The organism is Corynebacterium frankenforstense (genome assembly GCF_030211955.1).
Taxonomy (GTDB): Bacteria; Actinomycetota; Actinomycetes; order Mycobacteriales; family Mycobacteriaceae; genus Corynebacterium; species Corynebacterium frankenforstense_A.
This window is the reverse complement of sequence record NZ_JASODI010000008.1, coordinates 57,672-111,909: the sequence shown is the minus strand read 5'-3', so window position 1 is coordinate 111,909 and position 54,238 is coordinate 57,672. Positions and strand designations below refer to the sequence as shown.

Below are 54,238 nucleotides of genomic sequence, written 5' to 3'. Positions count from 1 at the left end.
GGTGATCGTCGCCGTCATCGACACCGGGGTCGCCGACCATCCGCGCCTGGGCGGAGTGGTGCCGGGTGCGGACCTGGTCACCCCGGGCACGCCGGACCCGCTGCGCGACTGCGACGGGCACGGCACCGTTGTCGCGGGGGTCATCGCCGCCAGGCCCTCCGAGCAGGACGCGCTGGTCGGGGTGGCCCCCGGCGCGCGGATCGTCAGCGTGCGCCAGTCCAGCGCGCACTACCGCTCCCCCGCAGGTCCCGGTGCCACGGGTGTGGAGCGGGAGGGCTCGGGCACCCTCGGCGGGCTGGCCCGGGCGATCCATGAGGCCCTGGACCACGGCGCGCGGGTGATCAACGCCTCCGTGGTCGCCTGCGTCGAGCCCCGGCGCGCGGCAGTCATGGACACCTCCAGCCTGGATGAGGCGCTCGCCCGCGCCGAGGCCGAGGGCGCCGTGGTGGTCGCCGCCGCCGGCAACGCCTCGGCCGACTGCCCGGAGGGCTCGGTGGTCTACCCCGGCCACGCCGGGACGGTGCTCACCGTCGCCGCACTGGCCGACGAGCACCGGCTGGCCGACTACTCGGTGGCCGCCGGGCCCGGCTCGCTCGCCGCGCCCGGGCAGGTGGCCGTGGGACTGGACCCGGGCGGGGCGGGGCTGGCCACCGGGGTGACCGACCCGGAGAGCGGGGCGAGCCGCGGCTTCGAGGGCACCAGCTTCGCCGCCCCCGTGGTCAGCGGGCTGGCCGCCGCGCTCATCGAACGCCACCCGCAGGCCCCGCCGGCGCTCCTGCGCGCGCACCTGCGCCAGGCGGCCCAGCCGCCGCACGGGGCCGTCGACGCGCACCAGGTGCTCGGCCACCTGCACGTGCCGGCGGACGGCGCTCCCGGACACCGCGCCGGCGGCGCCGCAGGCGCAGGCTCGGGTGCGGGAACCGGCGACGGGGGCCACGGGGCGTCGTCAAACGGGGGCACCGCGGAACGCATCGCCGCGCCGGTGGCCGCAGACACCTCGGTGACCGGGCGCGCGGCGGCCGTCGGTGTCGGTGTCCTGGCGATCCTGGCGCTGTCCGGCCTGGTCGTCGGCCTGGCCGTGGGCGGGTCTAGCCGACGTTGATGATGTCCTGGCGGACCACGAAGGGCTTGTGGCCGGAGAGGGCGATGGTCACCTGGACCGACTGCGGCCCGATCGCGTCCTCGGGCCGGTCGACCACGTAGGTCCTGCACGACGTGTTCTCGAAGCCCTCAGAGGGGTCGGGAGTCGAGATGCTCACGCCGCCCCGTCGAAGATCTCGTACTTGAAGGAGCACCGCATGTCCTCGACGTTGTCGCCGTCGGTCGTTTCACCGCGGACGTTGATCCACAACCCGTTGGACTGCTTGGCACCCTCGTACTGGAGGAAGGCGTTGGCGTAGTCGTCCTCGAACATCACCGTCAGCCGCTTGAAGCCCTCGTCGTCGAGGTTGCTGAAGGTCGCCGAGACGTCCTCCGGCGGGCGGTCAGGGTCCGGGGCGTCGTCCGTGAGCCGGTAGGTGCCGTCACCGTTGGCGAGCTTCTCGTTGGGGCCACCCGCCGCCTTCGGCGTGGTCGACGACGAGGTCGCGCTCGAGGTGCCCGAGGCGCTCGAGGCCGCCGAGCTCGACTGCGCGGTCGAGGTCTGCGGCTGGGTGGTCAGCACCGGCGCATCCGGCTCCGGGTCCCCGATCGTGCAGGCCCCGAGGGTCAGGGCGGCGGTGCCGAGGGCCGCGGCGAGAGTAAGGCGGGCGGGGCGGGACGGGGACACGGTGGGGCTCCTGGGCCGGTCAAGTTCATCTGCGGTGCGCACCTCACTCTAAAGGCGCGCGCCCGGTGGCGCCGGGACCAGGTGGCGCCAGGACCGGGTCAGGCGTTGCCGGCGAGCACGATCGGCTGGGCGATCACGAGCGGCTCGAAACCGGACATCTCCACCGTGACGCGCAGCTGGGCCGGGCCGGCCTGCTCCGGCAGCGGGGCGATCACCCACCCGTTGCAGGTCTGGCGGTGGACCGTGCCCGCCGAGGGGATCGCCGCCCCGGCAGGGTCGCGGAACTCGAGGTCGACCGCGCAGTCGCGCTCGCCGAAGACCTCACCGTCAACGTCCCGGCTGCTCAGGTAGACCGCGGCGGTGTCGGTGCCGTCATCGAAGACCCGCAGCCCGCCGGTGGTCCCGGGACCGGGCGGCGCCGCACTGGTCTCGGGGCCCGCGGGCGGCGCCGCGCCGTACCCCGCGGTCTCCACGACGGTCCCCGCGGAACTCTCTGCGGCGGCGTCCCGGGCGGTGGCCGCCACGGTGCCCGGCGCGGGCTCGGGCCCGTACGCCGCCCCGTTTCCGGCGCCGGCCTGGCCGGCGCAGGCGGACGCGCCCACGCCGAGGGCCGTCACGCAGACGGCGAGCACCGCGCGGCGTCGGAAATCGACGCCCACTCGGGTGAGGCGACGGCGCAGTGCGGCACGGGACATGGCGGTGCTCCTGGGAGGTCGGGGCGGCGCACCATGATCCGTGCGTCGCGGTACGGCCTCAACCTAGAAAGCCCGCAGGGTCCGCGGCCAGTGCCGCGGGGAGCGTTCCCCGTGCTAGGGGCGCCACCACATGCGCTCGGGCACCCCGCAACGCGAACCGCGCTCGTCCAGCTTGACGCCGAGCACCTGGTGCAGCTGCACGACGTTGTGCTCGAAGCCCCACTCGGAGCCTGCCATGTACATCCCCCACAGCTTCGCGGTGGGCAGGCCCACCAGCTCGACGGCGCGGTCCCAGTTGGCCTTGAGGTTCTCGCACCAGTCGCGCAGCGTGCGCATGTAGTCGAAGCGCAGGTTCTCCTCGTGGAGCACCTCGAAGCCGTGGTCCTGCATCTTGCGCACCACGGTGCCGGAGCCGGTCAGCTCGCCGTCCGGGAAGATGTAGCGGTCGATGAACTCGCCCTTGCGGGTCTTGTGGTTGTCCGGGTAGGTGATGCAGTGGTTGAGCATCAGCCCGCCCGGGCGCAGCTTGCCGGAGAGGAACTCGAAGTAGTCCGCGTAGTTCTTCACGCCGACGTGCTCGAGCAGCCCGATGGAGCTGACGGCGTCGAAGCCGGACTCGGGCACGTCGCGGTAGTCCTGGTAGCGGATCTCGGCGAGGTCGCCCAGGCGGTCGGCCTCGACGGCGGCGCGGCCCCACTCGGCCTGCTCCTGGGAGAGCGTCACGGCGATGACGTGCACGCCGCGCTTGGCGGCGTAGCGGGCCATCCCGCCCCAGCCGCAGCCGATGTCGAGCAGGCGGTCGCCCTCCTTGAGGCGCAGCTTCTCGAAGACGAGGCGGTACTTGTTGATCTGCGCGTCGTCGAGGCCGGCGTCCTCGGTCGGGTAGTAGGCGCAGGTGTAGGTCATCGTGTCGCCGAGGAAGAGCTCGTAGAACTCGTTGCCCACGTCGTAGTGGGCGGAGATGACGTCCGCGTCGCGCTCCTTGGAGTGGCGCGACAGGCCCTGGCGCAGGGAGCGCTCCAGGAAGGAGGAGCGCTCGACCTCGGGCAGCGGCTGGATCTGCAGCGCGCCCATGCGGCGCAGCTCGGCGTAGATCTTGAGCAGGTCGCCCGCCGAGGGCCTGCGGAACTGCCCGTAGAGGTCACGCAGAGTGTCGAAGATGCCGTAGGGGTGGGCCAGGTGCTCGCCCTCGACCTCCATGCCGCCGGTGACCCAGGCGCGGGCGAAGCCGACGTCGCCCGGGCTGGTCGCGATGTAGGAAAGGCCCTCCGGGCTGAGGATGCGCACCGTGTACCTCGCGTCCGCGGGACCGGCGGTCGAACCGTCGAAGGCCTCCCAGCGGAAGGGGTTCGGCGCCTCGACGAGCATGTCGATGATCTCACCGACGGTCATCGTGGAGTTTTTCTCGGAGGAGGCGGTCATAGCGTTCACTGTCCTTTCTCAACCGACTGACACGCCAGTCTAATCGTCTGCGCCTAATTCGCCCGTTGAATCAGTGGGCCGTCCCGGCGGGTGCGCTGAGGCGGCCGGGACGTCCTTCCCGGCGCCGGCTCAGGCGCCCTCGACGGTCTTCTCGTAGAGGCCCGGGAAGCGCCCGTCCGGGTCGAAGACCCGCTTGAGCTGGGCGGGAAGCGACCCGCCGTAGAGCGCCTCGAACTGCTCGCGGGTGTAGAAGGCCTCCGAGTACAGCGACTTGTGCCCGCCGAGCTCGTGGACCTTCGCCTCGATCGCGCGGTTGAAGGCGCCCTCCCCGGCGTCCGGGCCCATCAGGTCACCGGGCACCGCCGACCAGAACCCGGCGTTGATCCAGGTGGTGCCCGGCTGGAGCGGGTAGAGCGGCCAGGGCGCCTCTGCCCCGGCGGTCAGCTCGCCGGTGCCGACCAGCTTCTCGGAGCCGGCGCGCAGCCGGATCGGGCACAGCCACATCGGCTGGATGTCGCAGGAGGAGAAGAACCAGCGCAGCCACTCGGCGAGCCGGTCGGTGGTCACCTCGACGTCCTGGACAACCCGCTCGCGGTGCGGCTCGCCGGTGCGCGCCCGGGTCAGCCGGTGCTCGATGTCGAAACGGCGGTCCAGGCCGACCAGCTTCCAGTAGAAGCTGGAGCGGCGCAGGCTGCGCGGCCACAGGCGGCGCACCGTCGGGTCCTGCGCGCCGAAGGCCCGCGAGCACCAGAACCAGTCGATGTCCCAGCGCCACAGGTAGTCGCGGAAGGCCAGCCGGTCGCGCAGCACGCCCTCGGGGTGCTGGATGGAGCGGTAGTAGACCCGCTCGCGGGTGTAGTCGCTGACCGGGCCCTCCTCCTGCGTTCCGGTGCCGAGCACCAGGTAGAGCTCCTCCGGGGAGAAGACCACCGCGTCCAGGTAGTCGACGCGGACGTCGGCGTACTCGGCCGTCTCGGCGGCCGCACCGAGCGCGGCGGCGAAGCTGTCCGGGTCGTTGAAGCGCACGTGGCGCAGCTCGACGGCGGCCGGGGCGTCCTCGAGCAGCACGCGCAGGCGCACCGCGTAGCCCAGCGAGCCGTAGGAGTTGGGGAAGCCGCGGTAGAGGTCGACGTTCTCCTCCGGCGAGCAGGTGACGATCTCGCCGGTGCCGGTGAGGATGTCCATCTCGGTGACCGACTCGTGCGGCAGGCCGTTGCGGAAGCAGGTCGACTCGACCCCCATGCCGCTGACCGCCCCGCCGAGCGTGATCGTCTTCAGCTGCGGGACGACCAGCGGTACCAGGCCGTGCGGCAGGGTGGCGTCGACGAGGTCCTCATAGGTGCACATGCCCTGCACGTCGGCCGTCTTGGCCACCGGGTCGACGGCGATGACCCCGTGCAGCCCGGAGACGTCCAGGCCCGCGGCGTCGCCGGAGCGGCCGCGGAAGAGGTTCGAGGTCTTCTTCGCCAGCCGGGCGCGTGTGCCTGCGGGGATGGCGCGGAAGCTCTCCGTGAGCTTGTCGACGCCGCGTTGGTGCGCCCACCAGCCCACAGGTTCCACGTCGACGGGGTCGACCCCGCGCCCGATCGCAAGCGACTGTGTGGCCCTGGCCGCCAGCCCGACGGCCGCATCGCGAATACCCATGCCCGTCACCCTAACTCCGATCCCGGGCACCGCGCCCGCGGAGAAATCCCGCGCCCGGGGAGAACCCGGGGCAGATTTCAGGGCCTGACGGGGTCTTCGACCTCGAGGGCGGCCTCGGCCGAGAGCGCCGCGCCCTCCGGCAGCAGGCGCAGCACCGGCCACCAGCCCGGGTGCGGCTCGGGCAGGCCGAGTACGGCGGCCGCCTCCGGGTCCGGCAGCCGGTGGCGCATCCCGTTGTCGGAGACGACCTGCACGCCGTGACCGGTGTCGACGGCGAAGGCGCCCGCACCTGGCCCGGCGAAGCGCTCCGCGGTGCCCTCCCCGGGAAGCTCCACGGCCGTTCCGTAAGGCCGGGCGGTGTGCAGGCTCAGCGCGGCGTCCGGCCCGCCGGTGCACACCTCGGCGTCGGTGGGGTCGGCCAGCTCGAGTGCGCCCACGCCGTCCGTACCCGCGGCGTCGAGGTCGGCGGCCGTCAGCTCGGGCAGCTCCGGGGCGGCGGCGAGCACCTCCGTCGGCGGGCGCCACACCCTCGTGGCCTGGTCGACGCCGAGCGCGGCGCGCACCCGGTCGCCGTCGGCCGTGCCCTCCTCGGGCAGCGCCCGACGGCCCTCCGCGGTGACCAGCCAGTCACGCACGGTGCCGGAACGCGCGCCGGCCGCGCGCGGCCGGGCGATGAGCCCCGCGGCGTCGTCAAGCGGACGCGGCGCGGTCAGCGCCACGGTGACCGCGCCGTCGGGGGCCACGCAGGCGGCCCAGCGCGCCTCGGGCGCGGGCGCCTCCTCGGCGACGGTGCCCGGCGCGCCCGGGATGCCCACCGGACGGCCGAGCGGGCGGGCGGACAGCGCGTCCGGGGAGGCCTCGGCGGGCTCCTCCGGTCCGCCGGCGATCAGGCGGGCGGAGGCGAGGTTGGCCACGGGGTGGACCGTCTCGTCGACGCGGACGAAGAGGGCCCCGGACTCGGCGCGCAGGACGGCGGCCTCGCCCGGGTCCGGGGCGGGGTCGATGACGGCGAGCAGGCCGGCGCCGGCGGCGACCAGGCCGGCGGCCGCCGCACCGATCAGCCCGGCGCGCCGGCGGCGGGCCAGCGGGTCGTGGATCATGCGGATGTCGCCGAAGACCAGCCCGTGGCGCAGGCGGCGGGTGAGGAAGCGGTGGCCGGAGACCTGCGCGCGCGTGGTCGGTGCCGGCCCCGGCGCCGGTCCGCGCCCGGGCGTGCCCGCGGCTGCGGCGCCGGCTGCGCCGCGCGCGGCTGAGTGGTCGTGCCTTTGTGACATGGTCCTCCCCCGTCTAACCGTGGTGTTCCCCCTCGGCTGCGGGCCCGGGTCAGCTCCGGTCCGCGCCGCCTTTGGCGCACACCCTAGCGCGGGGCGGGCGGGCGCGCCCGGTGAGCGGGTCCGGGCCCCGCGGCCTGCGGGCCGGTCCCCCAAAGGCGCACCCACGGCTCAGCCCGGGTAGGGCAGGTCGATCAGCTCGGGGCCCAGCCCCGCGGCCGCCGCCCCCGGGGCGAGCCGGCCGCCCAGGTACCCATGCGCGGGCGTGACCAGCCCGCCGGGGGTCCCCTTGAGCCGCTCCGGGCGCGGCACCGTGGGGCGGTGGTGGCGCGGCGCCTGCGCGTCCTGCGCCTCCGGGTCCTCGAGCACCTGCGGCTGCGGGCGCGGCGAGGCGGGCGACTCGGCGCGCAGCCGGTCGAGCTCGGTGTCGGTGAAGGCCTGGTTGACCGCGTAGACGACGGTCCCGCCGTCCTCGAAGACCGGGGTGAGCCCGGGCGAGCGGCGCAGCACCGGGGAGATGAAGTCCGAGGCGGCCTGGAAGGCCCAGAATCGCGGCGGGGAGTCGATGATGAAGCGCACGTCGAGGCGCTCGGCGGCCTCGTCGACGGCGTTGGCCATCCGCGGGTCGCCGAAGTCGCCGGCGCCGAGCAGGTTGGCGCGGAAGGCGACGAGATCACTGTCGGAGCCCAGCCGGGCGACCGGCCAGTTGTAGTGGCGGAACAGCGTGGGCACCCCGGCGTACGGGTAGGCCCAGGCGTGCCCGTCGGCCGGTTCGCCGGAGACCAGACCGCCGCGGACCTCGGGGCGGGTGGCCAGCCACTCGAAGGCGCGCTGGTCGGCCGCCGAGACCATGCGCTGGTTCGCGTGGTTCTCGGCGACTGCCCAGCGGGCCCCGCGCGCGGTGCCGGCGACCGACCACCACAGGCAGCCGGCGCCGACGGCGACGGCCAGCACCACGGTGACCACGCCGCGCGGCCCGCGGCCCCGCGTGAGAAGCGCACCGAGCCCCGCGACCACGGCGCCCAGCCCGGCGGCGGCGAAGGCGACGGTGAGCATCGCCACCGGCATGACCAGTCGGGTGTCGGAGGAGTAGTGCATCGAGGCCACCGCGCCCAGCACGCCGCCGGGGACCCCGGCCCAGGGGCTCAGCGCGTGGGCCAGCAGCGCAGCCTGGAACGCCCAGAGGGCCAGCGCCCACAGCCCGCGGCGACGCAGCACCGACCACACCGCGCCCACGGCGGCGACGACCAGCAGCGGCACCGGGTTGAAGTCGGGGAACTCCTCACTGTGGGTGACCGCCATGGTCACCGCGTCGTGCCAGGACTCGGCGTGGCCGATGCCGCGCTCGAAGTTGTAGCCGGCGATCTCGCCGACCTGCCCGACCGCGGAGAGGACCTGCGGGGCGACCGCCGCCGCGGCCACCACACCGGGGCCGGCCAACCAAGCGAGGTCGCGCAGGCGGCGACGCCACCCGGGAAGCGTCGGGCGCCACAGGCCGGCCAGCAGCCACCAGAGTGCGACGCCGAGGACGACGACGGTGACCGGGCCGGGCTGCAGCTGCAGCACGCCGGCGAGCCCGAGGGCGGCCGGCAGCGCGGCGCGGGGCCGGGCGGGCACCGCAACGAAGAGCGCGAGCACCGCCCCGAACGCGGTCATGGCGACCAGGTACGGCCAGGCGCCGATGAAGTAGCCGACCCACATGACGGCGGGCACCCAGGTGACGCACGCCCCACCCAGGGCGGCGGCGACGCGGGCCGGCCAGCCGCGCGAGCCGGCGATGCGCCAGGCCAGCGCCGCCGTCGAGACGGGGAGCGCCAGCGCGGGCAGCACCACGGCGGCGTGCTGGACGGCGGGCACCACCCCGGAGCCGGTCAGCCGGGCGGCCAGGGCGACGGCGGCGTGCCAGGCCGTCGGGTAGTAGAGGTAGGCGCCGGTCTCGATGTTCTGCAGCTCGCCCATCCGCGTCGGCGTAGCGACGCCGGTCTCCAGGATGAAGCGGACCACGCTGGCGTGCCAGAGGGGGTCCCAGCCCTGGTCGACGGTGGCCATGCCGTCGCGCAGCGGGGCGCGCCAGCCCACGGCGGCGCCGACCGCGCCGACGACCCCGACGAAGACGCCGAGGGCCGGCAGCGGCCAGTCCCACCGGCGCGTGACGGCGCGGGCGCCCGCACCGGGTGTGCGGGCCTGAGGCCGGGTCCCGCGGCGCGTTTCGACCCGCGCCTCAGCCCGCTCCTCAGCCCGCGACCGGCGCCGCGGGCGCGGCAGCGGCGGGCGTCGCCAACCCTCGGCACCGACGACCCAGCGCCAGACCAGTGCGACCGCCAGGGCGATGGCCCAGGCGACGAGCGCGGTCACCGGGCCGAAGCCGACGCCGAGCAGCCCGCAGACCCAGGCGGCCAGCCCGTAGACGCCGAAGCTGACAGGCAATGAGACGACCGCCGCCCACGGCAGTCGCAGGCCGGCGGCCAGCCCGACGAGGCCGCCGGGCAGCGTCGCGGTGAGCGCGAGGACGACGATCAGCGTCCAGGAGACGCTCATCGGAGGGTGTCTTCGGGATCGCCGCCGGCGGTGCGGTCGCCGTCGGCGCGGGCATCGCCCGGGTGCGCGGGCGGTGCGGGCACCGTGCGCCTGGTGCGGGTGGTCGCGGCGCGGGCGGCCAGTTCCCCGGGGGCCGGATAGTCGACGCCGACGAGGCTGAGTCCGCAGGCCGGGGCGACCGGCACGGCGGAGCTGCGCGAGGTCTCGGACAGAAGTGCGTGGGCGAAGTCGGGCTCGCGGCGGCCCTCCCCCACCGCCAGGCAGCAGCCGACCAGCGAGCGCACCATCGACCAGCAGAAGGCGTCGGCGCTCACCCGTGCCTCGTAGAGCTGCGGCTCGGCCGGGGTGGAGACGTCGTGCCAGGTGAAGGTCTGCAGGTCGCGCACCGTGGTGGCGTGCTCCCGGGGCTTGCAGAAGGCGGCGAAGTCGTTGAGGCCGACGAGCCTGGCGGCCGTGGCGTTGAGCCGGTCGAGCTCGACGGGCTTGGGCCACACGGCGGTGTCGCGCGCCCGGGTCGGCAGCGCTCCCGAGGGCGAGGTGGTCACCCGGTAACGGTAGTGGCGGCGCAGCGCGGAGAACCGGGCGTCGAAGCCCGCCGGGGCGAAGCTGCAGGCGCGCACGATCACGTCGGGCTCGAGCAGCTTGCGCAGCCGCGGCACCAGGCGTGCCGGGTCCCCGGCGATGGAGCGCTGCCCGAGCACCGCCGCGGGCACGTCGACGTGGGCGACCTGCCCGGAGGCGTGCACGCCGGCGTCGGTGCGCCCGGCGACGGTCAGGGTGACCGGCTCGCGGAAGATCAGCGAGAGCCGGTCGGTGATCTCGCCCTCCACGGTGCGGATGTCGGGGTCCTTCTGCCTGGCCCACCCGTGGAAGTCGGTGCCGTCGTAGGCGATGTCGAGGCGCAGCCGGACGTGTCCGGCCGCCTCCTCGTGGTCGGTGCTCCCCGTCTCCGGGCTCATCGGCTTCCGTGGCCTCTCTTTCCGCGTTAGCGTCCGTACGCAGGGGTGAAACAGATTAACGGTACCAACCGACACAGACGACCGCCGCGCCTCCCTCGACGGGTGACGCGGCGGTCGGTTCAGGCGGGTGGGAAGGTGCTTTACTTGCCGGCCTTCGGGTCGGTGACGCCCTCGGTGTCGAACTGCTCCTTGCGGACGGTCTCGGAGACGGTCTCGGTGTCCTGGACCTGCTCCTTGTTCAGGGCGATCTTCTCGACCGGGACGGTGTCCTTGGAGACGTTCACGCGCTCCTCGTGGAGGGTGACCGAGGCCTCCTCCTCGCCGATCTTGCCGGTGAAGTTCTTGGCGTCCTCCTCAGAGATCGGGGTGCGCTCGACGCGGACCTCCTCGCGGGTGACCGGGACCTCGACCTGCTCGGTGTCCTCGACGACGTACTTGCGCAGGCGGGCCTCGCCGGAGGCGACGCGTTCCTTGCCCACGTTCAGGCGCTCCTCGGATCGGATGATCTCGTCGGCGTTGCCTGCCGCCTGACGCTGGGCGTCGACATCGGCGGCGGCGCGACGCTCGGCGTCGACGTCGTCCTCGGCGTGGTGCTTGCCGTCAGCGGCGGCACCGACACCGGCACCCGCGCCCGCACCGGCCGCGGCGTAACCGGCCTTGTCGCCGGCGACCTCGCGCTCACCGGCGGCGGCCTCGCGGCGGTCGGAGCCCACACCGGTGATGCCGGGGGCGTCCTGCACGCCGTAGTGGCGGTAGAGCTCGTCCTGCTGCTCCGAGGTCAGGTTGCGGTCGGAGTCCAGTTCCGGGGCGTCCTTGACGCGGTCCTTGGAGAAGGCCAGGTTCAGGGCGTCGCCCTCGAAGTTGGCGCCGCGCAGCGGCACCAGGCTGGAGCTCATGCCGAACAGACCGTGGCCGACCTCGACGAAGGTCGGGGCACCGGTCTCGTCGTCGACGAAGATCTCCTTGATGTCGCCGAGCTTGTCGCCGGTGTTGTCGTACGCGGTCGCCTCGAAGAGCTCCTTGAGATCGCGCTCGTTGGCCATTGTTCGTTCCTTTCGCTCGGCGCCGTCCAGCGGCGCCCGGTCGGTGATGCGTCTGAAAAAGAAAGGTTGCGGGCAAGCCCCGCTTCCTGCCCGCCAGGCTATGGACATCGCAACCGACATGTCCGCCCCACCGCGGCCCTCCGGGGCCCAGAGACCCCGAAATTGAACAGAAAATGAACAGCCCGGTCCGCTTTCGCCACCAAACGCGCCGCCGGTGCCAGCCCATTCATCACGCCCGCTGAATGGTTTGAGCCCGCGACACCCCGTCACGGGCCGAGAAATGAAGATTTGGTAACACTTGGAACCAACTGCGGTGATGACCTTTCTCCAGTCGTCTTACGTGTCGCCCGACCGCCGTCGCGATTGCCGACGTCGCGCCCCGCGCCGTCGGTGGTCCGCCTCACCGCCGGTGTCCCTCACCGTCGACGCCCCTCCCCCGTGCGCGGGCTCCCCCACGCATGACGAAACCCCGCGCATGAGTTGCGCGGGGTTCGGGCGCCCGGTGGGCGCCGGCTCATACCGGGTCAGTCCGGTACGGGAGAACTACTTCTCCTCGGCCTCAGCCTCAGCGGCCTCGGTCTCCTCAGCCTCAGCCTCGGTGGCCTCGTCGGCCTTGCCCTCGGCGTCGGCCTCGGCGGCCTTCTCCTCCTCGGCCTTCTGCGAGGCGGCCACGCGGTCGGCGCGGGAGGCGTCCTTGCCGGCGACCTCCTCGAGGACCAGGGAGATCTGGGACATCGGCGCGTTGTCGCCGGTGCGGTTCTCCAGCTTGATGATGCGGGTGTAGCCACCCTCACGGCCCTCGAACTGCGGGGCGAGATCATCGAAGAGGTGCTTGACCACGGCCTTGTTGGTGACCTTGGCCAGGGCCTCGCGGCGGTCGGCGAGCGTGCCGGCCTTGGCCTTGGTGATCAGCTTCTCGGCGTACGGGCGCAGGGCCTTGGCCTTGGCGTCCGTGGTCTTGATGGCGCCGTGCTCGAACAGCGACGAGGCGAGGTTCGCGAGAACCTTGCGCTGGTTGGTCGCCGATCCGCCGAGGCGGGCGCCCTTCTTCGGGGTAGGCATTGATTACTCCTCGTGTGAAAGTTGGTGAGCGGGCGTTCTACTCTTCGTCCTCGGCCTCGTCGTCCACGAATCCACCGGTCTCGGCGTCGTAGCCCTCCAGCTGCGTGGGGTCGAAGTCCTCCGGCGCGTCCTTGAGCGTGAGCCCGAGGCCGGCCAGCTTGATCTTGACCTCGTTGATCGACTTCTGCCCGAAGTTGCGGATGTCCAGCAGGTCCGACTCGGTGCACTCAGCGAGCTCACCGACGGTGTGGATCTCCTGGCGCTTCAGGCAGTTGTAGGACCGGACGGAGAAGTTCAGGTCCTCGATCGGCATGCTGTAGGCGGCCAGCGACTCGGACTCCTGCGGAGAGGGCCCGATCTCGATGCCCTCGGCCTGCTCGTTGAGCTCGCGGGCGAGCCCGAACAGCTCGACGAGGGTGCCGCCGGCGGACGCCATGGCGTCGCGAGCGGTGATGGAGTTCTTCGTCTCCACGTCGATGACCAGCTTGTCGAAGTCGGTGCGCTGCTCGACGCGGGTCGCCTCGACCTTGTAGCTGACCTTGAGCACCGGCGAGTAGATCTGGTCGACCGGGATGCGGCCGATCTCGCCGGCGGTCTGAGCCGCTGGGACGTAGCCGCGGCCGCGCTCGACCACGAACTCGATGTCCAGGCTGCCCTGCTCGTTGAGCGAGGCGATGTGCAGGTCCGGGTTGTGGATCTCGACACCGGCCGGCGGCTCAATGTCGCCGGCGGTGACCTCGCCCGGGCCCTGCTTGCTCAGGTACATCACGACGGGCTCGTCGGAGTCCGAGGACAGCACCATCGACTTGATGTTCAGGATGACGTCGGAGACGTCCTCCTTGACACCGGCGATGGTGGTGAACTCGTGGAGCACACCCTCGATCTTGACGCTGGTCACGGCCGCGCCCGGGATGGACGACAGCAGGGTGCGACGCAGCGAGTTGCCGAGGGTGTACCCGAAGCCGGGCTCCAGCGGCTCGATGACGAACCGGGAGCGCGACTCGTCGATGTACTCCTCGGTGAGGGACGGTCGCTGAGAAATGAGCATGATTCTCTCCTTTGGCGCCCGCTATATGACGCCGGTAGGTGGAAAGGTGGAGGACGGGACTCGGAGGATTACTTCGAGTAGAGCTCGACGATGAGCTGCTCCTGCAGCGGGATGTCGATCTGGGCGCGCTCGGGCAGCTGGTGCACGAGGATGCGCAGGGTGTCGGGGACGACCTGGAGCCAGGCCGGGACGACGGAGTCGTTCAGGTTCTCCTGGGCCTCCTCGAACCAGACCATCTTCTTGGAGCGGTCACGCACGTCGATGATGTCGTACTGCGAGACCTGGAACGACGGAACGTTGGTGTTCTTGCCGTTCACGGTGAAGTGGCCGTGGGAGACCAGCTGGCGGGCCTGGCGGCGGGTGCGGGCCAGACCGGCGCGGTAGACGACGTTGTCGAGACGGGACTCGAGCAGGATCAACAGGTTGTCACCGGTCTTGCCGGGAAGGCGGTTGGCCTTCTCGTAGTAGCGGTGGAACTGCTTCTCCATGACGCCGTAGGTGAAGCGGGCCTTCTGCTTCTCCTGCAGCTGGAGGAGGTACTCGGACTCCTTGATACGGGCGCGGCCGGCCTGACCCGGCGGGTAGGGGCGACGCTCGAAGTAGCGGTCTCCGCCGACGAGGTCGACGCGGAGACGGCGGGACTTACGGGTTGCGGGACCGGTGTAACGGGCCATTTCTTCCTAACCTTTCCTTTCCCTTAGACGCGGCGACGCTTCGGCGGACGGCAGCCGTTGTGCGGCTGCGGGGTCACGTCGGAGATCGAGTTGACCTCGAGGCCGGAGGCCTGGAGGGAGCGGATGGCGGTCTCGCGGCCGGAGCCCGGCCCCTTGACGAACACGTCGACCTTCTTCATGCCGTGGTCCATCGCCTTGCGGGCGGCGTTCTCGGCGGCCATCTGCGCGGCGAACGGGGTGGACTTGCGGGAGCCCTTGAACCCGACGTGGCCGGAGGAGGCCCAGGAGATCACGTCACCGTTCGGGCCCGTGATGGACACGATGGTGTTGTTGAAGGTGGACTTGATGTACGCGTGGCCGGCGGCCACGTTCTTCTTCGGAGTGCGGCGCCCGCTGCGGCGTGCGCCAGAGCGTGTCTTCGGAGGCATGTGTTACTTCTTCTTTCCGGCGATCGTCTTCTTCGGGCCCTTGCGGGTCCGGGCGTTGGTCTTGGTGCGCTGACCGTGCACGGGCAGGCCGCGACGGTGGCGGCGACCCTGGTAGCTACCGATCTCGATCTTGCGACGGATGTCGGCCTGGACCTCGCGGCGCAGGTCACCCTCGACCTTCCAGGACGCCTCGATGACGTCGCGGAGGGCGGAGACCTGCTCGTCGGTCAGGTTGTCGGTGCGCAGATCGGGAGAGATGCCGGTCTCCTCGAGCAGCTTGGCGGCACGGGCGGGGCCGATGCCGTAGATGTAGGTGAGCGCGACCTCCATGCGCTTGTTGCGCGGGAGGTCGACGCCGGCTAGACGTGCCATGTGGCAGTACCTTTCCGGTTGTTACGGTGGTTTGCTCCTCTTCCGTCCACGCCAACCGGCGTCCCGTCCGGACCGTTACCCGGAGAGGTACGCCGTGGTGCGCGCGGCTCCAGCCACCGTGGCCGGAGGTGTGCAGCGCCCCGCGCCCGTCGTACGGGAGCGGGGTACCTGGGAAAAGAGGAGGCGAAAATGTCCTACTTGTAGCGGTAGACGATGCGACCGCGGCTGAGGTCATAGGGCGACAGCTCGATGACCACGCGGTCCTCGGGGAGGATGCGGATGTAGTGCTGACGCATCTTTCCGCTGATGTGCGCGAGAACCTGGTGTCCGTTGTCCAGCTCGACCTTGAACATCGCGTTCGGCAGGGGCTCGATGACGCGGCCCTCGACCTCGATGGCGCCTTCCTTAGCCATATCCTCCACATTCCCGGACGGCCGTGGCCGCCCTCGTCGTTTGCACTGCAAGTCAGGCGTGCGCGTATGCCGCACACGCCGTCGGGTAACTCTACCCAGGTAGCAGGGAAAACGCAAAAACACCCCGGTCGCGGGACCGGGGTGCTTGACGACGCCGCGCGGGGCGGCGCGTGCGGGTCTAGTAGACGTAGACCATGTCGCCGACCTGGAGCTGGTCGAAGTACGTCACCGCGTCGTCGTGGTTGAGGTGGATGCAGCCGTGCGAGAGCAGGTTGACGTTGCCCTGGTGGAAGGCCACACCGGTGTTGGTGAAGTACACCGAGTACGGCATCGGGGCGTTGCCGAACTCGTGCGAGATCTCGTCCTTGACCTTGCGGTTGACGAAGTGGGTGCCCTTCGGGGTCGCGGTGGCCGGCGAGGGCGCGCCGGCGGACATCGGCACGGGGCCGTAGGAGACGCGACCGCCGTCCTGCAGCCAGGTGCGGCCGCCGTCGATGTCGATGCAGGCGCGGGCCTGGGCCGGGCAGGGGCCGGTGTCCACGCCGGTGTTAGCGGCGGGCGGGGCCGGGCGGGCGGCCGCCTCGGCGGCGGCGACGCGCGCGGCCTCCTCGGCGTTCTTCTGGGCGATCAGGCCGGGGAAGAGCCCCTCGACGACCTGGTCGACGAACTGGCGGGCCGGCTCCTGCATCTCGGGCGGCAGGGCGGCGGCCTGCTGGTGCAGCCAGACGCGCGAGTCCCAGGCCTGCTCACGGGCCTGGTCGGCGAGGTCGTCGATCTGGGCCTGGAAGTCGGCGGGCAGCTGCATGGCGGACGAGCCGACCTGCGGGAGCTCGGCGGAACCGGGTCCGGAAAGGGTCTGGGCGTTGGCGTTCACCGGGCCGGCCACGAGCGTCGCGGCGGCCGCGCCACCGGCGAGCAGGGCGCCGACGCGGCGACGGGCGCGCGACGGCTTGGCGTGTCGGGGCTTGTAAGTCATGCGGCGAGTATAACGTCTCCCCTACTCAACCGCGCGCGACGCCCGCGCCGGACGCCGAATCGCCCCGCGCTCGGGGCGCGGGGCGGCGTCGGAAATCGGATTCAGTCCGGGCGCGTCACTCAGCCCGCGGGGTGAGGATCCGGGGACCGTCGGCCGTGGCGGCGACGGTGTGCTCCCAGTGGGCGGCACGGGTACCGTCGGCGGTGATGACCGTCCAGTCGTCGTCGAGGATCTCAGAGTCCCAGGTGCCCAGGGTCAGCATGGGCTCGACGCACAGCGTGGTTCCGTCCTGGATGACCGGGCCGTGGCCGGCACGGCCCTCGTTGGCCAGGTACGGGTCCTCGTGCATCTCGTGGCCGATGCCGTGCCCGCCGAAGCCATCGACGATGCCGAAGGCCAGGCCGTGGCGCTCCTCGGCGGCGCGGGTGGCCACCTCGAGGGCGTGCGAGACGTCGGAGAGCCGGGCGCCGGGCACCATGGCGGCGACCCCGGCGAGCATGACCTCCTCGCAGGCCTCGTTGAGCGCCTGCGAGTCCGCGTTGAGCTCGCCGACGCCGAAGGTGAAGGCCGAGTCGCCGACCCAGCCGTCGAGCGTCGCACCGCAGTCGATGCTGACCAGGTCGCCCTCGGCGAGCACGGTGTCCTCGTTCGGGATGCCGTGGACGATGACGTCGTTGACGGAGGCGCAGATGGAGCCCGGGAACCCCTGGTAGCCCAGGAACGTCGGGTAGGCTCCCGCGTCACGGATGGTCTGCTCGGCGACCGCGTCGAGCTCCTTGGTGCTCACCCCGGGACGGGCCGCGGCGCGCACGGCGAGGAGGGCCGCGCCGACCACGCGGCCGGCGGCCTCCATCGCGTCGAGCTCGCCGGGGTCTTCGCCGGGATGCGCTTACGCCGGAAGATCAACTTCGCTTAGCCCTCGACGTGATCGTTGATGGCGGCCAGGGCGCGGGCGTTGATCTCCTCGATCTCGCCCTCGGCCTCGACGTTGATCAGCTGGCCCTCGTAGTGCTCGATCAGCGGGGCGGTCTCGTCGCGGTAGACCTGCAGACGGGTACGGATGGTCTCCTCCGTGTCGTCGGCGCGACCGCGGGCTAGCATGCGCTCGACCACGACGTCCTCGGAGACGCGGAAGTTCAGCACGCCGTCGAGCTTGAGGCCCTTCTTGGACAGCAGGTCGGTCAGGATCTCGGCCTGCTCGACCGTGCGCGGGAAGCCGTCGAGCAGGAAGCCGTCGGCGGCGTCCGCCTCGTCGAGGCGGGACTCGACCATGCGGGCGGTGACGTCGGTCGGCACGAGCTTGCCGGCGTCGATGTACTGCTTGGCCTCCACGCCCAGCGGGGTGCCCTCGCCGATGTTGGCGCGGAACAGGTCGCCGGTGGAGATGTGGGGGACGTTGAGCTTCTCGGAGAGAATGGCGGCCTGGGTGCCCTTGCCGGCACCGGGGGGCCCGAGGAGAACGAGTCTCATTTGAGGAGTCCTTCGTAGTTGGATTGCAGGAGCTGGCTCTCGATCTGCTTGACCGTGGTCAGGGCGACCGAGACGAGAATCAGGATGGCGGTGCCGCCGAAGGCGGTCATGCCCGATCCTTGCTGGCTGCCGACGCCCAGGTCCAGGGCGATGTTCGGCAGCACGGCGATGATGCCCAGGTAGATCGAGCCCACGAACAGCAGGCGGTTCATCACGTACCCGAGGTACTGGGCCGTGGGACGCCCCGGACGGATGCCCGGGATGAAGCCACCGTACTTCTTCATGTTCTCCGCCTGATCATTCGGGTCGTACTGGACCGAGACGTAGAAGTAGGAGAAGAAGATGATGAGCACGAAGTAGATCAGGATGTAGATCCACGACGAGGGCGTCATCAGGTGCGAGATGACGTTGCGCTGCCACCAGTTGTCCGGCGCGCCCGCCTGGCCCGAGTTGACGATCTCGGTGATGAGCACCGGCATGTAGATCAGGGACGAGGCGAAGATGACCGGGATGACGCCGGCCTGGTTGACCTTCAGCGGCAGGTAGGTCGAGGAGCCGCCGTACTGGCGGCGCCCGACCATGCGCTTGGCGTACTGGACCGGGATGCGGCGCTGGCCCTGCTCGACGAAGACGACGCCGACGACGAGCACGATGACCGCGGCGATGACGATGCCGAAGACGAGGCCGCCGGAGTTGTTGAGCACGCTCATGCCGTCGTTGGGCAGGCGGGTGGCGATGCCGGCGAAGATCAGCAGCGACATGCCGTTGCCGATGCCCTTCTCGGTGATCAGCTCACCGAGCCACATGACGATGATCGCGCCGGCGGTCATGGTCACCACGAGCACGATGAGGTCCCAGAGGTTGCGGTCGGCGACGAGGACCTGGACACCCTGGCCGAGCAGCTGCTCGCGGTCCGCCAGGGCGACGATGCCCGCGGACTGCAGCAGCGCCAGCGCCACCGTCAGGTAACGGGTGTACTGGGTCATCTTCGTCTGACCGGACTGCCCCTCCTTCTTCAGCTGCTCGAAGTGGGGGATGACCACGGTCAGCAGCTGCACGATGATGGAGGCCGTGATGTAGGGCATGATGCCGATCGCGAAGACCGACAGCTGCAGCAGCGCCCCACCGGAGAACAGGTTGATGAGCGAGTAGACGCCCGACTGTCCATCGGTGAGGTCGCGGAGTCGCCCGGCGATGGACTGGTAGTCCACTCCCGGGGACGGGATCTGCGCGCCGACGCGATAAAGGATGATCATCGCGAGGGTGAAGAGAATCTTCTTACGCAGATCGGCGTCCCTGAATGCCTGGATGATGGCGGACACGAACCCTCCTGGCTTCCCGCCGGCTGAGCACGAGGCTCGCCCTCCCGGTTCGGGAACGGGCACAAAATATAGCCGCTCAGCTGCGGGAAGTGTTCTCATGGCCCCGCCGCTTACCAGGCGTGCGGGACTGGTGGACACAATTGACTCTCCTACCCTACCAGCAGCACCGCGTTCAGCCACCAAACCCGGAAGGGTTAAGCATCACCAGAGTGCACCCGCAGGCGCATTGGGTTAACATTTGGTTAACCCCCGGTTAAAGGAGAGATCACCGTGTCGAACAACGACCTTGCCCCCGAGCACTTCGACAACGTGCGCCGCGATCTGCACCGCCGCTTCGGCCACCGGATCGACGCCGAGACCGTCGACCGCGTCCTCGACGAGGCCATCGCCGCCTCCTCGGACGCCGCGGTCTCCACCTTCCTGCCCACGCTCGTCGACCGCGAGGCCTCCGACCGCCTCAGCGAGATGCTCACCGCCGACGACCCCGACGCCGCCTGCCGCCAGGAGATCGTCTACGTCTCCCGCCGCAACGCCGGCCGCACCCAGCTGGCCGCGTCCATCACCCGCGCGCTCGCCGACGAGGACGTCGTCGTGCGCGAGATCGGCCTCGAGCCCGTCGACGGCATCAACCCGCATGTGGTCCCCGTCCTCGAGGAGAAGGGGCTTCCCACCGACATCCTCGGCCAGATCCACCTGGTGCCGCGCACCGTGCACCGCGCCGACGTGGTGGTGCTCATGGGCGTCGACGTCGACGAGATCCCGGACGTGCCCGGCGACCGCTACGTGCACTGGGACGTGCAGAACCCCGACGGCCGCTCGCTCGAGGACGTGCGCGCCACCCGCGACCGCCTGCTGGAGCTGATCCCGGGCCTGCTGAACGACATGGGCGTGCGCACCTCCGCCACCGTCGCGTAAGCAATAACGCCGACGCCGCACACCGCGGCGTCGGCAATTTCTTTTTCAACGCGCAAAAAGGACCCCGTCGGTCGCACTCAAGCGACCGACGGGGTCCTTCTCTCACCTCCGCGGCTCCCGCGTGCGCGGGGCCGGGACGAGGCGCCTTAGTCCTCCGTGTTGACGGAGCCGCCGGCGGCCTCGATCTTCTCCTTGGCGGAGCGGGAGAACTTGGCGGCGGTGACGTTCAGGGCGACGTCGATGTCCCCCTGACCGAGCACCTTGACCGGCGCCTTCGGGCGCACGAGGCCCTTGGCGGCGATCTCGGCGGCGGTGACGTCGCCGCCCTCCGGGAAGGCCTTGGCCAGGTCGCCGACGTTGACCACCTGGTAGTAGACCTTGTTCGGGTTGCGGAAGCCCTTCAGCTTCGGCAGGCGCATGTGGATGGGCATCTGGCCACCCTCGAAGCCCGCCGGAACGTTCTTCCGGGCGCCGGTGCCCTTGGTGCCGCGGCCGGCGGTCTTGCCCTTGGAAGCCTCACCGCGGCCCTTGCGGGTCTTGGGCTTGTTCGCGCCCTTGGCCGGGCGCAGATCGTGGAGCTTGATGATGTCGCTCATGGTTTACCTACTCCCCTGCCACTTCTTCGACGGCGACGAGGTGGCGCACCTTCTGGATCATGCCGCGCGTGGCACCGTTGTCCGGCTGGACGACGGTGTGGTGCGGGCGCTTCAGGCCGAGGGCCTCCAGGTTGGCGCGCTGGATCGGGTTGAGCCCGACCCGGCCGCGGGTCTGCGTGATCTTCAGAGCCATGGTTTAGGCCTCCTGTCCAGCGCGAGCGCGCAGCATACGGGCCGGGACGACCTCTTCCAGGGACTTGCCGCGGCGGGCCGCGACCTCCTCCGGACGCACGAGGGCCTTCAGGCCCGCGACGGTGGCGCGGACCACGTTGATGGCGTTGCCCGAGCCCAGGGACTTGGACAGCACGTCCTGCACGCCGGCGCACTCGAGCACCGGGCGGGCGGCGCCACCGGCGATGACACCGGTACCGGGGGCGGCGGGCTTCAGCATGACGCGGCCCGCGGAGTCCTCACCGATGACCGGGTGGGTGATGGTGCCACCGACCATGGGCACGCGGAAGAAGTTCTTGCGAGCCTCCTCGGCACCCTTCTGGATGGCGGCCGGCACCTCCTTGGCCTTGCCGTAGCCGACACCGACCATGCCCTGGCCGTCGCCCACGATGACGAGGGCGGTGAAGCTGAAGCGGCGGCCGCCCTTGACCACCTTGGACACGCGGTTGATGGTGACGACGCGCTCGATGTACTTGTCGCGCTCGTCCTGCTGGCGGCGGTTGTTGCGGCCGCCGCGGCGGTCGCGGCGCTCGCCGCGCTGCTCGTTGTTCTTCTTGTTCTCGTCGGCGGAGCGTCCGCCGTCACGCCGTTCACGTCCCGGCATTACGCGATCCTTCCGTAGATGTTCGTCTTGGCTGCGGTCATCAGAACTTCAACCCACCTTCGCGGGCGGCGTCGGCCAGAGCGGCGACGCGGCCGTGGTACTGGTAGCCGGCGCGGTCGAAGACGACGCGCTCGACACCGGCCTCCTTGGCGCGGGCGGCGAGCAGCTCGCCGACCTTGGCGGCCTTGGCCTTCTTGTCGCCGTCCAGATTGCGCAGCTCCGCCTCGGTGGTGGAGGCCGCGGCCAGGGTGTGGCCGACGGTGTCGTCGATGATCTGGGCGTGCATGTGACGCGAGGAACGGTGGACGACGAGGCGCGGGGCCTCGGCGGTGCCGCGCAGGTTGCGACGCACGCGGGCGTGACGCCGGCTGCGGGCCAGACGACGACGCGTCGAGATGTCCTTGCCCACCGGGACGCGCTTCTTGCTGTTCTCTGCGGTGTTGCTCATCTTTACTTACCCGTCTTTCCGACCTTGCGGCGGACCTGCTCGCCCTCGTAGCGGATGCCCTTGCCCTTGTAGGGGTCGTGGCGGCGCAGACGACGAATGTTGGCGGCGAGCTGGCCGACCTGCTGCTTGTCAATGCCAGTGATCGAGAACTTCGTGGTGCCGTCGACGGCGAAGGTGATACCCTCCGGCGCCTCGACGGTGATCGTGTGGGAGTAGCCCAGGGAGAACTCGAGGTCCTTGCCCTTGGCGACGACGCGGTAGCCCACGCCGAAGATCTCCATGTTGATCGTGTAGCCCTCGGTGACACCGACCACGCAGTTGTTGATCAGCGAACGGGACAGGCCGTGCAGGGCACGGTTCTTGCGGTCGTCGTCGGGACGGGCGACCTTGATCTGGTCGTCCTCGACGGCGGCGGTGATGGGCGCAGGCAGCGCGACGTGCAGGGCACCCTTGGGGCCCTTCACGTCGACGTCCTGGCCGTCGATGTTGATCTCGACACCGCTCGGGATGGTGATCGGGGCGTTACCGACACGCGACATTAGTTAATCACCCTTCCCTTACCAGACGTAGGCGAGGACTTCCCCGCCCACACCCTTCTCGTTGGCCTGTCGATCGGTCATGAGGCCGTGGGACGTGGAGATGATGGCCACGCCCAGGCCGCCCAGGACCTTCGGCAGTTCGGTGGACTTGGCGTAGACGCGCAGGCCCGGCTTCGACACGCGGCGCAGACCGGCGATCGAGGCCTCGCGCTGCGGGCCGTACTTGAGGTCGAGCGACAGGGTCTTGCCGACCCGGGCGTCCTCGACGGAGTAGTCGGAGATGTAGCCCTCCTGCTTGAGGATCTCGGCGATGTTCACCTTGATCTTGGAGGACGGCATCGACACGCGCTCGTGGTGCGCGCCGGAGGCGTTGCGCACACGCGAGAGCATGTCGGCAATAGGATCAGTCATGGTCATGGATGTGACCGTTGCCTTTCTCGTTGCGGTTCCTTGAGGATGCCCCACCGAATGCGTTCTCCGGGTGCTGTCTCGGGCCACTTGTGCCGGTCGGACTCAGTAGTCCGCCTGCTCGCTGCCCTTCGTCCACCACGGTCCGCGTGACCGGCGGGGGGCCTACAACAAAGTAGGAAGTACTTACGGTTGGACCCCGCCCACCGGGCAGAGGTCCGTCGACCGAGGCTACAGGCCCGCACACCCTCGTGGCAAATCCCGATTTCCGACGTCGCGCCCTCCCCCGTGCGCGCCCGCAGCAGGCGCCGGGCGCCGGGTCACCGCGGGCGCACCGCCCGCCGCGACGGGCACGGGCCTAGAGTGGGCCGTGCCGATGCGGCGGCGCCCCGCCCCGCCGCCAGTGAGAGCAGGAAGGAACCCAGCGTGAACGACCCGACCCGGGACAACACCGCCAACCAGTGGCTGCTCGAGGCCTGCGAGGTCCTCGACATCGACTACGAGGGCTTCAAGGCCGTCATCCCCGATCTCCTCGACCTGACCCGCGACGTCGCCCACGGCCCCTCCCGTCCCGCCGCGCCGCTGACGGCGTTTCTGGTCGGCGTGGCCGCCGGCCGCGACGGCGCACAGCTGCCCGAGCACGGCCACGACCGCGTCGCCCAGATCACCGAACGCCTGCGCGCCGACGGCTACCTGGACTGATCGCCCCACCCGCAGACCCGCCGAAAGGAACCCGCACGTTGTCCCGCATCACCCCGTCCTTCGCGGTGAAGAAGGTCCGCCTCGACGAGGCGGGCGCCGTGGAGACCGACACGCGCGCCGACGTCGTCGCCGGTGAGGAGCCCCTCGAGATCCGCGTCGGCGGGAAGACGCTGACGACGACGATGCGCACCCCCGGCGCGGACATCGATCTCGTCCACGGGCTGCTCTACTCCGAGGGGCTGATCAGCTCCGCCGACGAGGTCACCGAGGCCCGCTACTGCGCCGGGGCCTGCGGGCCGGACGGGGTGAACACCTACAACGTCCTGGAGTTCGAGCTGGCCGGCGGGCGCGCCCCGGCCCCGGAGTTCATCCGCACGCTGCCGACCTCCTCGGCGTGCGGGGTGTGCGGCTCGACCTCCATCGAGCAGATCATGTCGAAGGCGCGCCACCCCATCGTGCCGCTGGCCCTCGACCCGCAGCTGGTAGTCAGCCTGCCGGAGAAGCTGCGCACCGGGCAGAAGGCGTTCCGACGCACCGGCGGCATCCACGCCGCCGGCGCCTTCACCGCCGACGGGGATCTGGTCAGCGTGCGCGAGGACATCGGCCGGCACAACGCGGCCGACAAGGTCATCGGCGACCTGCTGCGCACGGGCAGGATGCCGGCGGAGAAGATGATCCTCGTGATGAGCTCGCGCGCCAGCTTCGAGCTGGTGCAGAAGGCCGTCACCGCGGGCTTCTCCGCGCTTGTCGCCGTCTCGGCGGCCAGCTCCCTGGCCGTCGAGCTCGCCCGCGAGGCGGGCCTGGCGCTGACCGGCTTCACCCGCCCGGGCCGCTTCAACCTCTACTCCGGCGAGCTCGCCTGAGCCCCCGCCCCACCGACGAGAGCGGCCCCGCCTCAACAAGAGGCGGGGCCGCGGTGTCTCACGGGTGTGGGATCAGTCCCGGTAGACCTCGTTCTTGGACATGTTCAGGTAGGCGTAGACGCCGCCGATGAGCAGGCCGCCGCCGACGAAGTTGCCCAGCCAGACCATCAGCCAGTTGATCCCGACCGCCCCGATAGTGAAGTTCTCGGGCATCAGCGCCGGGTCGAAGCCGGCGTTGAAGAAGGTCAGGGTGAACAGCGAGAAGTTGGCGATGATGTGCTCGAGGCCGAGGCCGACGAAGATGGCGATGAACGGCACGATCACGAAGAACTTGCTCACCAGGTCCTTGGCGAACAGCGCGCCGACGATGCCCATGTTGACCACGAAGTTCGCGCCCATGCCCTCGACGAAGGCTTGCCAGGGCCCCTTGTCCAGCTTGCCCTCGGACAGGGTGGCGATCAGGTGGCTGGAGTCGAAGTCGTTGAACTTGGCGGAGTAGCCGAGCAGGGCGGCGATCAGGGCCGCGCCGATGAGGTTGAAGAACGTGGTGACCACGAGCAGCCAGACGGCCTTGCCCCAGCCGATCTTCTTCTGCACCGCGCCGTAGGACATGAACATCATGTCGCCGGTGGCCAGCTCGGCGTTGAGGATCACGATGGCGAAGAGCCCCAGGCCGAAGAACAGGGCGAAGAAGACCGCGCCCAGGGCGGTGTTGTCCAGCGCCGTGTTCACGCCCTGGCCGACGACGGCGGCGAAGGCCGTGGCGACGGTCAGGTAGACGCCGGCCAGCGTGGCGCGCGTGGCGAAGCGCAGGAAGTCGTGGGTGAGCAGTTCGTCCTTCTTCTTGACCGCTCCCGCGACGGTCTCGTTCAGGGACATGGGCAAAGCCTTCCTCTTCAGCGTCCGGTCGAACCGGGGTGACGTCCCCGGCACGCCCGGGGCGATTGTCCCGGCCGAACCGGGTGAAACATCGACGTGCCCGGCACCGCGCTTCGGTACCGGGGCGACGCGGGACACCTTACTCCCCGCCTGACCTGCGGCCCACATGGAGGTGCGAGATCCTGGACACAACAGCATTGTCCCGGACCGAATCTCGGAAAACCCGGGCATGCAGAAGACCCCCGCCCGAAGGCGGGGGTCTGTGCGCTACGCGGCGCTCACGCGGGGACGTCGCCCCGACGCGGCGTCGGAAAGCGGAAGGCTCTTAGGCCTCCTTGGCCTGCATGCGGCCGTCCTTGCCGGCGAAGGGGAAGCCCAGCAGACGCAGCAGCGAGCGGCCCTCCTCGTCGCCACCGGCGGTGGTGACCAGCGTGATGTCCATGCCGCGCGGACGGTCGATCTTGTCCACGTCGATCTCGTAGAACATCGTCTGCTCGGTCAGACCGAAGGTGTAGTTGCCGTTGCCGTCGAACTGCTTGTCCGACAGGCCGCGGAAGTCACGGATGCGGGGCAGCGCGACCGTCAGCAGACGGTCGAGGAACTCCCACATGCGGTCGCCACGCAGGGTGACCTTGGCGCCGATCGGCATGCCCTCGCGCAGCTTGAAGTTCGCGATGGACTTGCGCGCGCGGCGGATCTGCGGCTTCTGACCGGTGATCGCGGTCAGGTCCTCGATCGCGCCGTTGATCAGCTTGGAGTCGCGGGCGGCGTCGCCGATGCCCATGTTGACCACGATCTTGGTCAGGCCGGGCACCTGCATGACGTTGTCGAAGTTGTACTTCTCCTGCAGCTTGCCGCGGATCTCGTCGCGGTAGACGGTCTTGAGCCGCGGGGTGTAGTTCTCAGCCATTTAGATGTCCTTCCCGTTGCGCTTCGAGATGCGGACCTTCCGGCCGTTCTCGTCGAAGCGGTACCCCACGCGGGTGGGGTTGCCGTCCGAGTCGAGGACCGCCACGTTCGAGACGTGGATGGGCGCCTCCTGGGTGACGATGCCGCCGGACTCGGCGCCACGCTCCTGGGCGGAGTCGGCGACGTGCTTCTTGATGCGGTTGACACCTTCGACCAGGACCTTGTCGCGCGCGGGGTAGGCCTCGATGACCTTGCCGCGGGCGCCCTTGTCCGGCCCGGAGATGACGAGGACCGTATCGCCCTTGTGGATCTTCACCTAGATCACCTCCGGTGCGAGGGAAACAATCTTCATGAACTTCTTCTCACGCAGCTCACGGGCGACGGGCCCGAAGATGCGGGTACCGCGCGGCTCGTTGTCGTTGCGGATGAGCACGGCGGCGTTCTCGTCGAACGCGATGTAGGAGCCGTCCTTGCGGCGGGTCTCCTTCTTCGCACGGACGATGACGGCCTTGACGATCTCGCCGGCCTTGACGTTGCCGCCGGGAGTCGCCTCCTTGACAGTCGCCACGACCGTGTCGCCGATGCCAGCGAAGCGTCGGGTGGAGCCACCGAGCACGCGGATGACCAGGATCTCCCGGGCACCCGTGTTGTCGGCGACCTTCAGACGCGATTCCTGCTGAATCACTGGGGTCTCCTTGACCTGGTTGCATGTGCGTCAGATTTCCGTCCTGTACGCACGCGGTCTCTTGCTTCTTTGCCTCGACGGCGCCGCGCATCACCTGCGCCGGCGTCCCGCGGGACGTCGGGCGGCTCGGAAACGCACCGCCGCGCCCGCCCGTCGGGGCAACCCGAACATTAAACCACCCGGTCACCGCGCCGGTCAAACCCCGTGTCGGGGCGCACACGGGCCCGATTTCCGACGCCCCGCCACGCGCCCGTGGGCGCGCGTGCTAACGGTCCGTCGGGTCCCCCGGCGCGGAGCCCTCCGCGTCCGCGTAGGCGTCCGCCGCGGTGGTGCCGGCGTCCGTTCCTGGCCCCGCCGGTTCCTCGCCCACGGCGGTGGGCTCGGTCTCGGCGACGATGCGCACCTCTCCGGGGATGAGCGGGCGGTTCTTCGCGTCCGCCCAGAACTCCTCGCTGTCGAAGGAGTCCGCGTCGAAGTCGGCGTCCGGGTCGCCGGCGAGCTCGTCGACGACGTCGGCGGTGATCACGTCGCGCAGCCCCTCCCCCTCGACGCTGGCGGCGCGCTCGTGGCGGGCGAGGTCCACCCAGTCCTCCCGGGAGAAGCGGCCCTTGCGGTCGATGCGGCGCAGGATCAGCGCGCGGATCTTGTCGCGGCGGCGCGACTCCGCGGTGATGCGGCGGCGCCCCTTGGACAGCCAGGTGATCAGCAGCACCGCGATGAGCACGATGCCCAGCCAGCCGAGCCACGGGAAGACGTTGGCCACCAGCAGGGTGAAGTCGAAGAAGCTCAGGGCGAAGCCGGCCAGCGTGACCACGGTGAAGATGATCCGGTAACGGTTCGGGGCGGCCACGGAGACGCGCTTGCCCAACGAGTAGAAGACGCCCAGGGCGGTGGAGAAGATCATCAGGTAGGTCGCCACGGAGGCGAAGATGCCCAGCGCCGGGTTCATCTCGGTGATCAGAGCCAGGGTCGGCAGGTCCGCGTCGTGGACGGAGTCGATCTGGAAGATCAGCGCGACGGCCATCACGATCAGGATCGCGCCGAAGAGCCAGCCGCCGATGAAGCCGCCGCGGCCGGCGGTGCGCGGGTGCCAGTTGTTGCCGCCGATGATCAGGGCCATGGCGATGCCGGAGAACACCGACAGGCCGATGTAGTTGAAGGTCGACAGCCACCAGTTCGGCAACGGGGACTCGACGGACTCGCGGGCGAAGGCCTCGGCCGCGGCGATGTCGTCCGGCGGGTTGGCCACGCCGTAGAGGGCCGCGGCGAGCAGCACGAGGATCATCACCGGGGTGATCGTGCCGATCATGTTGGTGACCTTGTCCACGTTGAACATCCCGGCGGCGAGCACGAGGGCGACCATCAGCGCGGAGCCGCCCCACAGCGGCAGGCCGAACTGCTGGTTGAGGTGGATCCCGCACCGGCGAGCATGACGAAGCCGATGCAGAACTGTGAGATCGACAGGGAGTAGTCGAGGAACTTCGCCATCAGCGCCGAGGTGATCGACTCGAAGACCATGCCGTGCGACTGGGCGCGGAAGTAGCTGCCGTACTGCAGGATCACCATCGCGGTGAGCGGCATGAGCAGCAGGGCCACCGCGCCGCCGGCGATGCCCCACCATCCGTAGGAGACGTAGTATTGCAGCATCTCCTGGCCGGAGGCGAATCCGGCGCCGACGGTGACGCCGAAGTAGGCCAGGGCGATCACGAGGATCTTCTTCAGGGTGGCGGTCCCTCTCCTTTTCTTCAGTTCGGTGTCGTGTACCGATCTTGGTGGTCGCAGACGGTCGTGCCAAACCGAAGCGCGAGATTTCTCCCCTGCGCACACGGCTGACACACGCCTGCGGCCCCGTCCCGGAGGGGGCGGGGGCCGCGGGGTTCAGGCCGGTCTACCGGGGCGTCAGGCCTTGGTGGCCGTGCCCGTCGCGCCGGAGGCAGCGGGCGCCTCGGCCTTTGTGGAATCGACGGTGTAGAACGCGTCGCCGGCGGCGACCGGACCGGGCGCCGCGAGCCCCTCGGCAGGCAGGACCGGGCCGAGCTTCTTGGCGTTGGAGACGACGACCGGGGTGGTCACCGGGTAGCCGGCGGCGTTGATCGCCTCGATGTCGAACTCGCACAGCTTCTGGCCGCGGGTGACCTCGTCGCCCTTGTTGACCAGGGAGGTGAAGTGCTCGCCCTTGAGGTTGACGGTGTCGAAGCCGATGTGCATCAGGATGTCGACCTTGGCGCCGTCGGCGGCGGTGGTGCGCACGGCGTAGGCGTGCTTGCTCGGGAAGGTGACCACGACCTTGCCGTCGACCGGGGAGACCAGCTCGCCGACCTCGGGCTCGACGGCCAGGCCGTGGCCCAGCTTGCCCTCGGCGAACATTGGGTCGTCCACGGCCGGCAAGGCGACGACCTCACCGGTCAGCGGGCTGGTCACGGCCGTGGCGTCGGCGGCGGCGACGGCACCGGCGGCCGCGGTGGAACCCGTGGCGGCGGCACCGGTCAGCGCGGCACCCGTGGCGGGGTCGCCGCCCTCGGTGCCCACGGCGTCGGGGTCGATGGAGCCGTTGCGGGCGATGAGGCGGCGGCCGTAGATCCAGTTCGCCGCGAAGGAGAGGACGAAGACGATCACGGCGCACAGCAGGAAGCGGCCCCAGTCGCCGGCGCGCATGGAGACGACACCGATGAAGCCGGCCGCGCCCAGGGCGGTGGCCTTGACGTCGAAGAGGGCGATCATCGCGCCGCCGATGGAGGCGCAGCCCATGCCGATGAAGAACGGCCAGCGCAGGCGCAGGTTCACACCGAAGATGGCGGGCTCGGTGATGCCGAAGATGGCGGAGAAGCCGGAGGCGCCGGCCAGGCCCTTGAGCTTCTCTGACTTGGCCTGGGTCCACACGGCCAGCGTGGCCGCGCCCTGGGCGATGTTGGCCATCGAGGCGATGGCGAAGATGAAGGAGCCGCCCGCGGTGGCCCACAGCTGGATCTCGATCGGCGGGAAGGACTGGTGCAGGCCGGTGATCACGATCGGCGAGTAGACCAGGCCGAAGACGAAGCCGCCGACGGGGCCGGCGAAGTCGTAGAGCCAGGACAGGCCCTCACCGAGCCAGTCGCCCGCGGTACGCATGACCGGGCCGACGGCGATGAAGGTGATGAAGCCGGTGACCAGCAGGGTCAGCACCGGGGTGACCAGGAAGTCGACGGTGCCCTTGAGGTGCTTGTGCAGGAACTTCTCGATGGTCGCCAGTATCCAGGAGACCACCAGCACCGGCAGCACGGTGCCCTGGTAGCCGGCCTGGGCGACGTTGAGACCGAAGATGTCCCAGTAGAGCATATCGCCGGAGGCCATGGTGGCCGCCACGTCGTAGCCGTTGACCAGGCTCGGCATGACCATCGCCATGCCCATGCCGGCGCCGAGGAACTCGTTGCCGCCGAAGCGCTTGGTCGCGGTGAAGCCGACGAGGATCGGCAGGAAGGCGAACGGGGCGCTGGCCAGCAGGTTGATCAGGCCCGAGACGTCCTCGAGGGCGGGCACCATCTGGATCAGCGACTGCTCGCCGAAGACGCCCTCCGCCACGAAGACGTTGTTGAGGGCCATCAGCAGACCGCCGCCGACCAGGATCGGGATCAGCGGGACGAAGATGTCCGCGAGCATCTTGACCGCGCGGGTGAACCAGTTGCCCGACTGGGCGACGACGTCCTTGAGCTCCTCGGTCGACACGGCGATCGACTTCGAGGTCTGGCGGTCCAGCTCGTCGAAGACGTAGTCGACGTCGCCCGGGCCGACGATGACCTGGAACATGCCGCCGGACTCGAAGGTGCCCTTCAGGTCCGGGTCGTTGTCCAGCTTCTCGCGGTTGACCTTGGAGTCGTCCTTGAGCACCATGCGCAGTCGCGTGGCGCAGTGCGCGGCGGCGACGATGTTGTCCTCGCCGCCGATGTCGGCCAGCACCCTGCTGGCCACGTCTTTGTAGTCCACTGCCTTGTGGCCCTTTCTCCCCGCCTGCGGCGGGGTCCGGTACGTATTCTCCCGGCCGGTCGTACGGGGGTTCACTCTGGTTTGTCTGTCTGTCGCTTCGGTTGACTGTCTGTCCCGGTCAGCCCGCGGCCCGGGGCGGCGACCCGGCGCGCACGGGCGCCCAGCGCTCCCCCGCCGTCGGCCATGCAGTCAGCGCGGCCGCCACGGCCCCGTCGCCGGCGAAGACCTCCACGGCCGCGGCGTCGACGATCACGCGGCAGCGCCCGGGCGGGCACCGGAAGACGCGGGTGTCGGCGGCGTTGCCGTCGCCGGCGTCCGTGCGCGTGCCGGCCCCGGCGCGCGTGAGTGCCACGCTTTCCGACGCCGCGTCCCAGGTCACCGTCACAGCGACCGTCCCGGCCGTGTCCACCAGTTCCACTTCGGCGTCCGTGCCCGCGACGAAGTCCACGGTGACGTCCTGCACCCCGGCGACCGACGCGGCGTCGGCGAGCACGGGCTCCTGGATGAGACGCCCGGCCTCGAAGCGCACGCGGCGCGGCAGGGTCAGCGTGTGCACCCAGCCGTCGGCGAGCGTGGGCGCCTCGTCGGCGCCGGGCAGGCCCATCCAGCCGAGCATCAGCGCGTCGCCGTCCGGGTGCGCGATCAGCTGCGGGGCGTAGAAATCGTGGCCGAGATCCAGCTCGCTGAAGCCGCGGGTGACCTCGAAGGTCAGCGCGCCCGGCTCACCGGTCAGGTGGCCGACGAGGTAGCCGCACTGGTCGGAGCTGGCGTAGTGGGTCACCGCGACGTCGGGGTGCTCGGGGTCCATCTCCTCGACCTCGTCGAGGCCCTGCGGGCAGACGACCAGGACGTCGTAGTCGCGGCCGTCGGCATGGTCGGTCAGGGTGATGAGGTTCGGGCACTCCCACATGTAGCCGCCGGGCACGAGGTCCGGGGCGTCGCCGGGGGCGGTATGGGTGGTGTCGAAGACCGGCTCACCGGCGAAGTCCCAGTGCTCCAGGTCGGTCGAGGTGTAGACGACGACGGTGCCGGTCTCGTTGGCGCGCTGGGCGCCGAGGACCATCCGCCAGCCGCCGTCGGCGACGCGGGTGACGTGCGGGTCGCGCACATGCCCGGTGTAGCCCTCCGGCGAGCCGTCGATGAGGGGGTTGGCCTCGTCCGGGCGGTGGATGCCGCCGGCGGGGCCGTCCGGGTCGGTGACGAAGACGCGGTTGACCGACGGGGTGCGCACCCCGTCCTCCTTGAGGTTGCCCGTGTAGAAGAGCTGGACCCGGCCGATATCGTCGATGACCGCGGAGCCGGAGTAACAGCCGTCGCGGTCGTAGGCCTGGCCCGGGTGCAGGGCGTCCGGCAGGTGGTGCGGCTCGCCGCCGGAAAGCGGCAACGTGGTGTGCGCCCAGCCGGTGCGCTTGTGCGCGAAGGGGAAGACCGGGTCGTGCTGGTAGTAGACGTGCAGGGTCTCCCCGGAGACGAAGAGTCCGTTGGGGTCGTTGAGACGACCGGCCGGGGGCGCGACGTGCAGCCGGGGGCGCGGGTGGTTCAGGCCACCCTCCGCCCCGGGGGCGGGGTCTGCGGCGTGCTCGATGGCCATGGACCTGATGGTATCGACCGGAAGTTGCTAAATCCATTTATCAGATTGTGATTCCGCTCCCACCTCCCGGTTCCGGGGCTTGACAGGCTGCGGCGGCTGCCGACGGTACGGCGGACCGGACCGCGCCCGGGATTGACCCAGGCCCGCCCCGGGGCGCACGCGGTGGATGCGCGGTGCTTTCGCTAGCCTGGAGAACATGATCACCGTCTACGGCGAGGGCCTGGTCGACCTGGTCCCCAGCCAGAACAACCCGCTCTCCCCGCTCGTGCCCGCCCTCGGCGGCGGCCCCTTCAACGTCGCCGTCGTCCTGGCCCGCCAGGGCGCCAAGGTCGCCTTCCAGTCCCGCGTCTCCGAGGACAACTACGGCGACGCGCTCATGCGCCGCCTCGAGGAGGAGGGCGTGGACACCTCCGGCGTCCAGCGCGGCCCCGAGCCGACCACGCTCGCGGTGACCACCATCGATCAAGAGGGCTCGGCCTCCTACAACTTCTACTGCGAGGGCACCGCCGACCGCCTCGTGGAGCCGGCTGCCGTCGACTGCGACATCGCCTGCTTCGGCACCTGCTCGCTGGCCTGGGAGCCCGGCGCCTCGCGCTACATCGAGGTGCTGCACCGCCACGCCGCCGCCGGCCGCCTGGTCGCCCTCGACCCGAACATCCGCCCCGACTTCGCCACCGACGCCCACCGCGAGCGCCTGCTGGGACTCCTCGACGACGTCAACCTGCTCAAGCTCTCCGAGGAGGAGGTCGAGTTCTTCGGCGGCATCGACCGGCTACGCGTCAGCTCCGTCGAGGCGATCGTGACCACCCGCGGCGGCGCGGGGCTCAGCCTCGACTGCGGCGAGCTCCACCTCGACGTGCCCGCCCACCACACCGAGGTCTCCGACACCATCGGCGCCGGCGACACCATCATGGGCTCGCTGCTCGCCGCCATCGAGCGCGCCGGCCTCAACGCCGGCCAGCTGGGTCAGGCCACCGAGTCGCAGTGGCACGAGATCCTGACCCTGGCCGCCGCGGCCGCCGCGATCACCTGCTCGCGCACCGGCGCCCAGCCGCCGACCCTCGACGAGGTCGCCGCCGAGCTCGGGCGCTGACCCTCCCCCACCCCGGGCCGGCCTACTTCTCGGCGCCGGCCAGGGGCTTGTCCAGGTCGATGTAGCGGCCGAGCACCCAGTCGCGGTCGGTGAGCATGCGGGCGGTGACCAGGCCCGCGCCGATGGCCAGCACGGTCATCACCGCCGTGGCCGCCGCGTCCACGCCGAGCTCGATGTTGCCCGAGGTCAGCGCGTAGACCGAACCGAACATCGCCGGGCCCGGGATCATGATCACCGAGGCCGGCACCGTGGTGGTGATGCGGGGGATGTCCGCCTTCTTGGAGGCCACCGCGCCCAGCAGCCCGATGGCCAGGCCGCCGAGGAAGGCCGCCGCGTACGCGCTCGCCCCGGCCTGTACGAGCACCAGGCGCAGCACGTTGGCGGCCATGCCGACCACCGCGGCCACGAGCACCATCCGCCGCGAGGAGTTGAACAGCAGGGCGAAGCCCGCGATGCCCACGAACGAGGCCGCCGCCGCCAGCAGGAACCAGCGCGGGTCGTCCACCACCGCCGGCCGCGGCGGCGGGGCCATCCCCGTCACCCCGCTGACCAGTGCGACTGAGAAGGTCGCCGCCACGATCACCGTCGCCGCGTACGTCAGGCGCGACAGGCCGGCGATGAAGTCGAAGCGGGAGAGGTCGATGATCGCGGAGAACAGCGGAAATCCCGGCACCACGAAGAGCACCGAGGCGACGAAGCCGGGGGCGGCGGCCGCGGGCTCGACCAGACCGGCCAGGCCCAAAAGCTCGATGACCGCCCAGAAGACCAGGCAGGCCGTCACCGCGGCCGCCGCCACGGCGCCCAACTGGCGCACGTGGCGGTGCAGCAGCAGGCCGCGCACCGCCTGGCCGCACCCGGCGGCGACGGCGACCACCAGGACGTCGGCAAGCGAGAAGTGGTTGAGCACGGCGAACCCGGCGCACGCCAGGCCGGCGGCGGGCACCAGCACCGGCAGCGTCCAGCGCTTGACCACGCCGGACTCGATGCGGTCGAGGCGGGCGTTGAGCCACTCGGCGGAGATGTGGCGGTCCAGGTTGTGGGTCAGGGTCTCGAGCGCCTCGATGCGCGAGGCGTCGACCCCGGGGCTGTCCTGGCCGGCGACCACGGTGCGGAACTGGTCGCCCTGGTGGAACGTGCAGGTGATGGTGGTCACCGAGATCTGCGCCTCCAGGCGGTCGAAGCCGAGCGCTCGCCCGGCCCGCTTCATGCCGCGGATGATGCGGTAGCCGCCGGTGCCGGCGGCCATGAACATCAGGCCCAGGCGCAGCACCGCGTCGGCGGCCACCCCCATGCGGTGCTGACGCTCCGCGTCCCAGCCCCCGTTGTCGCCGGCCACGCCGGCTGAACTCTCGCTCAACGAACAAGTCCTCCTGTCGCGGCGATCTTTCCGCCGCGAGAAACTCACTCGTAGCGTAGCGCGTCGATCGGGTCGAGCTTCGCGGCCTTGCCTGCCGGGTAGTAGCCGAAGAAGAGCCCGACGCCGAGCGCGAAGAGCAGCGAGACGGCCACCCCGGAGAGCGGCGGCAGCACGAAGGTGCCCAGCGCGGCGGAGCCGATCATGCCCGCGACACCGCCGATAACCACGCCCAACAGGCCGCCGAGCAGGCAGACGATCATCGCCTCGATGACGAACTGGACGCGGATGTCGCGCCGGCGGGCGCCGAGCGCCTTGCGCACGCCGATCTCGCGGGTGCGCTCGGTGACGGTGACCAGCATGATGTTCATCACGCCGATGCCGCCGACGAGCAGGGAGATGCCGCCGATGGCCGAGAGCACGATCGACATGGTGCTGAACAGCTGGTTGAGCGCGTCGAGGCTCTCCTGCAGGTCGATGACCTTGGCGTGGTTGTCCGTGTTGTCGCGGTAGAACCCGTCCGCCCAGGTCTGCACGTCGCGGCCTAAGGTCTTGGAGTCCTCGCCCTCGGCGGCGCGCACGCGGATCTGCGAGAAGCCGTCCGTGGCCTGCGCGCCCGCCTGGCCGGAGCCGGCGGGGCCGACACTGACGCCCGTGCCGCCGCCCGCGGCGCCGGAGCCGGCGGCGGCGAGCTCGCGGTCGCCGCCGAGCGGCAGGTAGATCTGCGGGTCCGGGCCGTTGCCGTCGCCGACGAGCAGGCCGCCGCGCGCGGTGTTCTCGTAGACACCGACGATCACCGCGTCCGTCGCGGCCTCCCGGTGGCTCAGCTGGATCTGCTGGCCGAGCGCGGCGTGGGCGTCGCCTCCGAAGAGGTCGTCGACGGTCTGCTGCGGCACCACCGCCACCGGGCGGCGCCCGGCGACGTCCTCGGCGGTGATCAGGCGCCCGGCGACCGCCTCCATCTTGCTCAGCGGCATGACGTCCTGGTTGACGGTGTGCACGTCGGCCGTGCCGCGGCTGAAGCCGCGGGTGACCTCGACGCCGGTGGTGGTCTGTCCCTCCACGGCCACGCCGGCGACGCGGCCCTCGAAGCGGGTGCGCAGGTCGTCGACCATCTCGGGCGTGATCAGGTCCTGCGGCGGCACGGGCCCGGAGACGTAGCCGGAGTCCTCCTCCTTGGTGTCGCGCGGCTCGACGACGAGCGTGACGTCGTTGGCGCCGATGTCGTCGAGGGAGTTCATGGTCTGCACCTGCAGCGAGCGGCCCAGGGTCAGGATGGCGATGACGGCGGCGATGCCGACGACCACGCCGAGCAGGGTCAGCGCCGAGCGCATCTTGTTGGTGCGCAGACTGGTCACCGCGAGGGTGACGGCCTCGGAGACGTTCACGAGATCACCCCGTCGCGCATCGTGAGCACCCGCTCGGTCTCCTCGGCCAGCTCCGGGTTGTGGGTGATGAATGCGATGGTCATCCCCTGCTCCTCGTGCAGGCCGTGGAAGAGGTCCATGACCTGGCGCCCGGTGGCGGTGTCCAGGGCGCCGGTCGGCTCGTCGGCGAGCAGCAGCGCCGGGCCGTTGGCCAGGGCACGGGCGATGGCCACGCGCTGCTTCTGGCCGCCCGAGAGCTCGTTGGGCCGGTGGTGGGCGCGGTCGGCCATGCCGACCTGCTCGAGCAGCGCCATGGCCCGCTCGCGGCGCTCGCCGCGCGGCACCCCGGCATACGTCATGGGCATCTCGACGTTGCGCACGGCGTCGATGCGGCCGACGAGGTTGAAGTTCTGGAAGACGAAGCCGATCTCGTCGGCGCGGTAACGGGCCAGCTCGTCGTCGTCGACGGCGAGCACGTCCACGCCGCCGAGCTCGTAGGTGCCCGAGGTCGGCCGGTCGAGCAGCCCGATGATGTTCATCAGCGTCGATTTGCCGGAGCCGGAGGTGCCCACCACGGAAAGGAACTCGCCGCGGGCGACGTCGACGTCGCAGCCGTGGAGCACGGTGATCTCGGCCTCGGTGCCCTCGTTGAAGCGCTTGACGACGCCGCGCATCTCGATCAGGTGGGGCTGGCTCGGCGTCGGCGTGGGTTCCGGCGCCTGCGGCGCCTGGGCCGCCGCCAGCTCCTCAGTCGGCTGATCGTTCGGTCGGGGCCGGTTCACTGCCCCTCCCCCGGCTGATCGGCGGGCTCCTCGACGGCGACGGTCTCGCCGACGGCGTCGCGGTAGTCCGCCGCGCGGTTGACCACGAGATCGCCGCGGCGCAGCGGGCCGCCGGTGACCTCGACCTGGAAGTCGGTGACCAGGCCCGGGGTCACGCCGCGCTCCTCGATGCGGCGCTGGCCGTCCTCGCCTTCGGCGAGCACGAGCACGGCCTGGGTGCCCTTGGCGGTGTCGAAGACGGCGTCGCGCGGCACGCTGAGCACGCCCTGCGCCTTGTCGGTGAGCACGCGGGCCTTGGCGGTGGCGCCGACGGGCAGTCCCTCGGGGCTGCCGGAGATCTCGATCTCCACCGGGTAGGTGGGCTTGGTCTGGGCGCCGGCGGCCGCGGCCTCGGCGGGCACGGGCTCGGCGACCGGGGAGATCTTGGACACGGTGCCCTTGAGCTCCATGTCTCCGGTGGCCGGGGTGGTCAGCGAGACCTCGTCGCCGGTGTGGATGCGACCGGCGTCGGCCTCGTTGACGGTGCCGCGCACGACCAGGCGGGCCGGGTCGCCGATGGTGACCACGGGGCCCTGGGCGGGGGCGCCCTCCTTGACGCCGACGGAGACGACCACGCCGTTGGCGGGCGCGCGCAGGGTCGCGGCGTAGATGTCGTCCTGCAGGGCGGAGATCTGGCTCTGCAGCTGGCGGCGGGTGGTGGCCAGGCTCTGGCGGGCCTGCCCGACGGCGGCGGCCCCGCTCTGCGGGTCGGCACCGGCCGCGCCGGCGCCCTCGCCGGTCGCGTCCTCCTCGCCGGTGCCGGCGTAGCCCGCCGCACCTCCGGCCTGGACGGCGGCGTAGGCGCTCTCGGCCTGGTTGATCTGCTCGGCGCCGCCGGCCTCGGCGTCGACCAACTGACCGCGCAGGGAGTCGAGCTGGCGCTGCATGTCGGTGGTGTCCATCTCGGCGACGACCTGGCCCTCCTGGACCTCGTCGCCGAGCCCGACGTGCAGGCTCGCCACGTTGCCGGTCGCCCGGGTGGTGATGTTGGTGGTCTCGGCCGGCTCGACGCGGCCGGTCACCGCCACCCGGGTCTCCAGGTCGCCCGGTTCGACCTTGGTGTAGTCCTCGGCGCTCATCGCGCGCGACGGGCCCATGGCGGCCAGCGCGAAGCCGGCGATCAGGGCGATGACGACGAGTGCAAGCAGGACGGCGCCGGCGATCCAGAGGCCGCGGCGCTGCTCGGGGAATCTCAGTTTCACGAGGACAGGTTACTTCACGGTGACCGTGAAAAGAATCGGGGGTTTCCCTGAATTCGCCACGGATCGATCCCCCATACGGCGCCGCCGGCGCGGCACACCGTCGCCGCGCCGGCGGCGCGGCCACGCGCCGGTCCGTAGGCCTGCCGCGCGCCGGTCCGTAGGCCTGCCGCGCACGGGCGAGGGGCGCGGCGTCGGCAATCTCTCTGACGCACACGAAAGGGCCCGTCCCGGACGAATCCGGGGCGGGCCCTTGAACCCGTGACCGTCAGACGGTCACCGGGGCGGACAAACTACTTGGCCTTCTCGAGGATCTCGACGAGGCGGAAGTGCTTGTTCTTCGACAGCGGGCGGGTCTCCTCGATGAGGACGCGGTCGCCGACGCCGGCTTCCTCGTTCTCGTCGTGGGCCTTCACGCGCGAAGAGGTGCGCATGATCTTGCCGTAGAGGGCGTGCTGCTTGCGGTCCTCGACCTCGACGACGATGGTCTTCTGCATCTTGTCGGAGACGACGTAGCCCATGCGGCGCTTCTGCGCGGTCTTCTCGAGGGTCACGTTCTCAGCGTTCTCGGTCATTTAGCCTTCAGCCTCCTCGTCACCCGGAACCACGGACAGGCCCAGCTCACGCTCACGGATGACCGTGTAGATGCGGGCGATGTCGCGCTTGACGGTGCGCAGACGGTTGTTGTTGGTCAGCTGCCCGGTGGCGGCCTGGAAGCGGAGGTTGAACAGCTCCTCCTTGGCCTCGGACAGACGCTCGGTGAGTTCCTCGGCGTTCAGCGCGCGGAACTCGTGGGCGGGGGTACCGGTAGCCATCAGAACTGGTCCTCCTTCTTGATGATGCGCACCTTGCACGGGAGCTTCTGCGCGGCACGGCGCAGAGCCTCGATGGCGGTGGCCTCGTTCGGGTAGCTCATCTCGAAGAGGATGCGGCCCGGCTTGACGTTGGCGATCCACTTCTCGACGGGGCCCTTACCGGAACCCATGCGCACGCCGAGCGGCTTCTGGGTCAGCGGACGGTCCGGGAAGATGTTGATCCAGACCTTGCCGCCACGCTTGATGTGGCGGTTGATCGCGATACGACCGGCCTCGATCTGACGGTTGGTGATGTACGCCGGCTCGAGAGCCTGGATGGCGTAGTCACCGAAGGTGATGCGGTTACCGCCCTTGGACAGCCCGGAACGCCCCGGACGGTGCTGGCGGCGGTACTTCACGCGCTTCGGGATAAGCATCGCTTAGTCCTCCTGCTTCTTCTCGGCGCGGGGACGGCGCTGGCCACCGCGGCGCGGACGGCCACGGCCGCCACGGCCACCGCGACGGTCGTTCGACGGCGCGGCCAGGTCGCTCTCGCGACGGCCACCGACGACGTCGCCCTTGTAGATCCACACCTTGACGCCGATGCGCCCGAAGGTGGTGTGGGCCTCACGCAGGCCGTAGTCGATCTCGGCACGGAGCGTGTGCAGCGGCACACGACCCTCGTGGTAGCGCTCGGTGCGGGACATCTCGGCACCGCCCAGACGGCCGGAGCACTGGATCTTGATGCCCTTGACCTGCGGCTGACGCATGGCCGACTGAATGGCCTTGCGCATGGCGCGGCGGAACGCGACGCGGCCGGCGAGCTGGTCGGCGATGTTCTGCGCGACCAGGGCGGCGTTGGCGTCGATGTTCTTGACCTCGAGGATGTTCAGCGCCACCTGCTTGCCGGTGAGCTTCTCCAGCTCGCGGCGGATGCGGTCGGCCTCCGAACCGCGGCGGCCGATGACGATGCCCGGCCGGGCGGTGTGGATGTCGACGCGCACACGGTCACGGGTGCGCTCGATCACAACGTCGGCGATGCCGGCGCGCTCCAGCCCGTGGGACAGGAACTCGCGGATCTTGATGTCCTCGGCGACGTAGTTCTTGTATTCCTTCTTGTCGGCGTACCAGTGGGTCTTCCAGTCGGAAGTGATACCCAGCCGGAGGCCGTGGGGGTGAATCTTCTGGCCCACTACTTGGCCCCTTCCTTCTGGCTCTCGACAACCACGGTGATGTGGCTGGTGCGCTTGCGGATCATGAACGCGCGTCCCTGGGCGCGCGGCTGGAACCGACGCATGGTCGGGCCCTCGTCGGCGTAGGCCTCGGCGATGACCAGCGAGCGCGGGTCCAGGCCGAAGTTGTTCTCGGCGTTGGCGGCGGCCGAGGCGACGACCTTGGCCACCGGCTTCGCGGCACCCTGCGGGGCGTACTTCAGGATCGCGAGGGCCTCGGACACGGACTTGCCGCGGACGAGGTCGATGACGCGACGGGCCTTCATCGGGGTGACGCGGACGTAGCGCGCGGTGGCGCGGGCGGAGGTGATGGTTTCACTCATCGCTTATCGACGTCCCTTCTTGTCGTCCTTCTGGTGACCGCGGAAGGTCCTGGTCGGGGCGAACTCGCCCAGCTTGTGACCGACCATGGACTCGTCGACGAACACCGGCACGTGCTTCCGGCCGTCGTGGACGGCGAAGGTGTGGCCGATGAAGTCGGGCAGGATGGTCGAACGGCGCGACCAGGTCTTGATGACCTGCTTCGTGCCCTTGTCGTTCTGAGCGTCCACCTTGTTGAGGAGGTGCTCATCGACGAACGGCCCCTTCTTCAGGCTGCGTGGCATTGTGACTTACCTCCTCTTATCGCTTGTTGGAACGCGACCGGCGACGACGCACGATCATGTTGTTGGAGTAGCGGTTCGGGTTGCGGGTGCGGCCTTCCTTCTGGCCCCACGGGCTGACCGGGTGGCGGCCGCCCGAGGTACGACCCTCACCACCACCGTGCGGGTGGTCGACCGGGTTCATGACGACACCACGGACGGTCGGGCGCACGCCCTTCCAGCGCATGCGGCCGGCCTTGCCCCAGCGGATGTTGATCTGCTCGGCGTTGCCGACCTCGCCGACGGTGGCGCGGCAGCGGATGTCGACGCGACGGATCTCGCTGGAGGGCATACGCAGGACGGCGTAGTTGCCTTCCTTACCCAGCAGCTGGATCGAGGCGCCGGCCGAGCGGGCCAGCTTGGCGCCGGCACCCGGCTTCAGCTCCACCGCGTGGACGGTGGTACCGGTCGGGATGTTGCGCAGCGGCAGGTTGTTGCCCACCTTGATGTCCGAGTTCGGACCGGCCTCAACGACGGTGCCCTGCTTCAGGCCCTTCGGGGCGATGATGTAGCGCTTCTCGCCGTCGAAGTAGTGCAGCAGCGCGATGTTCGCGGTGCGGTTCGGGTCGTACTCGATGTGCGCGACCTTGGCCGGCACGCCGTCCTTGTCGGCGCGACGGAAGTCGATGACACGGTACTGACGCTTGTGTCCTCCACCCTTGTGGCGGGTGGTGATGTGGCCGTGGACGTTACGGCCGCCGGTCTTGCTCAGGGGGCGCAGCAGGCTCTTCTCCGGCTTCGAACGAGTGATCTCGTCGAACTTGGAGACGGAGCTGGCGCGGCGACCCGGAGTTGTCGGCTTGTATTTGCGAATAGCCATAATGGTTCCTTTACTTCTCGACCTTCTTTAAGCGGTCGCGCCGCCGAAGATGTCGATGGAGTCGCTGCCCTCGCGGAGGGTGACGTAGGCGCGCTTGGTCGCCTTGCGGCGGCCGAACCCGGTGCGGGTGCGCTTACGCTTGCCCTCGCGGTTGACGGTGTTCACCGAGGCCACCTTGACGCCGAAGATCTCCTCGACGGCCTGGCGGATCTGGGTCTTGTGGGCGTCGGGGCGCACGAAGAACGTGTAGGTGCCCTGCTCCATGAGACCGTAGGACTTCTCGGAGACGACCGGGGCGATGATGATGTCGCGGGGGTTGACGGTCTTGGCCATTACTTGCTCTCCTCCTTGTCCGCGCCGGTGACGCGGTTGATGAAGGTGTGCAGCGCGGCGACCGAGAACACGACGTCGTCGGAGTTGAGCACGTCGTAGGTGTTCAGCTGCTCCGGGACGAGGACGTTCACGTTCGGCAGGTTGTTGGCGCTGCGACGGGCGTTGAGGTCCTCACGGCCGACGACGAGCAGCACCTGCTTGCGGTCGGTGATGCGCTCGATGAACGCACGTGCCGACTTGGTCGAGGGCTTCTGGCCCGGGACCAGCTCGTCGATGACGTGGATGCGGTCGCCGGCGGCCCGGTTGGACAGGGCGCCGTTCAGGGCGGCGGCCTTCATCTTCTTCGGGGTCCGCTGGGTGTAGTCGCGCGGCTGCGGGCCGTGGACGGTGCCGCCGCCGGTGAACTGCGGCGCACGGGTCGAGCCCTGGCGGGCGCGGCCGGTGCCCTTCTGACGGTAGGGCTTGCGGCCACCGCCGCGGACCATGCCGCGGGTCTTGGTGGCGTGGGTGCCCTGTCGCTTCGCGGCGAGCTGCGCGGTCACGACCTGGTGCAGCAGAGCCGTGGAGACCTCACGGTCGAAGATCTCCGCCGGCAGCTCCACCTGGCCGTCGGTGCCGCCCGCGGCGGTCTGGACGTCCAGAGTCAGGTTGGTCATGCGTGAGCACCGCCCTTCACTGCGGTCTTAACGGTCACGATGCCGCCGCGCACGCCGGGGATGGCCCCCTTGATGAGCAGCAGGTTGGCATCGGCGTCAATCTTCTGAACCTTCAGGTTCTGGGTGGTGACGCGGTCATTACCCATGCGGCCCGCCATACGCTTGCCCTTGAAGATGCGGCCCGGGGTGGCGCAGGCGCCGATGCCGCCGACGCGGCGGTGGGCGGCCTGGTTACCGTGGGCGGCACCCTGGCCGGCGAAGCCGTGGCGCTTCATGCCGCCGGCGAAGCCCTTGCCCTTGGAGGTGCCGGTGACGTCGACGAACTCGATGCCGTCGAAGACCTCGACGGTGACGTCCTGGCCGACCTCGTAGGCGGAGACGTCGTCCATGCGGATCTCCGTCAGGTGACGCCGCGGGGTGACGCCCGCCTTGGCGAAGTGGCCGGTCTGCGGCTTCTTCACCTTGCGGGGGTCGATCTCGCCGTAGGCGATCTGGATGGCGTTGTAGCCGTCGGTCTCGGTGGTACGGATCTGGGTGACCACGCACGGCCCGGCCTCGACGACGGTCACCGGAACGACCCGGTTCTCCTCGTCGAAGACCTGGGTCATGCCGAGCTTGGTGCCCAGAATGCCCTTGATCTCGTTTTCACTCATTGTCTGTTCTCCGCAGTAGTTTCAGGCGATCACTGGATGTTCACGTCGACACTGGCCGGAAGGTCGATGCGCATGAGAGCGTCGACGGTCTTCGGCGTCGGGTCGAGGATGTCGATGAGGCGCTTGTGGGTGCGCATCTCGAAGTGCTCGCGAGAGTCCTTGTACTTGTGGGGAGAACGAATAACGGCGTACACGTTCTTTTCGGTGGGCAGTGGCACGGGCCCGACGACGCGTGCGCCGGTACGGGTCACGGTCTCGACGATCTTGCGCGCAGACGCGTCGATCGCCTCGTGGTCGTAGGCCTTGAGCCGAATGCGGATCTTCTGTCCCGCCACGCTTATCCTCTTCCTCGCTCGGTCCCACTTGCTCTCCCGGTCGCCCGGGGGCGCAGAGGTGGGAACTCGCTTCCTGATGTCTCTATAACGTTGTCCGGTCCTCTACAGGGCACGGGCGCAACGCCAGTTCATGGTTCTTGACCGTTCGGTGCCGGCCGGGGGTCTCGACGGGGCGTGACCGATAAACACGCCACAGGGACCTCGCCGTCCGGCTGGGTCAAGTCCGAGGGGGATCACGCGCCACCGGGACGCGTAAGCGTGGCCCTCGTGTACTGCCGCTGTTTATTTGCCATGCCCCTCCTCCGGTCTCCACGCTCGGGACTGCCACGTCTTGATCGACTGACCTACCCCGATTGCGGAGCCTTCCACGGGTCCGAAGACCCGAGCGAAGGTGTCATGTTCGCTCCACCAGCGGCGCCACCGGGCATGCGGACATGCGGCGGGGACGCCGTGTTAAAGCAACCCAAACATTAAAGCACGCCGACCACGCAGAGCGCAAACCACGGACTTTCAAGGCCCCCTCCCCGATTGCCGACGTCGCGTGGGTCACCGTCGCCTCGCCCCTGCGCCGTTACAAGATTGCAACGCGCGCGAAAGAAATCAGCTCTAGACTTGGTAGCGCAACACATGTCACCTATCCGAAGGGATCCACACCATGGCCGACCAGAACAAGAACGCCGCCAAGAACGACGACAAGGACGTCGCCGTCCCGGCCGTCGCCGAGAACAAGGCCGACGACCACGGCCGTACCACCATCGAGGACGTCGTCGTCGGTAAGATCGCCGGCCTGGCGGCCCGCGAGGTCACCGGTGTCCACGCCCTGGGTGGCGGCGGTGCGCGCACCGTCGGCGCCATCCGCGAGGCCTTCGGCGCCTCCGAGAACGTCCAGCAGGGCGTCTCGGTCGAGGTCGGCGAGACCCAGGCCGCGGTGGATCTGTCCATCGTCGCCGAGTACGGCGTGGCCATCCACGAGCTGGCCGAGGCCATCCGCCGCAACATCATCCGCGCCATCGAGCGGATGACCGGCCTGGAGGTCACCGAGGTCAACGTGACCGTCACCGACGTCCACCTGCCCAACCAGGACGACGACCGCGACGACGAGCAGCACGAGCTGTCCGCCGCCGAGCAGGAGCAGGCCGCCCCGCGCGTCCAGTAGCCGATGACCGCCGCTGATCTCATCGAATACCCGCAGGCCGCCGAGCTGGCCGAGCGGGTCCTGGCGGTCGACGGCGTGGCGGATCTCCACTCGGGCTCCTTCGGCGAGGTCGCGCTCCTCTACCCTGGCCACCGTGTGCCGGGGCTGCGCCTCGACCGGTCCGGCCGCCTGGAGGTCCACGTGGTCGCCGACCTCGCCCGCGCCACCGACCTGCGCTCCCTGAGCGAGGACGTGCGCGGCGCGGTCGGCGGCGACCGGCCCATCGACGTCGTCGTCGCTGACGCCACCGGAACCCCGCCCGCCACCGCGTAACCGTGTGAAGGAAACCTCCATGAAAAACATGACCGTCATCGGCGTGGCCTTCGGCCTCGCCGTCGCGCTCGCAGCCATCCTCGGTGGGCTGTCGGGCTTCGTGTGCGCGCTCCTCTTCGGCGCTCTGGGCGGCGTCGTCGGCGCCCACTTCGAGGGCCTGATCGACCTGCGCAACATCACCGACGCCTTCCGCACCGGGCGCGGGGGCCGCGGGTGAGTTCCGTGGACCCCTCAGAGAACCCGCCGGGCGGGGAGGTGTACATCACCGACCGCGCCGTGCACAAGGTCGTCACCGCGGCCACGGCGTCGGTGCCGGGCACCGTCTCCGCCGGCGGCGGCTTCGACAAGCTGACCGGCATGAGCTTCCCGCGCTTTGACCTGCTGGTCGACCGCGCCAGCCACATCGTCACCGTCGAGGCGACGATCGCGGTGTCCTGGCCCTCGCCGGTCACCGACGTCGCCGAGAAGGTGCGCACCACCATCGCGCGCTGGATCACCGACGCGACCGGCATGAACGTCGGCCACGTCAACGTGGTCGTGGGCAACGTCGTCGGCGCCCCGGACCCGGTGACCGCCCTGCAGGTGGCCGCCGCCGACGAGCAGCCGACGCTCGCCCCCGTGGCCGTGGCGCCCTCCGAGGTGACCTCGCCGCGCTACCGGCGTCGGTCCGCCGCGCTGGCCACCACCCGTGAGGTGCCCGTGCGCACCCGGCCGGCCCGTCAGCTGGACCAGGTGCACACGGCCGCCGAACTACCGCTGGCCGCGGTGCAGGTGGCCCCCGAGCGCCCGCTCGAGCAGGTGCACACCGCCGTCGAGCGCCCGATGGACGCCGTCGAGGTGCGCCCCTCCCCCGAGCCCGCGGTCCCCCGCGAGCCCGAGGAGCTGCGCACGGTGCCGGTGCACGTCGCCGAGGAGCGGCCGCTGACCCCGGTCGACGTGGCCGAGGAGCTGCCGCTGCGCGAGCCGCGGGTGGTCGGGTCGACCCCCGTGGTCACCCCGGCCGCCCCGCTGCCGCGGCGTCTGACCCCGGTGCGTGTGGTCTCTGGCCCGGAGCCCGTGCACGCGGTGCTGCCCGTGCGCGCGGAGCCTTTTGTGCCGAAGCTGCCGCCGAAGCGTCCGCTCACGCCCGTCCGTATCGTCCCGCGGGGCCGCTTCAGCCCCGCACAGCAGAAGGGAGGCCCCTATGGCCCCCGAGTCGACTGAGGTCCGCGCCGGCGCCGGCCAGGAGCCCCGGGCCACCCCGGCGGCCCGCTGGCTGGCGGTGCTGCTGGGCCTGGCGCTGGTCGCCCTGGGCGTCGTCGCCGGCCGCGAGCTGTGGCTGCGGCTCTCCGACGGCGTGTCCTGGCGCAGCTGGCTCGACCCGGTCCTGGAGATGGTCGCGGAGAACCGCTTCCAGCCCTGGATGACCTGGGCGTCGATCATCGCGGTCGTCGTCGGGCTCATCCTGATCGTCGTCGCGTTCAAGCCGCGCGCCCGCACCCACCGACGCCTGGCGTCGACCACCTCGCTGTGGGCACGCCCGGTGGACATCGCCCGGCTGACCACGGCCACCGCCAAGCGCACCCCCGGGGTGGGCAGCGCCTCGACCCGGGTCTCGGGCAAAACCGTCACCGCCGAGGTGCAGGCCAACAGCACCGCCGACGGGGTGGCCGAGTCCATCCGCTCGTCCATCGAGTCGACGGTGGGCCCGCTGCTCGCCGAGAACGCCAAGTTCCGCATCAAGGTCCTCGAGCCCGAGGCCCCGCAGGTCTCGGCCCGCGGCACCGCCCCGGCGGCCGGACGTGACGCCGCCCGGGGAGAGGAGGTCACGCAATGAGCCACGCACTCGCGGCACTCGACCGCATCCTGCTGTTCCTCATCGGCCTGATCGCCCTCGCCGCCGGCGTGGCCGTCATCCTGGTGTGGGCCCAGGTCCCGGAGGCCACCGAGTACTCCGACCGCCTGGACCTGGCAGGGGCCGCCTCGATCACAGAGAACACCTGGTACGACGTCGCGCTCGGCGCGGTCGCCGTGCTGGGCGTGATACTCGGCCTGTGGCTGATCGCGGCGAACCTGCGCCGCCGCGGCTTCAACCGGGTGCGCTCCTCGGCCACGGACAAGACCGGCTCCGTCGACCTCGCGGTCGCACGCCTGGCCGGTGCCGTGGACGACTCGATCGAGCAGTTCCCCGGCGTCACCGACGTCTCGCACCGCGTCGCGATGGACCGCTCGCGCCCGACGGTGACCTGGACGGTCACCGCGGACCCGAACGTGGACGTCAGCCGGCTGCGCGCCGAGCTGGAGAACAGCGAGACGGACTTCCGCTCCGCGGTCCGCGACATGGACCTCGACACGGTCTACCGTCTCCACGTCAATGCGGTGAAGCAGCAGTAGCGCCGCTCACCGCAAAACACCCCAGCCCCGCGGCCCCGCTCCCCGACCAGGGAGCGAGGCCGCGGCATTTTCTACTCCTCCCCGCCGAGCTCCACGGCGAAGATCTCGGTGACCTCGCCGTAGACGTGCTCCGGCCCGCCGCCGCGGGGCGCCACGCGCAGCTGCCGGCCGACCTCGGCGCTGACCAACTTGGCCCACTTGAGGTGCTCGTGCTCGACCTCGCGGCCGACCTTGGCGTAGACGTAGAGGCCGCGGCCGGCGAGCACCATCCGCTCGGTCTTGCCCTCGGTGCAGCGCAGGGCGTAGACGTCGCGGTCCAGGGAGCCGCGCGTGAGGCCGGTCAGCGAGGTGCGCGCCGTCCTGCCGGCCTCCACGGTGATGCCGGCGACCACGCCGAGGCGGTGGTCCACTCCCCCGCTGTCGCGCAGCACGCACGGCATCCCGACGCGCAGGCGCACGACGTCCTCGAAGAGCCAGCTGACCGGCTGGCGGCCCTTGACCCCGGAGCGCACGGTGACCCGGCGGGCGGCCATGTCGAGAGTGAGGCGGGCCGCCGGCGACTCGGTGCGCACCATCACCAGGCCCGGGGTGTCGGGGCCCACAGACTCGGGGTGCCGGGCCGCCATCGCCTCGAGCGCCTTGATGAGTTCCTCGTCGTCGGCGCCCCAGCCGATGCCCTCGTTGGCGAGCATCGCGAAGAGCGTGGCCAGCTCGAGGTCGGGGCGGCCCTCCCAGGCGCGTCGCACCGCGTCGAGGACGCGCGGGATTCGGGTCGGGTCTTTCACGCCCGCCACTGTATCCGTCGCCGCTCCGCCGGCTGGACGCACCCCGGCCCCGGTGGGCGCCTCCCCGTCTCCGGTGGGCGCCTCCCCGTCTCCGGTGGGCGTCTCACCGTCCCCGGTGGGCACCTCCCCATCTCCGGTGGCACCCCCGTCTCCGGTGGCACGGCGAAGCCGTGCTTCCCCCAGACATGAGAAACCGCCTCCCCCGTGACGGGGAAGGCGGTTTCTCTGGCACACGGCCGGGGAGCGTCAGACGCTACCCGGCGGGAGGCCGGTCAGACCAGCAGGTAAGCGAACTTACTTGATGATCTTGGTGACGCGGCCGGCGCCGACGGTGCGGGAGCCCTCGCGGATGGCGAAGCGCAGGCCCTCGTCCATGGCGACCGGGGCGATGAGCTCGACGCGCATGTCGACGTTGTCGCCCGGCATGACCATCTCAGTGCCCTCCGGCAGGTGCACGACGCCGGTGACGTCGGTGGTGCGGAAGTAGAACTGCGGACGGTAGTTGTCGAAGAACGGGGTGTGGCGGCCGCCCTCGTCCTTGGCCAAGACGTAGACGGAACCCTCGAACTCGGTGTGGGTGGTGTAGGCGCCCGGCTTGACGACGACCTGGCCGCGCTCGACGTCCTCACGCTTGGTGCCGCGGAGCAGCAGACCGCAGTTGTCGCCGGCCTCGGTGTAGTCCAGCATCTTGCGGAACATCTCGATACCGGTGACGGTGGTGGTCTGAGCCTTGTCCTTGATGCCGATGATCTCGACATCCTCGTTGACGTTCAGGCGACCACGCTCGACACGGCCGGTGACGACGGTGCCGCGGCCGGTGATGGTGAAGATGTCCTCGATCGGCATCAGGAACGGGTGATCGACGTCGCGGACCGGGTCCGGGATGGACTCGTCGCAGGCTTCCATCAGGTCGACGATGGACTGGGACCACTTTTCGTCGCCCTCGAGGGCCTTCAGAGCGGAGATGTGGACGATCGGGGCGTCCTCGTCGTAGTCCTGCTCGGCGAGCAGCTCGCGGATCTCCATCTCGACGAGCTCGATGATCTCCTCGTCGTCGACCATGTCGCACTTGTTCAGGGCGACCAGGATGTAGGGAACGCCGACCTGACGGGCGAGCAGCACGTGCTCACGGGTCTGCGGCATCGGGCCGTCGGTGGCGGCGACCACGAGGATCGCGCCGTCCATCTGAGCCGCACCGGTGATCATGTTCTTGATGTAGTCGGCGTGGCCCGGGGCGTCGACGTGAGCGTAGTGACGCTTCGGGGTGGAGTACTCAACGTGGGAGATGTTGATCGTGATGCCACGCTCCTTCTCCTCCGGCGCCTTGTCGATGGCGTCGAAGGCGAAGGCCTGGTTCTCCTCGGGGTACTTCTCGGCCAGCACCTTGGTGATGGCGGCCGTGGTGGTGGTCTTGCCGTGGTCAACGTGACCGATGGTGCCGATATTGAGGTGCGGCTTGTTACGCTCGAACTTCGCCTTTGCCACTGTGTGTCCTCCTGGACTTCATGGTGGCTACGACTCTCGCAGCCACGTGGTTTACGGATTGCCACCCTCGCTCCGGCCGAAGCCGGACTGCTGGCGATGGCGTTTTTGTAGTGTGCCAGTTACACGATCCTAGGGTCCGCCAGCGTCTTTTTCAAACCTGGCCTGACCCTGCGTCGTCGGGTTTCGCGGCCCTGAACGTCTCTTCGCCGGGATCCGTGCCGTACCGGCCAACCCGACCTCACCCCGCACCTTGTACGTGCAGGCGGGGTGAGACCCGGTGTGGCCGCTACGACCCGGTTTCAAGCCGGCGGCGTCGACGGGGTCCCCGGGCACAACGGGGACCTGGACCGCCAGGGGCGACCGGCGCGACGTCGTCAATTCAACGGGCGCCGCGCCGCGGCGACTTACTTGCCGGTGCGCTCCTCGATGATGGCCTGGGAGACGCTCTGCGGCACCTCGCCGTAGGAGTCGAAGACCATCGTGTAGTTCGCGCGGCCCTGCGTCTTGGACCGCAGGTCACCGACGTAGCCGAACATCTCGGACAGCGGGACCTGGGCCTTGACGACCTTGGCGCCGGCGCGGTCCTCCATGGCGTTGACCTGGCCACGGCGGGAGTTGATGTCGCCGATGACCTCGCCCATGTACTCCTCCGGGGTGATGACCTCGACGGCCATCAGCGGCTCGAGAAGCACCGGCTTCGCGCGGGCCACGCCCTCCTTGAGGACCTGGGAACCGGCGATCTTGAACGCCATCTCCGAGGAGTCGACCTCGTGGTACTGGCCGTCCTCGAGGGTGGCCTTGATGTTGACCAGCGGGAAGCCGGCCAGGTGGCCGTACTGCATCGCGTCCTGGATACCGGCGTCGACCGAGGGGATGTACTCCTTCGGGATGCGGCCACCGGTGACCTCGTTGACGAACTTGTAGGTGGCGGACTCGCCCTCCTCCAGCTCGTCCTGGCTCGGGTGGTAGGGCTCGAAGGAGACGATGACCTTAGCGAACTGGCCGGAGCCGCCGGTCTGCTTCTTGTGGGTGAATTCGACGCTCTGGACGGCCTTCTTGATGGTCTCGCGGTAGGCCACCTGCGGGGCGCCGACGTTGGCCTCGACCTTGAACTCGTCCTTCATGCGGGTGACGAGGACGTCGAGGTGCAGCTCGCCCATGCCGCCGATGACGGTCTGGCCGGATTCCTCGTCGAGCTCGACGGTGAAGGTCGGGTCCTCCTCGGCCAGCTTCTGGATGGCGACACCCAGCTTCTCCTGGTCGGACTTGGTCTTCGGCTCGATGGAGACCTTGATGACCGGGTCCGGGAAATCCATGGACTCGAGGATGATCGGGTCGTTCTGGGCGCACAGGGTGTCACCCGTCGTGGTGTTCTTCAGACCGATGACGGCGTAGATGTTGCCGGCGTGGGCGAAGTCGACCGGGTTCTCCTTGTTCGCGTGCATCTGAAAGATCTTGCCGATGCGCTCGCGGTGCTCCTTGGTGGAGTTCAGGACGGTCTCGCCCGGCTCCATCGTGCCCGAGTAGACGCGCACGAAGGTCAGCCTGCCGAAGAACGGGTGAGCGGCGATCTTGAAGGCCAGGGCCGACAGCGGGGACTCGTCGGAGGGCTTGCGGGTCAGCTCGGTGTCCGGCTCGCCCATCTTGTGGCCGTGGACCTCGCCGACGTCCAGCGGGTTCGGCAGGTAGTCGACGACGGCATCGAGCAGCGGCTGAACGCCCTTGTTGCGGTAGGCGGTACCGCACAGGACCGGGAAGATCTCGGAGGAGACGGTCATCTTGCGGATGGCGCCCTTGATGTCCTCGACGGTGAGCTCCTCGCCGCCGAAGTACTTCTCCATGAGCTCCTCGTCGGACTCGGCGACGGCCTCGAGCAGCTTCTCGCGGTACTCGGCGGCACGGTCCTGCAGCTCGGCGGGGATCTCGGTGATGGTCGGCTCGGCGCCGACCTCGACCTTGCCCGGCCAGACGATGGCGCGCATCTCGACCAGGTCGATGACGCCCTCGAAGTCGTCCTCGGCGCCGATCGGGAGCTGGAGGACGAGCGGCTTGGCGTTCAGACGGTCGACGATGGTGCCGACGGTGTAGTAGAAGTCGGCGCCCAGCTTGTCCATCTTGTTGATGAAGCAGATGCGCGGCACGTCGTAACGGGCGGCCTGACGCCAGACCTGCTCGGACTGCGGCTCGACACCCTCCTTGCCGTCGAAGACGGCGACGGCGCCGTCCAGGACGCGCAGGGAGCGCTCGACCTCGACGGTGAAGTCGACGTGGCCGGGCGTGTCGATGATGTTGATCTGGTGACCCTCCCAGAAACAGGTCACCGCAGCGGAGGTGATGGTGATGCCGCGGTCCTTCTCCTGCTGCATCCAGTCCGTGGTGGACTGGCCCTCGTGGGTCTCGCCGACCTTGCGGTTGATACCCGTGTAGTAGAGGATGCGCTCGGTGGTCGTGGTCTTACCGGCGTCGATGTGGGCCATGATGCCGATGTTGCGGACCTTGTGGAGGTCCTTAAGCACTTCTTGTGCCACAGTCTTACCCCAACTTAAATGTCGTGGACGTCTCCCGGAGCCCCGTCGCCTGCGGGCGGACGGGGACGGGACGGCGCCTCGGATGTTCGGTGTTGCGTCGTACAGGTCGTGGCCCGGCGTGCGGTCTCGTGCCGACGCCGCCGAGCGGCCGACTGCTCAGTGTAGTGCCGCCGAGCCGGCTGCGCAGAGCGCACAGGCCGGTCAGCTGCACAGACACCGGGCCCGGCTGACTACCAGCGGTAGTGGGCGAAGGCGCGGTTGGCCTCGGCCATCTTGTGGACGTCCTCGCGGCGCTTCACCGAGGCGCCGAGGCCGTTGGAGGCGTCGAGGATCTCGTTGGCGAGGCGGTCCTTCATGGTGTGCTCACGACGCTGACGGGTGAAGGTCACCAGCCAACGCAGCGCCAGGGTGGTCCCGCGCGCGGGGCGCACCTCGACCGGCACCTGGTAGGTCGCACCGCCGACGCGGCGGGAGCGGACCTCCAGCTCCGGGCGGATGTTGCCCAGGGCCTTGTCCAGGGTGCCCACCGGGTCGGTGCCGGTCTTCTCGCGGCACTGCTCGAGCGCGCCGTAGACGATGCGCTGGGCGGTCGACTTCTTGCCGTCCTGGAGCACCTTGGTGACCAGCATGGTCACCAGCTCGGAGTCGTAGACGGGGTCCTTGATGATTTCGCGCTTAGGAGCTCGCGACTTACGCATGTTTTACTTCTCCTTCTTCGCGCCGTAACGGGAACGGGCCTGCTTGCGGTCCTTGACACCCTGGGTGTCGAGGGTGCCGCGGACGATCTTGTAACGGACACCCGGAAGGTCCTTCACACGGCCGCCACGCACGAGCACCATGGAGTGCTCCTGCAGGTTGTGGCCCTCGCCCGGGATGTAGGCGGAGACCTCGATGCCGGTGGTCAGGCGCACACGGGCGACCTTACGCAGAGCGGAGTTCGGCTTCTTCGGGGTGGTGGTGTACACGCGGGTGCACACACCGCGACGCTGCGGCGAGCCCTTGAGGGCCGCGGTGGCGACCTTCGCGGACTTGGAGTGGCGGCCCTTGCGGACCAGCTGCTGGATAGTGGGCATGTACCGTCCTTTTGACGTAGTTGAAGTTCTTCATCACGGTCCGGGCTTCCTCGTCGGAGGCCCTGACCGCCGGCCACCGCTGGAAGCGGGAGCGTCAAGACATGAAAAAACGGAGGCTCTTTCCCGGGGCCCTGCCGTTCGTGTCCAGGCACCGTCGCGATGAGTCGCTTCGGTGTCAGACTCCCACCGCCACTGGTGACGGGGGACTGCCGCGTGACCTTACACGCACCGCCGGGTGCTGCACAAATCCCGCTTCCCGTGATCGTCCCCGATTGACGACGTCGCGCCCCCCGGTGCGAGCGCGTGCGGCTGCTGCGTGGGGCCGGCGCCGGGCGCCGGCGTGGGCGCGCCCGCCGGCGAGACGCGCTCCGAGCTGCCTGCCGCGCGCCGACCTGCCTCGCGCGCGCCGGCGTGGTTGCTACTCGAACTCGTAGCGCGGCGGCTCGATGTTGAATCCGTCGAGCGAGTCGAGGAAGCGCTGGAGCTCGGCGCGCATGTCCCGCCGCACCCCGCAGTTGATCGTGTAGGGCTCCGGCCGCGTCAGGGTCGACGGCTCCGGCGGCCGGGTCCGCTCGTTCTCGATGATCGTCCGCAGGCGCCGCACCTCGCGGCGGGTCCTCCCGGACGCCCAGTTTTCGGCCAACGAGTTCGCCCTCGGGTCACGCACCCCGACCCGCTCGGCGACGTAGCGGATCGCCTCGTCACGGGCCATCCCGTTGGTGGCCTCCCAGTCCCGTAAGAGCCTCCCGTTGTGCGCGTCCACCTCGGCGCGGGCGGCGAGCTCGGCCTCTTC

At 70.1% G+C, this 54,238-nt stretch carries 65 protein-coding genes (2 of these 65 only partly in view); 11 read left to right on the top strand and 54 right to left on the bottom strand.

Features of this window, described 5'->3' with window-relative positions; genetic code table 11:
• A protein-coding gene (locus QP119_RS05890; protein WP_284774408.1) for a S8 family serine peptidase crosses the window boundary here: on the top strand, positions 1-1,102 show its 3' portion. It extends 185 nt beyond the left edge of the window; the window shows 1,102 of its 1,287 coding nt (coding positions 186-1,287); its start codon lies off the left edge, out of view; it ends in the stop codon at positions 1,100-1,102.
• On the opposite strand, the gene QP119_RS05885 is transcribed toward QP119_RS05890, so the two are convergent.
• The 19 genes from QP119_RS05885 to secY form a co-directional block, all read right to left on the bottom strand.
• Positions 1,089-1,259, bottom strand: coding sequence for a hypothetical protein (locus tag QP119_RS05885; protein WP_284774406.1), 171 nt, complete (start codon positions 1,257-1,259; stop codon positions 1,089-1,091). The genes QP119_RS05890 and QP119_RS05885 overlap by 14 nt on opposite strands.
• Entirely contained in the window at positions 1,256-1,768 is a 513-nt protein-coding gene (locus tag QP119_RS05880; RefSeq protein WP_284774404.1) for a hypothetical protein, read from the bottom strand. The genes QP119_RS05885 and QP119_RS05880 overlap by 4 nt, the downstream gene beginning before the upstream one ends.
• A gap of 98 nt (positions 1,769-1,866) precedes the next feature.
• Positions 1,867-2,463, bottom strand: coding sequence for a hypothetical protein (locus tag QP119_RS05875; RefSeq protein ID WP_284774402.1), 597 nt, complete (start codon positions 2,461-2,463; stop codon positions 1,867-1,869).
• 114 nt (positions 2,464-2,577) lie between these two features.
• Positions 2,578-3,885 carry an SAM-dependent methyltransferase gene (locus tag QP119_RS05870; protein ID WP_284774400.1) on the bottom strand — a complete coding sequence of 436 codons (1,308 nt, stop codon included), beginning with the start codon at positions 3,883-3,885 and terminating at the stop codon, positions 2,578-2,580.
• Between the two features lie 129 nt (positions 3,886-4,014).
• Positions 4,015-5,529: an FAD-binding oxidoreductase gene (locus QP119_RS05865; protein ID WP_284774397.1), complete on the bottom strand. Its 1,515-nt coding sequence runs from the start codon at positions 5,527-5,529 to the stop codon at positions 4,015-4,017.
• Positions 5,530-5,606: 77 nt separating this feature from the next.
• Complete coding sequence (gene eccB / locus QP119_RS05860) at positions 5,607-6,803, bottom strand: type VII secretion protein EccB (protein WP_284774395.1); 1,197 nt, start codon at positions 6,801-6,803, stop codon at positions 5,607-5,609.
• 168 nt (positions 6,804-6,971) lie between these two features.
• Positions 6,972-9,338, bottom strand: a complete 2,367-nt coding sequence (locus tag QP119_RS05855) for a DUF6541 family protein (RefSeq protein ID WP_284774393.1) — start codon at positions 9,336-9,338, stop codon at positions 6,972-6,974.
• The gene (gene truA / locus QP119_RS05850; protein WP_284774391.1) at positions 9,335-10,297 is read right to left on the bottom strand and encodes a tRNA pseudouridine(38-40) synthase TruA; all 963 of its coding nucleotides are present in this window, start codon (positions 10,295-10,297) and stop codon (positions 9,335-9,337) included. The genes QP119_RS05855 and truA overlap by 4 nt, the downstream gene beginning before the upstream one ends.
• Before the next feature lie 140 nt (positions 10,298-10,437).
• Positions 10,438-11,340, bottom strand: coding sequence for a PRC and DUF2382 domain-containing protein (locus QP119_RS05845; protein ID WP_284774389.1), 903 nt, complete (start codon positions 11,338-11,340; stop codon positions 10,438-10,440).
• A 543-nt stretch (positions 11,341-11,883) separates the two neighbouring features.
• Positions 11,884-12,402, bottom strand: a complete 519-nt coding sequence (gene rplQ / locus QP119_RS05840; protein WP_284774388.1) for a 50S ribosomal protein L17 — start codon at positions 12,400-12,402, stop codon at positions 11,884-11,886.
• 37 nt (positions 12,403-12,439) lie between these two features.
• On the bottom strand, positions 12,440-13,450 hold the full coding sequence (locus QP119_RS05835; protein WP_075663259.1) for a DNA-directed RNA polymerase subunit alpha: 1,011 nt from the start codon (positions 13,448-13,450) through the stop codon (positions 12,440-12,442).
• A gap of 68 nt (positions 13,451-13,518) precedes the next feature.
• Positions 13,519-14,124, bottom strand: a complete 606-nt coding sequence (gene rpsD / locus QP119_RS05830; RefSeq protein ID WP_284774386.1) for a 30S ribosomal protein S4 — start codon at positions 14,122-14,124, stop codon at positions 13,519-13,521.
• A 23-nt stretch (positions 14,125-14,147) separates the two neighbouring features.
• The gene (rpsK, locus tag QP119_RS05825) at positions 14,148-14,552 is read right to left on the bottom strand and encodes a 30S ribosomal protein S11 (protein ID WP_075663257.1); all 405 of its coding nucleotides are present in this window, start codon (positions 14,550-14,552) and stop codon (positions 14,148-14,150) included.
• 3 nt (positions 14,553-14,555) lie between these two features.
• The gene (rpsM, locus tag QP119_RS05820; RefSeq protein WP_075663256.1) at positions 14,556-14,924 is read right to left on the bottom strand and encodes a 30S ribosomal protein S13; all 369 of its coding nucleotides are present in this window, start codon (positions 14,922-14,924) and stop codon (positions 14,556-14,558) included.
• Between the two features lie 194 nt (positions 14,925-15,118).
• Complete coding sequence (gene infA / locus QP119_RS05815; protein WP_075663255.1) at positions 15,119-15,337, bottom strand: translation initiation factor IF-1; 219 nt, start codon at positions 15,335-15,337, stop codon at positions 15,119-15,121.
• 178 nt (positions 15,338-15,515) lie between these two features.
• On the bottom strand, positions 15,516-16,313 hold the full coding sequence (locus QP119_RS05810) for a L,D-transpeptidase (RefSeq protein WP_284774384.1): 798 nt from the start codon (positions 16,311-16,313) through the stop codon (positions 15,516-15,518).
• Between the two features lie 115 nt (positions 16,314-16,428).
• Positions 16,429-17,166, bottom strand: coding sequence for a type I methionyl aminopeptidase (map, locus tag QP119_RS05805; RefSeq protein ID WP_284774383.1), 738 nt, complete (start codon positions 17,164-17,166; stop codon positions 16,429-16,431).
• A 59-nt stretch (positions 17,167-17,225) separates the two neighbouring features.
• Positions 17,226-17,783 carry an adenylate kinase gene (locus tag QP119_RS05800; RefSeq protein ID WP_284774381.1) on the bottom strand — a complete coding sequence of 186 codons (558 nt, stop codon included), beginning with the start codon at positions 17,781-17,783 and terminating at the stop codon, positions 17,226-17,228.
• The gene (secY, locus tag QP119_RS05795) at positions 17,780-19,105 is read right to left on the bottom strand and encodes a preprotein translocase subunit SecY (protein ID WP_284774379.1); all 1,326 of its coding nucleotides are present in this window, start codon (positions 19,103-19,105) and stop codon (positions 17,780-17,782) included. Before secY ends, QP119_RS05800 begins: the two co-directional genes overlap by 4 nt.
• 270 nt (positions 19,106-19,375) lie before the next feature.
• On the opposite strand from secY, the gene QP119_RS05790 reads away from it, so the two are divergent.
• Entirely contained in the window at positions 19,376-20,020 is a 645-nt protein-coding gene (locus tag QP119_RS05790; RefSeq protein ID WP_284774377.1) for a low molecular weight phosphatase family protein, read from the top strand.
• Positions 20,021-20,166: 146 nt separating this feature from the next.
• Here the strand turns inward: QP119_RS05790 and rplO are convergent, their stop codons facing one another.
• Genes rplO through rpsH form a run of 6 tightly spaced genes read right to left on the bottom strand, consistent with a single transcriptional unit; the run spans position 20,167 to position 22,855 of the window.
• Positions 20,167-20,616, bottom strand: coding sequence for a 50S ribosomal protein L15 (gene rplO, locus QP119_RS05785; protein ID WP_284774376.1), 450 nt, complete (start codon positions 20,614-20,616; stop codon positions 20,167-20,169).
• A gap of 7 nt (positions 20,617-20,623) precedes the next feature.
• Complete coding sequence (gene rpmD, locus QP119_RS05780) at positions 20,624-20,809, bottom strand: 50S ribosomal protein L30 (protein ID WP_284774374.1); 186 nt, start codon at positions 20,807-20,809, stop codon at positions 20,624-20,626.
• A gap of 3 nt (positions 20,810-20,812) precedes the next feature.
• A complete protein-coding gene (gene rpsE, locus QP119_RS05775) occupies positions 20,813-21,451 on the bottom strand; it encodes a 30S ribosomal protein S5 (protein WP_284774372.1) in 639 nt (212 codons plus the stop codon).
• Between the two features lie 40 nt (positions 21,452-21,491).
• Positions 21,492-21,899, bottom strand: a complete 408-nt coding sequence (rplR, locus tag QP119_RS05770) for a 50S ribosomal protein L18 (RefSeq protein ID WP_284774370.1) — start codon at positions 21,897-21,899, stop codon at positions 21,492-21,494.
• A 2-nt stretch (positions 21,900-21,901) separates the two neighbouring features.
• Positions 21,902-22,438, bottom strand: coding sequence for a 50S ribosomal protein L6 (gene rplF, locus QP119_RS05765; RefSeq protein WP_284774368.1), 537 nt, complete (start codon positions 22,436-22,438; stop codon positions 21,902-21,904).
• 18 nt (positions 22,439-22,456) lie between these two features.
• Positions 22,457-22,855, bottom strand: coding sequence for a 30S ribosomal protein S8 (rpsH, locus tag QP119_RS05760; protein WP_284774366.1), 399 nt, complete (start codon positions 22,853-22,855; stop codon positions 22,457-22,459).
• Positions 22,856-23,272: 417 nt separating this feature from the next.
• Between rpsH and QP119_RS05755 the strand changes: the two genes are divergently transcribed.
• Positions 23,273-23,548, top strand: coding sequence for a DUF6457 domain-containing protein (locus tag QP119_RS05755; RefSeq protein ID WP_284774364.1), 276 nt, complete (start codon positions 23,273-23,275; stop codon positions 23,546-23,548).
• A 38-nt stretch (positions 23,549-23,586) separates the two neighbouring features.
• Positions 23,587-24,411, top strand: coding sequence for a formate dehydrogenase accessory sulfurtransferase FdhD (gene fdhD / locus QP119_RS05750; protein ID WP_284774362.1), 825 nt, complete (start codon positions 23,587-23,589; stop codon positions 24,409-24,411).
• A 72-nt stretch (positions 24,412-24,483) separates the two neighbouring features.
• On the opposite strand, the gene QP119_RS05745 is transcribed toward fdhD, so the two are convergent.
• From QP119_RS05745 to QP119_RS05710, 8 genes are all read right to left on the bottom strand, one after another.
• Positions 24,484-25,290 (bottom strand): formate/nitrite transporter family protein, encoded by an 807-nt coding sequence (locus tag QP119_RS05745; protein WP_284774360.1) that lies wholly within the window; start codon positions 25,288-25,290, stop codon positions 24,484-24,486.
• A gap of 325 nt (positions 25,291-25,615) precedes the next feature.
• A complete protein-coding gene (gene rplE, locus QP119_RS05740) occupies positions 25,616-26,200 on the bottom strand; it encodes a 50S ribosomal protein L5 (protein WP_284774359.1) in 585 nt (194 codons plus the stop codon).
• Positions 26,201-26,515 carry a 50S ribosomal protein L24 gene (rplX, locus tag QP119_RS05735; protein WP_075663239.1) on the bottom strand — a complete coding sequence of 105 codons (315 nt, stop codon included), beginning with the start codon at positions 26,513-26,515 and terminating at the stop codon, positions 26,201-26,203.
• Entirely contained in the window at positions 26,516-26,884 is a 369-nt protein-coding gene (rplN, locus tag QP119_RS05730; RefSeq protein WP_075663238.1) for a 50S ribosomal protein L14, read from the bottom strand.
• A gap of 265 nt (positions 26,885-27,149) precedes the next feature.
• On the bottom strand, positions 27,150-28,247 hold the full coding sequence (locus QP119_RS05725; protein ID WP_284774357.1) for a YkvI family membrane protein: 1,098 nt from the start codon (positions 28,245-28,247) through the stop codon (positions 27,150-27,152).
• Entirely contained in the window at positions 28,247-28,591 is a 345-nt protein-coding gene (locus QP119_RS05720) for a hypothetical protein (protein WP_284774355.1), read from the bottom strand. Before QP119_RS05720 ends, QP119_RS05725 begins: the two co-directional genes overlap by 1 nt.
• 192 nt (positions 28,592-28,783) lie before the next feature.
• Positions 28,784-30,844, bottom strand: coding sequence for a sucrose-specific PTS transporter subunit IIBC (locus QP119_RS05715; protein ID WP_284774353.1), 2,061 nt, complete (start codon positions 30,842-30,844; stop codon positions 28,784-28,786).
• A gap of 118 nt (positions 30,845-30,962) precedes the next feature.
• On the bottom strand, positions 30,963-32,435 hold the full coding sequence (locus tag QP119_RS05710; RefSeq protein WP_284774351.1) for a glycoside hydrolase family 32 protein: 1,473 nt from the start codon (positions 32,433-32,435) through the stop codon (positions 30,963-30,965).
• Positions 32,436-32,631: 196 nt separating this feature from the next.
• Here QP119_RS05710 and QP119_RS05705 point away from each other — a divergent pair, with 196 nt between their 5' ends.
• On the top strand, positions 32,632-33,528 hold the full coding sequence (locus tag QP119_RS05705; protein WP_284774349.1) for a carbohydrate kinase family protein: 897 nt from the start codon (positions 32,632-32,634) through the stop codon (positions 33,526-33,528).
• Between the two features lie 22 nt (positions 33,529-33,550).
• On the opposite strand, the gene QP119_RS05700 is transcribed toward QP119_RS05705, so the two are convergent.
• The 15 genes from QP119_RS05700 to rpsJ form a co-directional block, all read right to left on the bottom strand.
• Complete coding sequence (locus tag QP119_RS05700) at positions 33,551-34,819, bottom strand: threonine/serine ThrE exporter family protein (RefSeq protein ID WP_284774421.1); 1,269 nt, start codon at positions 34,817-34,819, stop codon at positions 33,551-33,553.
• Between the two features lie 110 nt (positions 34,820-34,929).
• The gene (locus QP119_RS05695) at positions 34,930-36,270 is read right to left on the bottom strand and encodes an ABC transporter permease (RefSeq protein WP_284774347.1); all 1,341 of its coding nucleotides are present in this window, start codon (positions 36,268-36,270) and stop codon (positions 34,930-34,932) included.
• The gene (locus QP119_RS05690; RefSeq protein WP_284774419.1) at positions 36,267-36,923 is read right to left on the bottom strand and encodes an ABC transporter ATP-binding protein; all 657 of its coding nucleotides are present in this window, start codon (positions 36,921-36,923) and stop codon (positions 36,267-36,269) included. Before QP119_RS05690 ends, QP119_RS05695 begins: the two co-directional genes overlap by 4 nt.
• Positions 36,924-37,027: 104 nt before the next feature.
• The gene (locus tag QP119_RS05685) at positions 37,028-38,272 is read right to left on the bottom strand and encodes an efflux RND transporter periplasmic adaptor subunit (protein ID WP_284774345.1); all 1,245 of its coding nucleotides are present in this window, start codon (positions 38,270-38,272) and stop codon (positions 37,028-37,030) included.
• 290 nt (positions 38,273-38,562) lie between these two features.
• Entirely contained in the window at positions 38,563-38,844 is a 282-nt protein-coding gene (gene rpsQ, locus QP119_RS05680) for a 30S ribosomal protein S17 (protein ID WP_075663231.1), read from the bottom strand.
• Positions 38,845-39,084: a 50S ribosomal protein L29 gene (gene rpmC, locus QP119_RS05675; protein WP_075663230.1), complete on the bottom strand. Its 240-nt coding sequence runs from the start codon at positions 39,082-39,084 to the stop codon at positions 38,845-38,847.
• On the bottom strand, positions 39,084-39,500 hold the full coding sequence (gene rplP, locus QP119_RS05670) for a 50S ribosomal protein L16 (protein ID WP_075663229.1): 417 nt from the start codon (positions 39,498-39,500) through the stop codon (positions 39,084-39,086). The genes rpmC and rplP overlap by 1 nt, the downstream gene beginning before the upstream one ends.
• 3 nt (positions 39,501-39,503) lie before the next feature.
• Positions 39,504-40,256, bottom strand: a complete 753-nt coding sequence (gene rpsC, locus QP119_RS05665; RefSeq protein WP_284774343.1) for a 30S ribosomal protein S3 — start codon at positions 40,254-40,256, stop codon at positions 39,504-39,506.
• Positions 40,256-40,618, bottom strand: a complete 363-nt coding sequence (gene rplV, locus QP119_RS05660) for a 50S ribosomal protein L22 (protein ID WP_284774341.1) — start codon at positions 40,616-40,618, stop codon at positions 40,256-40,258. Before rplV ends, rpsC begins: the two co-directional genes overlap by 1 nt.
• 3 nt (positions 40,619-40,621) lie before the next feature.
• The gene (rpsS, locus tag QP119_RS05655) at positions 40,622-40,900 is read right to left on the bottom strand and encodes a 30S ribosomal protein S19 (protein WP_075663226.1); all 279 of its coding nucleotides are present in this window, start codon (positions 40,898-40,900) and stop codon (positions 40,622-40,624) included.
• A gap of 16 nt (positions 40,901-40,916) precedes the next feature.
• Positions 40,917-41,756 carry a 50S ribosomal protein L2 gene (rplB, locus tag QP119_RS05650; protein WP_284774339.1) on the bottom strand — a complete coding sequence of 280 codons (840 nt, stop codon included), beginning with the start codon at positions 41,754-41,756 and terminating at the stop codon, positions 40,917-40,919.
• Between the two features lie 27 nt (positions 41,757-41,783).
• Entirely contained in the window at positions 41,784-42,089 is a 306-nt protein-coding gene (rplW, locus tag QP119_RS05645) for a 50S ribosomal protein L23 (protein ID WP_075663224.1), read from the bottom strand.
• Positions 42,089-42,745, bottom strand: coding sequence for a 50S ribosomal protein L4 (gene rplD / locus QP119_RS05640; protein ID WP_284774336.1), 657 nt, complete (start codon positions 42,743-42,745; stop codon positions 42,089-42,091). The genes rplW and rplD overlap by 1 nt, the downstream gene beginning before the upstream one ends.
• Positions 42,742-43,398 carry a 50S ribosomal protein L3 gene (gene rplC / locus QP119_RS05635; RefSeq protein ID WP_284774334.1) on the bottom strand — a complete coding sequence of 219 codons (657 nt, stop codon included), beginning with the start codon at positions 43,396-43,398 and terminating at the stop codon, positions 42,742-42,744. The genes rplD and rplC overlap by 4 nt, the downstream gene beginning before the upstream one ends.
• A gap of 29 nt (positions 43,399-43,427) precedes the next feature.
• The gene (gene rpsJ / locus QP119_RS05630; RefSeq protein WP_003854291.1) at positions 43,428-43,733 is read right to left on the bottom strand and encodes a 30S ribosomal protein S10; all 306 of its coding nucleotides are present in this window, start codon (positions 43,731-43,733) and stop codon (positions 43,428-43,430) included.
• A gap of 655 nt (positions 43,734-44,388) precedes the next feature.
• Here rpsJ and QP119_RS05625 point away from each other — a divergent pair.
• Genes QP119_RS05625 through amaP form a run of 6 tightly spaced genes read left to right on the top strand, consistent with a single transcriptional unit; the run spans position 44,389 to position 47,574 of the window.
• A complete protein-coding gene (locus tag QP119_RS05625) occupies positions 44,389-44,889 on the top strand; it encodes an Asp23/Gls24 family envelope stress response protein (protein WP_284774332.1) in 501 nt (166 codons plus the stop codon).
• 3 nt (positions 44,890-44,892) lie between these two features.
• Positions 44,893-45,201, top strand: coding sequence for a hypothetical protein (locus tag QP119_RS05620; protein ID WP_284774330.1), 309 nt, complete (start codon positions 44,893-44,895; stop codon positions 45,199-45,201).
• 19 nt (positions 45,202-45,220) lie between these two features.
• Positions 45,221-45,418: a hypothetical protein gene (locus tag QP119_RS05615; protein ID WP_284774329.1), complete on the top strand. Its 198-nt coding sequence runs from the start codon at positions 45,221-45,223 to the stop codon at positions 45,416-45,418.
• Between the two features lie 5 nt (positions 45,419-45,423).
• Positions 45,424-46,404, top strand: coding sequence for an Asp23/Gls24 family envelope stress response protein (locus QP119_RS05610; RefSeq protein WP_284774328.1), 981 nt, complete (start codon positions 45,424-45,426; stop codon positions 46,402-46,404).
• Positions 46,385-47,017 (top strand): DUF6286 domain-containing protein, encoded by a 633-nt coding sequence (locus tag QP119_RS05605; RefSeq protein ID WP_284774325.1) that lies wholly within the window; start codon positions 46,385-46,387, stop codon positions 47,015-47,017. The genes QP119_RS05610 and QP119_RS05605 overlap by 20 nt, the downstream gene beginning before the upstream one ends.
• Positions 47,014-47,574, top strand: coding sequence for an alkaline shock response membrane anchor protein AmaP (gene amaP / locus QP119_RS05600; RefSeq protein ID WP_284774323.1), 561 nt, complete (start codon positions 47,014-47,016; stop codon positions 47,572-47,574). Before QP119_RS05605 ends, amaP begins: the two co-directional genes overlap by 4 nt.
• A gap of 71 nt (positions 47,575-47,645) precedes the next feature.
• Here amaP and QP119_RS05595 read toward each other — a convergent pair whose 3' ends face one another.
• From QP119_RS05595 to QP119_RS05570, 6 genes are all read right to left on the bottom strand, one after another.
• Entirely contained in the window at positions 47,646-48,359 is a 714-nt protein-coding gene (locus QP119_RS05595; RefSeq protein WP_284774321.1) for a hypothetical protein, read from the bottom strand.
• Between the two features lie 294 nt (positions 48,360-48,653).
• Entirely contained in the window at positions 48,654-49,844 is a 1,191-nt protein-coding gene (gene tuf / locus QP119_RS05590) for an elongation factor Tu (RefSeq protein ID WP_284774318.1), read from the bottom strand.
• Between the two features lie 404 nt (positions 49,845-50,248).
• Positions 50,249-52,372: an elongation factor G gene (gene fusA, locus QP119_RS05585; protein ID WP_284774316.1), complete on the bottom strand. Its 2,124-nt coding sequence runs from the start codon at positions 52,370-52,372 to the stop codon at positions 50,249-50,251.
• 230 nt (positions 52,373-52,602) lie between these two features.
• Positions 52,603-53,070 carry a 30S ribosomal protein S7 gene (gene rpsG, locus QP119_RS05580; RefSeq protein ID WP_284774314.1) on the bottom strand — a complete coding sequence of 156 codons (468 nt, stop codon included), beginning with the start codon at positions 53,068-53,070 and terminating at the stop codon, positions 52,603-52,605.
• A 3-nt stretch (positions 53,071-53,073) separates the two neighbouring features.
• Entirely contained in the window at positions 53,074-53,445 is a 372-nt protein-coding gene (gene rpsL, locus QP119_RS05575; protein WP_075663211.1) for a 30S ribosomal protein S12, read from the bottom strand.
• 418 nt (positions 53,446-53,863) lie between these two features.
• On the bottom strand, positions 53,864-54,238 hold the 3' portion of the coding sequence (locus tag QP119_RS05570) for a hypothetical protein (protein ID WP_284774313.1). The gene runs 855 nt beyond the window's last position; 375 of the gene's 1,230 nt are visible here — the last part of the coding sequence; the start codon falls outside the window, past its right edge; the stop codon is at positions 53,864-53,866.

Coding starts and splice junctions, on each gene's coding strand:
- rpmD (WP_284774374.1), bottom strand. CDS start 20,809: ATGGCTCTGAAGATCACGCAGACCCGCGGCCGGGTCGGGCTCAACCCG.
- rplD (WP_284774336.1), bottom strand. CDS start 42,745: ATGACCAACCTGACTCTGGACGTCCAGACCGCCGCGGGCGGCACCGAC.
- rpsG (WP_284774314.1), bottom strand. CDS start 53,070: ATGCGTAAGTCGCGAGCTCCTAAGCGCGAAATCATCAAGGACCCCGTC.
- QP119_RS05835 (WP_075663259.1), bottom strand. CDS start 13,450: ATGCTCATTTCTCAGCGACCGTCCCTCACCGAGGAGTACATCGACGAG.
- map (WP_284774383.1), bottom strand. CDS start 17,166: ATGGAGGCCGCCGGCCGCGTGGTCGGCGCGGCCCTCCTCGCCGTGCGC.
- rplP (WP_075663229.1), bottom strand. CDS start 39,500: ATGCTTATCCCGAAGCGCGTGAAGTACCGCCGCCAGCACCGTCCGGGG.
- rpmC (WP_075663230.1), bottom strand. CDS start 39,084: ATGGCTACCGGTACCCCCGCCCACGAGTTCCGCGCGCTGAACGCCGAG.
- rpsL (WP_075663211.1), bottom strand. CDS start 53,445: ATGCCCACTATCCAGCAGCTGGTCCGCAAGGGCCGCCACTCCAAGTCC.
- QP119_RS05800 (WP_284774381.1), bottom strand. CDS start 17,783: ATGAGACTCGTTCTCCTCGGGCCCCCCGGTGCCGGCAAGGGCACCCAG.
- rplW (WP_075663224.1), bottom strand. CDS start 42,089: ATGGCCAAGACCGTCAACCCCCGCGACATCATCATCGCCCCGGTCGTC.
- rplF (WP_284774368.1), bottom strand. CDS start 22,438: ATGTCGCGTGTCGGTAACGCCCCGATCACCATCCCGAGCGGTGTCGAG.
- rplO (WP_284774376.1), bottom strand. CDS start 20,616: ATGAGCGACATCATCAAGCTCCACGATCTGCGCCCGGCCAAGGGCGCG.
- rpsS (WP_075663226.1), bottom strand. CDS start 40,900: ATGCCACGCAGCCTGAAGAAGGGGCCGTTCGTCGATGAGCACCTCCTC.
- rpsD (WP_284774386.1), bottom strand. CDS start 14,124: ATGGCCCGTTACACCGGTCCCGCAACCCGTAAGTCCCGCCGTCTCCGC.
- QP119_RS05865 (WP_284774397.1), bottom strand. CDS start 5,529: ATGGGTATTCGCGATGCGGCCGTCGGGCTGGCGGCCAGGGCCACACAG.
- QP119_RS05705 (WP_284774349.1), top strand. CDS start 32,632: ATGATCACCGTCTACGGCGAGGGCCTGGTCGACCTGGTCCCCAGCCAG.
- QP119_RS05690 (WP_284774419.1), bottom strand. CDS start 36,923: ATGCGCGGCGTCGTCAAGCGCTTCAACGAGGGCACCGAGGCCGAGATC.
- rplC (WP_284774334.1), bottom strand. CDS start 43,398: ATGAGTGAAAACGAGATCAAGGGCATTCTGGGCACCAAGCTCGGCATG.
- QP119_RS05620 (WP_284774330.1), top strand. CDS start 44,893: ATGACCGCCGCTGATCTCATCGAATACCCGCAGGCCGCCGAGCTGGCC.
- QP119_RS05870 (WP_284774400.1), bottom strand. CDS start 3,885: ATGACCGCCTCCTCCGAGAAAAACTCCACGATGACCGTCGGTGAGATC.
- QP119_RS05725 (WP_284774357.1), bottom strand. CDS start 28,247: ATGGTCGCCCTCGTGCTCGCCGCCGGGATGTTCAACGTGGACAAGGTC.
- rpsE (WP_284774372.1), bottom strand. CDS start 21,451: ATGCCGGGACGTGAACGGCGTGACGGCGGACGCTCCGCCGACGAGAAC.
- QP119_RS05875 (WP_284774402.1), bottom strand. CDS start 2,463: ATGTCCCGTGCCGCACTGCGCCGTCGCCTCACCCGAGTGGGCGTCGAT.
- QP119_RS05745 (WP_284774360.1), bottom strand. CDS start 25,290: ATGTCCCTGAACGAGACCGTCGCGGGAGCGGTCAAGAAGAAGGACGAA.
- rplQ (WP_284774388.1), bottom strand. CDS start 12,402: ATGCCTACCCCGAAGAAGGGCGCCCGCCTCGGCGGATCGGCGACCAAC.
- rplV (WP_284774341.1), bottom strand. CDS start 40,618: ATGAGTGAAACCATCACCTCCGCCCGCGCCACCGCGCGCTACGTCCGC.
- rpsK (WP_075663257.1), bottom strand. CDS start 14,552: ATGCCTCCGAAGACACGCTCTGGCGCACGCCGCAGCGGGCGCCGCACT.
- QP119_RS05625 (WP_284774332.1), top strand. CDS start 44,389: ATGGCCGACCAGAACAAGAACGCCGCCAAGAACGACGACAAGGACGTC.
- infA (WP_075663255.1), bottom strand. CDS start 15,337: ATGGCTAAGGAAGGCGCCATCGAGGTCGAGGGCCGCGTCATCGAGCCC.
- amaP (WP_284774323.1), top strand. CDS start 47,014: ATGAGCCACGCACTCGCGGCACTCGACCGCATCCTGCTGTTCCTCATC.
- rpsQ (WP_075663231.1), bottom strand. CDS start 38,844: ATGACCGAGAACGCTGAGAACGTGACCCTCGAGAAGACCGCGCAGAAG.
- QP119_RS05845 (WP_284774389.1), bottom strand. CDS start 11,340: ATGGCCAACGAGCGCGATCTCAAGGAGCTCTTCGAGGCGACCGCGTAC.
- QP119_RS05700 (WP_284774421.1), bottom strand. CDS start 34,819: ATGGGGGTGGCCGCCGACGCGGTGCTGCGCCTGGGCCTGATGTTCATG.
- QP119_RS05710 (WP_284774351.1), bottom strand. CDS start 32,435: ATGGCCATCGAGCACGCCGCAGACCCCGCCCCCGGGGCGGAGGGTGGC.
- QP119_RS05810 (WP_284774384.1), bottom strand. CDS start 16,313: ATGACTTACAAGCCCCGACACGCCAAGCCGTCGCGCGCCCGTCGCCGC.
- QP119_RS05615 (WP_284774329.1), top strand. CDS start 45,221: ATGAAAAACATGACCGTCATCGGCGTGGCCTTCGGCCTCGCCGTCGCG.
- eccB (WP_284774395.1), bottom strand. CDS start 6,803: ATGTCACAAAGGCACGACCACTCAGCCGCGCGCGGCGCAGCCGGCGCC.
- QP119_RS05855 (WP_284774393.1), bottom strand. CDS start 9,338: ATGAGCGTCTCCTGGACGCTGATCGTCGTCCTCGCGCTCACCGCGACG.
- rplE (WP_284774359.1), bottom strand. CDS start 26,200: ATGGCTGAGAACTACACCCCGCGGCTCAAGACCGTCTACCGCGACGAG.
- QP119_RS05605 (WP_284774325.1), top strand. CDS start 46,385: ATGGCCCCCGAGTCGACTGAGGTCCGCGCCGGCGCCGGCCAGGAGCCC.
- rplR (WP_284774370.1), bottom strand. CDS start 21,899: ATGAGCAACACCGCAGAGAACAGCAAGAAGCGCGTCCCGGTGGGCAAG.
- rpsH (WP_284774366.1), bottom strand. CDS start 22,855: ATGACCATGACTGATCCTATTGCCGACATGCTCTCGCGTGTGCGCAAC.
- rplB (WP_284774339.1), bottom strand. CDS start 41,756: ATGGCTATTCGCAAATACAAGCCGACAACTCCGGGTCGCCGCGCCAGC.
- rpsM (WP_075663256.1), bottom strand. CDS start 14,924: ATGGCACGTCTAGCCGGCGTCGACCTCCCGCGCAACAAGCGCATGGAG.
- truA (WP_284774391.1), bottom strand. CDS start 10,297: ATGAGCCCGGAGACGGGGAGCACCGACCACGAGGAGGCGGCCGGACAC.